This is a genomic window from Chryseobacterium sp. CP-77, assembly GCF_036362765.1.
In the GTDB taxonomy this organism is placed as follows: domain Bacteria; phylum Bacteroidota; class Bacteroidia; order Flavobacteriales; family Weeksellaceae; genus Chryseobacterium; species Chryseobacterium cupriresistens.
Genome location: NZ_CP143637.1, coordinates 2,364,531 through 2,422,201 on the forward strand (window position 1 = coordinate 2,364,531; position 57,671 = coordinate 2,422,201).

52 protein-coding genes (2 of these 52 cut by a window edge) are annotated in these 57,671 nt (G+C 34.8%); 8 read left to right on the forward strand and 44 right to left on the reverse strand.

Annotation, left to right across the window (positions count from 1 at the left end):
• The 7 genes from sucD to V0410_RS10455 form a co-directional block, all read right to left on the reverse strand.
• Positions 1–678, reverse strand: the 5' portion of a protein-coding gene (sucD, locus tag V0410_RS10425; RefSeq protein ID WP_002977143.1) for a succinate--CoA ligase subunit alpha. Its footprint begins 195 nt before the window's first position; 678 of the gene's 873 nt are visible here — the first part of the coding sequence; its start codon is at positions 676–678; its stop codon lies beyond the left edge, outside the window.
• Between the two features lie 90 nt (positions 679–768).
• Entirely contained in the window at positions 769–1,671 is a 903-nt protein-coding gene (locus V0410_RS10430) for a UDP-3-O-(3-hydroxymyristoyl)glucosamine N-acyltransferase (RefSeq protein ID WP_062674061.1), read from the reverse strand.
• 67 nt (positions 1,672–1,738) lie between these two features.
• Positions 1,739–2,305, reverse strand: a complete 567-nt coding sequence (gene efp, locus V0410_RS10435; protein ID WP_002977139.1) for an elongation factor P — start codon at positions 2,303–2,305, stop codon at positions 1,739–1,741.
• A gap of 86 nt (positions 2,306–2,391) precedes the next feature.
• Positions 2,392–3,186, reverse strand: coding sequence for an acyl-ACP--UDP-N-acetylglucosamine O-acyltransferase (gene lpxA, locus V0410_RS10440; RefSeq protein WP_076596575.1), 795 nt, complete (start codon positions 3,184–3,186; stop codon positions 2,392–2,394).
• Positions 3,187–4,584 carry a bifunctional UDP-3-O-[3-hydroxymyristoyl] N-acetylglucosamine deacetylase/3-hydroxyacyl-ACP dehydratase gene (locus tag V0410_RS10445; protein ID WP_110010003.1) on the reverse strand — a complete coding sequence of 466 codons (1,398 nt, stop codon included), beginning with the start codon at positions 4,582–4,584 and terminating at the stop codon, positions 3,187–3,189.
• Entirely contained in the window at positions 4,577–5,608 is a 1,032-nt protein-coding gene (gene lpxD / locus V0410_RS10450; protein ID WP_110010004.1) for a UDP-3-O-(3-hydroxymyristoyl)glucosamine N-acyltransferase, read from the reverse strand. The genes V0410_RS10445 and lpxD overlap by 8 nt, the downstream gene beginning before the upstream one ends.
• A gap of 71 nt (positions 5,609–5,679) precedes the next feature.
• Positions 5,680–6,906, reverse strand: a complete 1,227-nt coding sequence (locus tag V0410_RS10455; protein WP_330747425.1) for an HD domain-containing protein — start codon at positions 6,904–6,906, stop codon at positions 5,680–5,682.
• A 237-nt stretch (positions 6,907–7,143) separates the two neighbouring features.
• On the opposite strand from V0410_RS10455, the gene V0410_RS10460 reads away from it, so the two are divergent.
• The 4 genes from V0410_RS10460 to V0410_RS10475 all read left to right on the forward strand — a co-directional run bounded on the left by V0410_RS10460 (position 7,144) and on the right by V0410_RS10475 (position 11,810).
• The gene (locus V0410_RS10460; protein ID WP_330747426.1) at positions 7,144–8,784 is read left to right on the forward strand and encodes a S41 family peptidase; all 1,641 of its coding nucleotides are present in this window, start codon (positions 7,144–7,146) and stop codon (positions 8,782–8,784) included.
• 132 nt (positions 8,785–8,916) lie between these two features.
• The gene (porX, locus tag V0410_RS10465) at positions 8,917–10,461 is read left to right on the forward strand and encodes a T9SS response regulator signal transducer PorX (RefSeq protein WP_330747427.1); all 1,545 of its coding nucleotides are present in this window, start codon (positions 8,917–8,919) and stop codon (positions 10,459–10,461) included.
• Positions 10,462–10,579: 118 nt separating this feature from the next.
• On the forward strand, positions 10,580–10,957 hold the full coding sequence (locus V0410_RS10470; protein ID WP_330747428.1) for an MliC family protein: 378 nt from the start codon (positions 10,580–10,582) through the stop codon (positions 10,955–10,957).
• Between the two features lie 88 nt (positions 10,958–11,045).
• A complete protein-coding gene (locus tag V0410_RS10475) occupies positions 11,046–11,810 on the forward strand; it encodes an exodeoxyribonuclease III (protein WP_330747429.1) in 765 nt (254 codons plus the stop codon).
• A 68-nt stretch (positions 11,811–11,878) separates the two neighbouring features.
• Here V0410_RS10475 and V0410_RS10480 read toward each other — a convergent pair whose 3' ends face one another.
• The 37 genes from V0410_RS10480 to V0410_RS10660 all read right to left on the reverse strand — a co-directional run bounded on the left by V0410_RS10480 (position 11,879) and on the right by V0410_RS10660 (position 53,146).
• Positions 11,879–12,250, reverse strand: a complete 372-nt coding sequence (locus V0410_RS10480) for a septal ring lytic transglycosylase RlpA family protein (RefSeq protein WP_227943010.1) — start codon at positions 12,248–12,250, stop codon at positions 11,879–11,881.
• Positions 12,251–12,817: 567 nt separating this feature from the next.
• Positions 12,818–13,528 (reverse strand): hypothetical protein, encoded by a 711-nt coding sequence (locus V0410_RS10485; protein WP_330747430.1) that lies wholly within the window; start codon positions 13,526–13,528, stop codon positions 12,818–12,820.
• A gap of 21 nt (positions 13,529–13,549) precedes the next feature.
• Positions 13,550–14,164: a hypothetical protein gene (locus V0410_RS10490; protein WP_330747431.1), complete on the reverse strand. Its 615-nt coding sequence runs from the start codon at positions 14,162–14,164 to the stop codon at positions 13,550–13,552.
• 396 nt (positions 14,165–14,560) lie between these two features.
• Positions 14,561–15,862 carry a 30S ribosomal protein S12 methylthiotransferase RimO gene (gene rimO / locus V0410_RS10495; protein ID WP_137905078.1) on the reverse strand — a complete coding sequence of 434 codons (1,302 nt, stop codon included), beginning with the start codon at positions 15,860–15,862 and terminating at the stop codon, positions 14,561–14,563.
• Positions 15,863–15,957: 95 nt separating this feature from the next.
• The gene (gene rfbC, locus V0410_RS10500) at positions 15,958–16,503 is read right to left on the reverse strand and encodes a dTDP-4-dehydrorhamnose 3,5-epimerase (protein ID WP_330747432.1); all 546 of its coding nucleotides are present in this window, start codon (positions 16,501–16,503) and stop codon (positions 15,958–15,960) included.
• 14 nt (positions 16,504–16,517) lie between these two features.
• Positions 16,518–17,087 carry a sugar transferase gene (locus V0410_RS10505; protein ID WP_330747433.1) on the reverse strand — a complete coding sequence of 190 codons (570 nt, stop codon included), beginning with the start codon at positions 17,085–17,087 and terminating at the stop codon, positions 16,518–16,520.
• A gap of 15 nt (positions 17,088–17,102) precedes the next feature.
• On the reverse strand, positions 17,103–18,239 hold the full coding sequence (locus V0410_RS10510) for a DegT/DnrJ/EryC1/StrS family aminotransferase (protein WP_330747434.1): 1,137 nt from the start codon (positions 18,237–18,239) through the stop codon (positions 17,103–17,105).
• Positions 18,240–18,259: 20 nt separating this feature from the next.
• The gene (locus tag V0410_RS10515) at positions 18,260–18,853 is read right to left on the reverse strand and encodes an acetyltransferase (protein ID WP_330747435.1); all 594 of its coding nucleotides are present in this window, start codon (positions 18,851–18,853) and stop codon (positions 18,260–18,262) included.
• A 9-nt stretch (positions 18,854–18,862) separates the two neighbouring features.
• Positions 18,863–19,465 (reverse strand): sugar transferase, encoded by a 603-nt coding sequence (locus V0410_RS10520; protein WP_330747436.1) that lies wholly within the window; start codon positions 19,463–19,465, stop codon positions 18,863–18,865.
• Between the two features lie 42 nt (positions 19,466–19,507).
• On the reverse strand, positions 19,508–20,689 hold the full coding sequence (locus tag V0410_RS10525) for an O-antigen ligase family protein (RefSeq protein ID WP_330747437.1): 1,182 nt from the start codon (positions 20,687–20,689) through the stop codon (positions 19,508–19,510).
• A gap of 35 nt (positions 20,690–20,724) precedes the next feature.
• On the reverse strand, positions 20,725–21,957 hold the full coding sequence (locus tag V0410_RS10530) for a glycosyltransferase family 4 protein (RefSeq protein ID WP_330747438.1): 1,233 nt from the start codon (positions 21,955–21,957) through the stop codon (positions 20,725–20,727).
• 14 nt (positions 21,958–21,971) lie between these two features.
• On the reverse strand, positions 21,972–23,144 hold the full coding sequence (locus V0410_RS10535) for a hypothetical protein (RefSeq protein ID WP_330747439.1): 1,173 nt from the start codon (positions 23,142–23,144) through the stop codon (positions 21,972–21,974).
• Between the two features lie 102 nt (positions 23,145–23,246).
• Complete coding sequence (locus V0410_RS10540) at positions 23,247–24,989, reverse strand: hypothetical protein (RefSeq protein ID WP_330747440.1); 1,743 nt, start codon at positions 24,987–24,989, stop codon at positions 23,247–23,249.
• A 100-nt stretch (positions 24,990–25,089) separates the two neighbouring features.
• A complete protein-coding gene (locus V0410_RS10545) occupies positions 25,090–26,241 on the reverse strand; it encodes a glycosyltransferase (RefSeq protein WP_330747441.1) in 1,152 nt (383 codons plus the stop codon).
• Positions 26,234–27,496, reverse strand: a complete 1,263-nt coding sequence (locus V0410_RS10550) for an O-antigen polymerase (RefSeq protein ID WP_330747442.1) — start codon at positions 27,494–27,496, stop codon at positions 26,234–26,236. Before V0410_RS10550 ends, V0410_RS10545 begins: the two co-directional genes overlap by 8 nt.
• Positions 27,497–27,507: 11 nt before the next feature.
• The gene (locus V0410_RS10555; RefSeq protein WP_330747443.1) at positions 27,508–28,689 is read right to left on the reverse strand and encodes a lipopolysaccharide biosynthesis protein; all 1,182 of its coding nucleotides are present in this window, start codon (positions 28,687–28,689) and stop codon (positions 27,508–27,510) included.
• A complete protein-coding gene (locus V0410_RS10560) occupies positions 28,686–29,429 on the reverse strand; it encodes a PHP domain-containing protein (RefSeq protein ID WP_330747444.1) in 744 nt (247 codons plus the stop codon). Before V0410_RS10560 ends, V0410_RS10555 begins: the two co-directional genes overlap by 4 nt.
• A complete protein-coding gene (locus V0410_RS10565; protein WP_330747445.1) occupies positions 29,399–30,466 on the reverse strand; it encodes a hypothetical protein in 1,068 nt (355 codons plus the stop codon). Before V0410_RS10565 ends, V0410_RS10560 begins: the two co-directional genes overlap by 31 nt.
• On the reverse strand, positions 30,463–31,842 hold the full coding sequence (locus V0410_RS10570) for a polysaccharide deacetylase family protein (protein ID WP_330747446.1): 1,380 nt from the start codon (positions 31,840–31,842) through the stop codon (positions 30,463–30,465). The genes V0410_RS10565 and V0410_RS10570 overlap by 4 nt, the downstream gene beginning before the upstream one ends.
• Before the next feature lie 25 nt (positions 31,843–31,867).
• On the reverse strand, positions 31,868–32,878 hold the full coding sequence (locus tag V0410_RS10575) for a Gfo/Idh/MocA family protein (RefSeq protein ID WP_330747447.1): 1,011 nt from the start codon (positions 32,876–32,878) through the stop codon (positions 31,868–31,870).
• Between the two features lie 10 nt (positions 32,879–32,888).
• Entirely contained in the window at positions 32,889–33,461 is a 573-nt protein-coding gene (locus tag V0410_RS10580; protein ID WP_330747448.1) for an acyltransferase, read from the reverse strand.
• A 13-nt stretch (positions 33,462–33,474) separates the two neighbouring features.
• Complete coding sequence (locus V0410_RS10585) at positions 33,475–34,599, reverse strand: DegT/DnrJ/EryC1/StrS family aminotransferase (RefSeq protein WP_330747449.1); 1,125 nt, start codon at positions 34,597–34,599, stop codon at positions 33,475–33,477.
• A 37-nt stretch (positions 34,600–34,636) separates the two neighbouring features.
• Entirely contained in the window at positions 34,637–35,827 is a 1,191-nt protein-coding gene (gene lhgO / locus V0410_RS10590; protein ID WP_330747450.1) for an L-2-hydroxyglutarate oxidase, read from the reverse strand.
• A gap of 6 nt (positions 35,828–35,833) precedes the next feature.
• On the reverse strand, positions 35,834–37,129 hold the full coding sequence (locus tag V0410_RS10595) for a nucleotide sugar dehydrogenase (protein WP_330747451.1): 1,296 nt from the start codon (positions 37,127–37,129) through the stop codon (positions 35,834–35,836).
• The gene (locus tag V0410_RS10600; RefSeq protein WP_330747452.1) at positions 37,129–39,525 is read right to left on the reverse strand and encodes a GumC family protein; all 2,397 of its coding nucleotides are present in this window, start codon (positions 39,523–39,525) and stop codon (positions 37,129–37,131) included. The genes V0410_RS10595 and V0410_RS10600 overlap by 1 nt, the downstream gene beginning before the upstream one ends.
• A gap of 6 nt (positions 39,526–39,531) precedes the next feature.
• The gene (locus V0410_RS10605) at positions 39,532–40,356 is read right to left on the reverse strand and encodes a polysaccharide biosynthesis/export family protein (RefSeq protein ID WP_330747453.1); all 825 of its coding nucleotides are present in this window, start codon (positions 40,354–40,356) and stop codon (positions 39,532–39,534) included.
• Between the two features lie 41 nt (positions 40,357–40,397).
• A complete protein-coding gene (locus V0410_RS10610; RefSeq protein WP_330747454.1) occupies positions 40,398–42,326 on the reverse strand; it encodes a polysaccharide biosynthesis protein in 1,929 nt (642 codons plus the stop codon).
• A 356-nt stretch (positions 42,327–42,682) separates the two neighbouring features.
• Entirely contained in the window at positions 42,683–43,141 is a 459-nt protein-coding gene (locus V0410_RS10615; RefSeq protein ID WP_110010035.1) for a regulatory protein RecX, read from the reverse strand.
• A 57-nt stretch (positions 43,142–43,198) separates the two neighbouring features.
• Entirely contained in the window at positions 43,199–44,464 is a 1,266-nt protein-coding gene (gene glyA / locus V0410_RS10620; RefSeq protein ID WP_110010036.1) for a serine hydroxymethyltransferase, read from the reverse strand.
• A gap of 150 nt (positions 44,465–44,614) precedes the next feature.
• On the reverse strand, positions 44,615–45,517 hold the full coding sequence (locus tag V0410_RS10625) for an NAD(P)/FAD-dependent oxidoreductase (RefSeq protein WP_330747455.1): 903 nt from the start codon (positions 45,515–45,517) through the stop codon (positions 44,615–44,617).
• Positions 45,518–45,710: 193 nt separating this feature from the next.
• The gene (locus tag V0410_RS10630) at positions 45,711–47,237 is read right to left on the reverse strand and encodes a glycosyltransferase family 39 protein (RefSeq protein ID WP_330747456.1); all 1,527 of its coding nucleotides are present in this window, start codon (positions 47,235–47,237) and stop codon (positions 45,711–45,713) included.
• A gap of 50 nt (positions 47,238–47,287) precedes the next feature.
• Positions 47,288–47,854 (reverse strand): hypothetical protein, encoded by a 567-nt coding sequence (locus tag V0410_RS10635; RefSeq protein ID WP_330747457.1) that lies wholly within the window; start codon positions 47,852–47,854, stop codon positions 47,288–47,290.
• A gap of 126 nt (positions 47,855–47,980) precedes the next feature.
• Positions 47,981–49,192 carry an efflux RND transporter periplasmic adaptor subunit gene (locus V0410_RS10640; RefSeq protein WP_171006293.1) on the reverse strand — a complete coding sequence of 404 codons (1,212 nt, stop codon included), beginning with the start codon at positions 49,190–49,192 and terminating at the stop codon, positions 47,981–47,983.
• 105 nt (positions 49,193–49,297) lie between these two features.
• Complete coding sequence (locus tag V0410_RS10645; protein ID WP_110010041.1) at positions 49,298–50,569, reverse strand: ABC transporter permease; 1,272 nt, start codon at positions 50,567–50,569, stop codon at positions 49,298–49,300.
• 72 nt (positions 50,570–50,641) lie between these two features.
• Complete coding sequence (locus V0410_RS10650) at positions 50,642–51,871, reverse strand: ABC transporter permease (RefSeq protein WP_202841049.1); 1,230 nt, start codon at positions 51,869–51,871, stop codon at positions 50,642–50,644.
• Positions 51,872–52,001: 130 nt separating this feature from the next.
• Positions 52,002–52,358, reverse strand: a complete 357-nt coding sequence (locus V0410_RS10655; protein WP_062673974.1) for a four helix bundle protein — start codon at positions 52,356–52,358, stop codon at positions 52,002–52,004.
• 98 nt (positions 52,359–52,456) lie between these two features.
• On the reverse strand, positions 52,457–53,146 hold the full coding sequence (locus V0410_RS10660; RefSeq protein WP_034699055.1) for an ABC transporter ATP-binding protein: 690 nt from the start codon (positions 53,144–53,146) through the stop codon (positions 52,457–52,459).
• Positions 53,147–53,569: 423 nt separating this feature from the next.
• On the opposite strand from V0410_RS10660, the gene V0410_RS10665 reads away from it, so the two are divergent.
• The 4 genes from V0410_RS10665 to V0410_RS10680 form a co-directional block, all read left to right on the forward strand.
• The gene (locus V0410_RS10665; protein WP_041461620.1) at positions 53,570–54,544 is read left to right on the forward strand and encodes a ribonucleotide-diphosphate reductase subunit beta; all 975 of its coding nucleotides are present in this window, start codon (positions 53,570–53,572) and stop codon (positions 54,542–54,544) included.
• Positions 54,545–54,652: 108 nt separating this feature from the next.
• The gene (locus V0410_RS10670) at positions 54,653–54,943 is read left to right on the forward strand and encodes a hypothetical protein (protein WP_330747458.1); all 291 of its coding nucleotides are present in this window, start codon (positions 54,653–54,655) and stop codon (positions 54,941–54,943) included.
• A gap of 55 nt (positions 54,944–54,998) precedes the next feature.
• Positions 54,999–56,657 (forward strand): ribonucleoside-diphosphate reductase subunit alpha, encoded by a 1,659-nt coding sequence (locus V0410_RS10675; protein ID WP_062673967.1) that lies wholly within the window; start codon positions 54,999–55,001, stop codon positions 56,655–56,657.
• Between the two features lie 162 nt (positions 56,658–56,819).
• On the forward strand, positions 56,820–57,671 hold the 5' portion of the coding sequence (locus V0410_RS10680) for a DUF72 domain-containing protein (protein WP_202841052.1). Its footprint extends 39 nt past the window's final position; the window shows 852 of its 891 coding nt (coding positions 1–852); the start codon lies at positions 56,820–56,822; the stop codon falls past the right edge of the window.

Below are 57,671 nucleotides of genomic sequence, written 5' to 3' on the forward strand. Positions count from 1 at the left end.
TCCGCTTGCTTTGTACCATCTTGCAGCTTCAGCTTCAAGACCTCCACCGATTTCACCGATCATTACAACAGCTTCAGTTTCAGGATCGTTGATGAATAGCTCTAATGCTTCTCTTGTAGTTGTTCCGATGATTGGGTCACCACCGATACCGATTGCAGTAGAGATACCGTAACCTGCTCTTACTACCTGGTCAGCAGCTTCATAAGTAAGCGTTCCTGATTTTGAAACGATACCTACTTTTCCTTTTTTGAAAACGAAACCTGGCATAATACCAATTTTAGCTTCTTCAGAAGTAATGATTCCAGGGCAGTTTGGTCCGATTAATCTGCAGTCTCTGTCAGCGATATAAGATTTTACTTTTACCATATCAGCTACAGGAATACCTTCAGTAATACATACAATTACTTTGATCCCTGCTTCAGCAGCTTCCATGATAGCGTCTGCTGCGAATGCCGGTGGTACGAAAATGATACTTACGTTTGCTCCTGCTTTTTCAACAGCGTCAGCTACTGTATTAAATACCGGCTTTCCCAGGTGCTCGCTACCTCCTTTTCCCGGAGTAACACCACCTACTACGTTTGTTCCGTATTCAATCATCTGACCAGCGTGGAAAGTTCCTTCGTTCCCTGTAAATCCTTGTACAATTACTTTAGAATCTTTGTTTACTAAAATTGACATTTTATTGTTGTTTTAATTTATTTATTATTTTATTAATGCTCACAAATTTACTCAAATTTCTTTGATTTTAGATAAAACCTTTGGAATTGTTTATTTGAGATTTCTCAGTTTTACTTCTTTTTTCAGATAAGTTTTAAAATCTTCTGCAAACATCCCGATATAGGTTCCTTTTTCAAGATCTCTGTTGACGCCGGTTTTTCCCAAAAGTACAGATCCCGACTCTATTTTGTTTCCGGAAGCGATTCCTACCTGTCCCCATAATGTCACCTCATCTCCGATGATACAACATCCCGCAATTCCTACCTGAGAGGCAATCAGACATTTTTTTCCGATAACGGTATCATGTCCGATCTGAATCTGGTTATCCAAAACGGAGCCTTCTCCAATGATGGTAGAGTCTGTAACTCCTCTGTCAATGGTACAGCCGTTTCCAATCTCCACATTGTTTTCAATAACAACATTTCCAACAGAAATCAGACGGTCAAAATTTCCATTTAATTTTCTGTAATAAAATGCATCACCTCCTAAAACGGTGTTGGACTGAATAATTACGTTATCTCCGATTTCCGTACGGTCACCAATGACAACATTAGGAAAGATTAAGGTATTTTTCCCGATTTTCACATTGTTTCCGATTACTGCCGAAGAATGGATTTTTGTTCCCTCTCCTATTTCAACATCGTGTAGTTCTTCCGTGAAATTATAGATTCTGGTAAAATGGGTATTGATTTTATTAAAGTCTCTGAAAGGATCATCAGAAACCAAAAGCGCTTTGCCTTCCGGGCAATCTACTTCTTTATCAATTAAAATAATAGTGGCTGCAGAGTTTAATGCTTTGTCGTAATATTTAGGGTGATTCACAAAAACAATATCACCTGGTTTTACCATGTGAATTTCATTGGTGCCCAATACTTCGAAATCTTCAGGTCCTACAAATGCAGAGCCTATTAAATCTGCAATGGTTTTAAGCTTTTGCGGAGAATGGAATCTCATAACAATAGATTTTCTTATAAAACAAAATTCGGAGTGCTGATGCAAACCGAATTTATGTAAATTTTATTTATTCTTTTACTCTTTCTAAGTAGCTGCCGTCTTCAGTGCTTACTTTAATTCTGTCTCCCGGTTCAATGAACAAAGGAACCATTACTCTTGCTCCTGTTTCAACGATTGCGTTTTTAAGAGCATTGGTTGCTGTGTTTCCTTTTACACCCGGATCAGCTTCAATAACATCAAGGTATACTGATTGTGGAAGTTCAGCAGAAAGTGGAGTTTCATCAGCTTCTTTCAAAATGATAGTCACTTCTTCACCCGCTTTCATAAACTGAGAGTTCTCAATCATTTCTTTGTTGATGTATAACTGAGAGAAATCATCATTGTTCATGAAGTGGAATCCGTTCTCATCATCATACAGATACTGGAATTTTCTGGTGATTACTTTTACTTCATCAATTTTGTGTCCTGCAGAGAAAGTATTATCAATTACTTTACCGTTTGTCACTGACTTTAATTTTGTTCTTACGAAAGCAGGTCCTTTTCCCGGTTTTACGTGAAGGAACTCGATTACTTTATAAATATCATTGCTATATTCGATGCATAGCCCTTTTCTGATATCGTTACTTGTTGCCATTAATATATATTATCTTTTTTTACTTAAATTGTATTGGCTGGCAAGCAAACAGGCAGATTTGCAAATTTGCTTTTTAGCATTTCTCATCAGTTACTCTCTTTACCGGTTCCGTATCCTTTTACGATACCTCTTGGTGAGTTTTGAATAAACTGCAAGATCTCATCTCTTTCAGCCGTTGGAAGCATTTCTTTTTCAATATGGGAAATAGCCTGTGAAACGTTCATCTTCATCTGGAAGATGGCTCTGTAGATTTTCTGGATTTCAAAGATTTTCTCATTGGTAAATCCTCTTCTTCTTAAACCAACAGAATTGATACCGGCATAAGACATAGGCTCTCTTGCTACTTTTACGTAAGGCGGAATATCTTTTCTTACCAGAGTACCTCCGGAAATCATGACATGTTTTCCGATTTTACCAAATTGGTGAACTGCTGATAAACCTCCCATTACAGTATAATCTCCAATCTCCACATGGCCTGCAATACCACAACCGTTTACAATGATAACGTGATCTCCGATAACACAATCGTGGGCAATATGTGAGGTAGCCATAATAAGACAGTTCGCTCCTATTTTAGTATATCCTAAAGCCTTTGTCCCTCTGTTTACGGTAACACACTCTCTGATTGTTGTATCATCACCGATAATTACCTGGGTATCTTCACCATCAAATTTCAGATCCTGAGGAATTGCAGAGATTACAGTACCAGGAAAAATCCTACAGTTTTTTCCTATTCTTGCGCCATCCATAATGGTTACATTAGGACCAATCCATGTTCCTTCTCCAATTTCTACATCCCCTGCAATGGTAGTGAAAGGTTCTACGATTACATTTTTGCTGATTTTCGCACGTTTATCTACGGCTGCTAATTGATGAATCATTTAATCAACTTTATTTTTTGCAACTTGAGCCATAAGCTCTGCTTCTACTGCTACAGTGTCTCCTACATATCCATATCCCTGCATATGAACAATTCCTCTTCTGATAGGCTCTATCAATTCAATTTTGAATATAAGAGTATCTCCCGGAATTACTTTTCTCTTGAATTTCACCTTATCAATTTTGATGAAATAAGTAGAATAGTTTTCAGGATCCGGAACGCTGGCCAATACAAGAATTCCTCCTGTCTGTGCCAATGCTTCTACCTGAAGAACTCCAGGCATTACAGGTTCTTTAGGGAAGTGTCCCACGAAGAAAGGTTCGTTCATGGTTACATTTTTCAAACCTACTACGTGAGAGTCTGAAAGTTCAAGAACTTTATCGATCAATAAGAACGGAGGTCGGTGAGGCATAAGCTTCATAATTCCGTTGATATCGAATACTGGTTCTTTTGTCAGGTCAAAATCCGGAACGTTTTTCTTTTTCTGCAATTTCCACTGGCGGTTTAGTTTTTTCGCAAACTGAGTATTCACAAAGTGTCCCGGTTTGTTAGCAATAACTTTACCTTTTATTTTTACTCCTGCCAAAGCAAGGTCACCGATTACATCCAGTAATTTGTGTCTCGCCGCTTCGTTAGGATAGTTTAAGTTAAGATTGTCAAGAATACCGTTGGGTCTTATCGATACATTATCTTTCCCAAAGGCTTTCTTTAATTTTTCTGTAGTTTCAGGGGTAAGATCTTTATCTACATATACAATAGCATTGGAAATATCTCCTCCTTTGATCAAACCGTGATCTAAAAGCATTTCCAGTTCATGCAGGAAGCTGAATGTTCTTGCTGATGAGATTTCGTCTTTAAATTCTGAAATATTTTTAAGAGTAGCATTCTGAGTACCTAATACTTTAGTCCCAAAATCTACCATAGTAGTTACCTCGTAAGTATCTGAAGGAATGATTGTGATTTCCGAACCTGTAGCCGGATCACTGTAGGTAAGCACCTCTTTTACAACAAGATATTCTCTTGCAATGGCTTGTTCTGCTACTCCCACACTTTCGATAGCTTCCACAAAGTATTTTGAGGATCCATCCAAAATTGGTGGTTCAGAGGCATCCATTTCTAAAATTGCGTTATCAATATCACAACCAACAAGGGCTGCCAGAAGATGTTCGCAAGTGGTAATTTTTACCCCTAATTTTTCTAATGTAGTTCCTCTTTCGGTTGCTACAACATAATTTACATCAGCTTCTACCTGAGGATGTCCCTCCAGGTCTGTTCTTACAAATACAAAACCTGTATTTTCTTTAGCAGGTTTAATGGTAAGTTTTACTTCTTTACCTGTATGAAGGCCAATTCCAGAAAGAGTTACCTCTTGCTGAAGTGTTTTTTGCATATCACTCATTAGTATTATCTTTTGAGTTATTCTCAAGATTATTTATTCTATTTACAATTCCAGGTAAATTCCTGAAATGAACATAACTCCTTAAATAGTCATTGTAACTGATTGCAGGTGAACCATACAATGTTTCTCTATCGTTAACACTGGAATTCACACCGCTCTGAGCCTGAATTTTCACCTGATTCCCTATTTTAATATGTCCTACAACACCTACCTGACCTCCAATCTGGTTCCAGTCGCCAATAGTAGTAGAACCGGCAATTCCTGCCTGTGCAGCAATAACGTTGTTCTGACCAATTTTCACGTTATGGGCAATCTGAATCAGATTATCAATCTTGGTCCCTTTACCTATTATTGTAGAACCAATCGTGGCTCTGTCAATACTACAGTTTGACCCGATTTCTACATCGTCTTCAATGATTACATTTCCAAGCTGCGGTATTTTCTTGAAGCCTTCAGCCGTTGGCTGGAAACCAAAACCGTCTCCTCCGATTACCGTGTTGGAATGAATCACACAGTTATCTCCAATAATACAGTAGTCGTAAATTCTGGCACCACTGTCTATCTTACAGTTTTTACCAATTTTCACTCCTTTTCCTATATATACATGTGGATAGATCTGTGATCCTTCCCCGATCTTAGCTTTCTCGGAAACATAAGTAAATGCCCCGATATACGCTTTATCTCCTATAACAGCGGTATCATGAATAGATGAACCGTTTTCAATACCTTCTTTTCTTCCCTGCATTTCCTGATATAAATTCATCAGAATCTGAAAAGAAAGATAGGCATCTTTTACAACGATTAAGGTAGGGTTATAATGATTTTTCTCCAGAAGTTTTTCCGAAACGATGATAACAGAGCATTTTGAGCTATCCAAAAAATGAGAAAACCGATCTTGTGCTATAAAAGAAAGATGTCCTGATTCCCCATTTTCAATTGGTGAAACTCCCGTAATAAGTGCATTCTCGTCACCTATTATTTTTCCGTCAATAAAACTTGCAATTTGCGAAGCTGTGAATTCCATATTCTGCAAAGATAAGAAATTCTATAATTTGCAAACATGTTTTAGTTTCAGATCGTAAATTTTAATATTCTTTAAGAGTCCAGTCCGGAGATATCTCTTGGAAACATAAGGATATAGCGGGTCGTCTTATTCACGATTAATCCTGATAAAAGCTGATCTTCCGACTCATGCAGCCTGGTTCTTTTTCCGTTTTTATGCAGTAAATAGATTGGCTGTTTCTCTGCGTGATAAGGCAATAATTTTCTTTTAATTTCATGAACCAATTCGTTACCATTATCGATTCCGAAAAATTCATTGCTCTTTTTTATTTTTTCATCAATTATTTTCTCATCAAACGGATGTGATGAAATAATTGTTTTAGGCAAATTTCTCTGAATTACACATTTACACCAGTATGACAATACAAAATCTTCTGAATTCTGCCATTCTTTCATGGCCTGAATTACATCATTATCATCAAGCTGAGTAAATCTTTCAATATCTTCATCTGTGGCACCGCTCTTTTCACGGTATAAAAAATATTTCAGATTGTCTGTTGCCGGAAGTTCTACACCCTGGGAAATCAGATATTTTGCCCTTTCAAGGATTTTAACCAAAAGAAACTCTGCCAAGGCTGAAGTTTTATGATAATACACCTGCCAATACATAAACATTCTGGCAGTAAGGAAATTTTCAATGGAATAAATTCCTTTTGCATCAATCACCAGTTCGCCTTCTTCGCAGACATTCATCATAGAGATAATTCTCTGGGTATTAATATTTCCTTCGGAAACACCTGTAAAAAAACTGTCTCTTTTAAGATAATCCAAACGGTCAACATCCAGTTGGGAAGAGATCAGCTGGTTAAAAAACTTTCTGTGATACTTCCCCTGAAACATTTCAATAGCCATGGATAGTTGGCCTTCAAATTCCTCATTAAGCTTATTCATCAGCAGCAAAGAAAGATTTTCATGATGCCAGTCATCCATCAGCATACTTTCCAATGCGTGTGAAAACGGACCATGACCAATATCATGCATCAAAATGGCAAGCATCGCCCCTTTTTCTTCTTCCTCAGAAATTTTCACTCCTTTCTGCTTCAATGTTTCTAAAGCTGTAAACATCAAATGCATCGCTCCAAGAGCATGATGAAATCTTGTATGGGTAGCACCTGGAAATATCAGGTTCAGAAGTCCGGTCTGACCGATTCTTCTCAATCTCTGAAAGTAAGGATGCTCAATGATATCAAATAAAATTTCGTGTGGAATTTTGATAAACCCGTGAACAGGATCGTTGATGATTTTTAGCTTATTCTGCATTGAAACTTCAGTATTAGTAAACAAAGTTAGGCATTTTAAAATTTAGCCTTTTATTAAATTACTATTAAGATTTTGGGATAACATGATGATACACCAAATATTTTTCATCAAAAACATCTTCATATCATCTTCAGAAATTCCTAAATATCTATTTATTATCAATTCGAGATTTTTTGAAAACCTTTTGCGTCTGTTATATTAAAGGATTATCTTTGAGAGAAAACACGGCAACCTTTAATGAGACGCTTCTCACTTTTCCTCTTTTTACTTTTAAGTTTGAACTTTTCCGCACAGATCATCACTGAGACCCAAAAGCTGGAATCTCTTTGCAGGATTTGGGGATTTTTAAAATATTACCATCCCCGTGTGGCAAAGGGAAATCTTAACTGGGATAAGCAGCTTTTTCAAAAAATCAATGAACTTGAAAATATTAATGATAAGCAGTCTCTCAATAATTTTTATTCTGAATGGATTGAGAGCCTGGGAGAAGTTCCGCCATGCAAAGAATGTTCAGTTAAAGATCAGAAGGTGTATTTCCTTAAAAATTTTGATCTACGCTGGATGGACAATTCACAAATTTTCTCTGATGATGTATCTCAAAAGCTTCGTTACATCGAAAAAAACAGAAATCTTGGAGACAATCACTATGTGGGAAAAGGGGGAAGAAAAATATATTTCAGGAATGAAAAATCCTATGGTTCTCAATTCACTTCCACAGCCATTAGTTTACTGGAGTTGTTCAGATACTGGAATTACGTGGAATATTTCTTTCCTTATAAATATGAAACCGATCAGAACTGGAATGATGTACTTACAGAAATGATTCCCAAATTTCTATTGGTTGATAATGATGAAAATTTTCACTTAACATTAGCAGAACTCGTGGCTAAAACGGATGATTCACACGCTTACCTTTCTTCAAAGGAGATTCAGCTTCATCTGTATGGGCAACGAAAAGTTCCTGTAGAATATATTTATGCTGAAGGAAAACTAGTGATTACAAAAGTTAATGACACACGGCACGGACATCAAAGCCCGCTGCTTACCGGAGATGTCATTTATGATATTGAAGGAAAAACCATTCCGCAGATGATCAACAGTTTGGGAAAGTATGTACCTGCCTCCAACTCATGGGGTAAGGTCAGCAAAATAAAAGACAAGCTGCTTTTCACTAACAATGATTCTGTTTCTTTAAAGATTGAAAGAGAAGGACAAAATATAGAAATAAAAACCAGAACATATCTTAGTAAGAATATTATTCGTGAAAAGAAACCTGTTGTAAAAAAGTGGAAACTGATGGATGATGAAAAGACAACCGGATATGTTAATATGGGAATGATAGAAAAAGATGATCTTGATGAGATGTACAGCAGTTTAAAATCCACAAAATCCATTATCTTTGATCTCAGGAATTATCCAAAACAAACGATTGTACCCTTAAGCTTTCTTCTTCTTTCCAACCCGGTAATCTATTATCAGTTTACTTTTCCTGATACCAGCTATCCCGGCAAATTCTACAGCAGAAAAAATGTCACCGGCAGGAAAAATCCTGAATACTATAAAGGAAATGTCATCGTTTTAGTAGATGAGAATACACAAAGCCAGGCAGAAACCACGACAATGATGTTCAAACAGCATCCGAAAGCTAAAATTATCGGGAGTAATACTTCAGGAGCCAACGGAGATGTCATTATGTTTAAAATTGCTGATCTCGATACACGGTTTACAGGCCTTGGTGCTTATTATCCTGATGGCAGGGAAACCCAAAGAATAGGAATCATTCCCGATATTCTGGTAAAACCAAGTATTGAAGGGATAAAAAACGGAAAAGACGAAGTGCTGGAAAAGGCTTTGGAGTATATAAAAACCACTGATTAAGTGAAGTGAAAATGTGAATTATCCTACGCTATTTTCATTTAACTTATATTTAACTTTTAATCTTTTGAATTTGTGAGATTTTAAAAGGATTTGGTCAACATTTTGATAGAATAACCATGTAAAAAATAAATTATGTCAGAAAAGATATTATGGATCGATGATGAAATAGATTTACTTAAACCTCATATCGTATTTTTAGAAAAGAAAGGTTATCAGGTAACCCCTGTTAACAATGTCAATGAGGCTTTGGAGCTTATGGATTCAGAGAAATTTGCTTTAACGCTAATTGATGAAAATATGCCGGGCATTTCCGGTCTGGAGGCAATTCCTATGATTAAGGAAAAAGATAATGCCTTAAAAATCGTCATGGTAACCAAAAGCGAAGAAGAACACATTATGGAAGAGGCGATCGGTTCCCAGATTGCCGATTATATATTAAAGCCTGTAAATCCCAATCAGATATTACTGTCCTTGAAGAAAAATCTTCAGCAGGATAATCTTGTGGAACAAAAAACGATTTTACAATACCAGCAGGAATTCAGAAACCTTTCCATGGAACTTTCTTATTTGAGAACCTACCAGGAATGGGCTGAATATTATAAAAAGATCCTTAGCTGGGAAATTAAATTTGATAAGGTAGCAGACAATGAATTTGCCGATCTTCTTCAATCTCAGAAAGAGGAAGCCAATATTCAGTTTGCCAAATTCATTGAGAAAAATTATGAAAACTGGCTTACAGATTCAGACAAACCGATGATGAGCCACACGCTTTTCAAGGAAAAAGTGAAGCCTGAAGTAGAAAAAGAGAAGGTTCTTTTGCTGATGGTGGATAATCTTCGTTATGATCAGTGGAAAGTCATTGAACCGTTATTTACAAAATACTACAATAAAATATCGGAAGATTATTATTATAGTATTCTTCCTACAGCAACACAATATGCAAGAAATTCTTTCTTTGCGGGATTAATGCCGTCTGAGATAGAAAAACGTTTCCCTGATAAATGGTTTAATGATAATGAAGAAGGAAATAAAAATGAGTTTGAGCGCGACTTCCTGGAAGATCAGATGAAGAGAATAGGTCTTGGCTCAAAGTCTATGAAGTATCTTAAAGTACTGAACGCTGATTTTGAAAGAAAGATCTATGACGATTTCAACCAGCATAAAAATAATGACCTGCTGGTTATTGTCTACAATTTTATTGATATCCTGTCCCACGCAAAAACAGACAATCATATTGTAGACCAGCTGATTCGTGATGATAAAACTTTCCGTTCCCTTACCTTCAACTGGTTTGAAAACTCTTCTTTATTGAAGATCATTAAGACCGCTGCAGAAAACGGATATAAGCTGGTGATCACAACAGATCACGGAACGGTATACGTTAAAAAGCCAAGTAAGGTTGTAGGAGACAGAGAAACGTCTACGAATATCAGATATAAAACAGGTAAAAGCTTAACGTATGATGACAGTGATGTATGGGCCATTACCAACCCGGAAAAGCTTTTCCTGCCCAAAGGAAATCTAAGTTCGAAATATATTTTTGCTAAAAACAATATATTCCTGGCATATCCTAAAAATTACAATCATTTTGTTAATTACTATAAAGAAACTTACCAGCATGGTGGAATTTCACTTGAAGAGTGCATTATTCCTATCAGCATTTTAGAACCCAAGTAGTTTTTTTCATAGTTTATTTAATTTTGGGTTTAAAGGCGGAAAAAATCTTTCGATTTTTTCCGCCTCTTTTTTAAGGCACTTATTTTGCATATCAACAGACAACATTAAATATCTATTTATGAAAAAACACATTTTTATTGCAGCAGCATTTTCAGCATTATTTTTAACCTCATGTAATAAAGAAAAGACAACAACAGATTCCACTTCCGCTTCTGTAGACAGTGTTGTATCCAAGCCATCTGATTCTGCAGCTGTTTCAGGTACTCAGGATGAAATTGTAAAAAGTACTTCGAAAGACAAGAATGGGAAAACCCTGGATATGACTTTCAACAATACCAAAAATACGGCTATTGTAGTGTTCAACAATGAAACCATTGAGCTTCAGGGACAAAAGCCTGCATCAGGAATATGGTACAAGAATGACCATTATGAACTGAGAGGAAAAGGCGAGGAAATAGAACTGACAAAAGACGGTAAAACAGTTTTTAAAAATTAAAATCACTTACTCAGTATATAAAAGTCGGATTTGAAATTCAGAGCCGGCTTTTTTTATTTCCCTACATTTGAAAAAATTTATTTTGTTTATGAGATTAATCACTTACAATGTCAATGGAATCAGGGCGGCTTTTACGAAAGATTTTCTGGGCTGGCTGAAAACTGCCGATCCGGATATTATCTGTATTCAGGAGAGCAAGGCCGGAAACGACCAGATAGACATCGAAAGTCTTGAAAAATTGGGATATCACAGTTATTGGCACTCAGCGGTAAGAAAAGGCTACAGCGGGGTCGGAATTGCCTCAAAAATAAAACCCAACCACGTAGAGTATGGTTGTGGTATCGAAAGCTATGACAATGAAGGAAGAATCATCCGTGCAGATTTTGACGGATTTTCTGCGATTTCGGTATATGTTCCTTCTGCATCTAATATTGAGAGGCTGGATTTTAAAATGCAGTTCTGCCATGACTTTCTGGAGTATATCAAGAATTTAAAAAAAGAAATTCCTAACCTGATTATATCGGGAGACTTTAATATCTGCCATGAGGCTATCGATATTCACAATCCTGTCGGTTTAAAGAATGTTTCAGGGTTTCTTCCTATGGAAAGGGAATGGATGACCAATTTTATCAATGAATGCGAACTGATTGACAGTTTCAGGTTCTTTAACAATGAACCTGACAATTATACCTGGTGGAGCTACCGGCAAAACTCAAGGGAAAGAAATAAAGGCTGGAGGTTAGATTATAACTTCACTTCGTATAGCTTAAAGGATAAGCTCAGCAGAGCTGTCATTTTAAAGGAAGCAGTACATTCTGACCATTGTCCTGCTTTATTGGAATTGGATGTATAATCAATGCTATATTTATCCATACAAAAAGCCAGCTGATCAGCTGGCTTTTTTTAATTTAAATCATAAAATTAATCGACAATTTCATATTCGACCGGAATAGTACCATGATTGATATCTCCAATCTCATCGAACGCAGCTTTAGACATATCTAAAGATCTTGATGAATGGTAAGGCCCTCTGTCATTAATTCTCACTATTACCTCTTTACCATTTTTAAGGTTGGTTACCTTAACGTTTGTTCCAAATGGAAGCGTTCTGTTTGCTGCAGTAAACTTTGAATTATCAAAGATCTCTCCGCTAGCGGTTTTTCTACCGTTAAATCTATCGTGGTAGTACGATGCATAACTTGTTTTTTTCGCATCTAAGGTATTACCTGTAAAAGAGTAAACACCTAGGGTTGAAATCATCATTATGATTACGAGAATGAATCTTTTCATCATTTTGAACTTTTATTGGTTTTGACGGGACAAAAGTATCAGGAATCTTCAGAAAACCCTACTCGATATGTTAAAAACAGTTAACAAAACACTAATAAAAAGTTAACAATCCTTGCAAAGCACTATAAACAGGGGTTTTAGGTCACACTGTTAAAAAACGTTAAAAAAAGGCTTAAAAAGTTAACATAATTAACTAATTCATGCATAATTTAAAAACTACAAATTTAAAAAGTATTGATAATCAACACTTTACAAAAACTACAAAGTTAAAATAAAATTTCAAAACTACTTTTTAAAAATTTTAAAGTCTTAAAATTCAACTTTAGGAAAAACTTTTGTCAGAAGTGCTTTAGCTTCATCTGTGGAGATTCAGCAATTGATTTTTAACACCTTTTTATTTTGTTAAAATGTAAAGTCTGATTCATTTATCAGCCCATATTTGATTTCAATTGCTCAAAAAGTGATTTAATCACGATGTATTACCCCGAAAAATAAAAGAACATCCTTCTCTGTAAAAAGCAAAAAACCAATGATTTCTCATTGGTTTTTATTATATAATTAAGTATTATATTATTTCAAATATTCTAAAACATAATCATATGTCCCACTTGGATATACTACAGACATACTAGGAGAACCTGTAATTGCATTACCTGCTGTAGTAGCTATTGTATAGGAATATAAACTTCTATCATAAACAATGTTTGTACCTGCTTTATAGATAGTGATTGCATACATTGCTGTCATCCCTGTAGGAGAAGGAATACTAACTGCTGTAGAAGTCCCACTTGCTGTAAAGGTTCCTTTAATTGCATAAACCTGTTTGCTATCTACCAAAGTACCAGTAACAGTTTCAGTGGTAAGTACATTTACTTTACCAGAACCTCCCATTGGTACCCATCTACCGTTGGTAATATTACCTGGGTTACCTGGATTGGAGAAATAATAGAATCCAGGAGCAACAGCTGTTGTTACACCCTGACCTGCTGCTGTATTTCCAGTAGCAGTATTATATACTACCATACCGTCAAAGTCAGAAACAATAACAGTATTATCCATTGGAGAAGTATCAAAAGTAAAAGTAGTTAAATTTGTTCTAGGAAACCCTAAACCTCTACCATAGCTTTGGTTTGCTAATCCTTCAAAATTACTACCATCCATGAAATAGTTTGTATTATTCAGGGCTGATGTAGTGTTCCCATTAGTTATAATTTGGGCATTAACATTTGCACTAAGGAACAATAATACTCCACCTGCTATAGTTAAGAAAATATTTTTCATTTTAATTTATGTTTTTATATATTAATTTCTACCTGAAACAAGATACCAAGTTGTACCGTTACTATAAATCTGTATAGCAGCAATTCCCGTAAGAGAAGTCATACCTTTAGGTGTAGCAACACCGTCGGTACCTGTAAACTGTAAAGTACCACCTGTTTGGTTTCTTATATAGATTGTTCTTCCGTTATAAGCGGTAGGGGTCGGTAAAGTAAGTTGTGTTCCACTGGTAAACTCCCAATAATCAAAATTAGAGTTTGTCCAGTCATAAGCAGTAGAAGCCGCTTGTGCTAAGTTCATTCTGAATGGAGTTGCAGGAGCAGCGCCTCCACCTAATGTTTTCCATGTACTGGATGGTGCATCATAGTAATAAAACCCAACTGCTGTTACATTTACAGTTTTTGTTGAGGCTGTACCATCTATAGTAGTTACAAAAGTAAGAGCACCATTTTGAGCAGCTGTATACGCAGCATCTTTGGCTGTTAGCTGAGCTCTTGTTAAACGAGGGGCCAATAACGCATCAGGTCTAGCATTGTCAGTAGTGTTTGCTACTACATCTAAAGTCGCGGCAGGTGTGGTTGTGTTAATCCCCACTCGCCCTTGTTGAGCTTTAGAAACAGCCGAAAGGCCAACAAGCATAATTGCTGTTAATAAAAATTTTTTCATAAGTTTTTAAAGATTTTTAATTACATTTTTTTTCATCAATATTTCCAAAAAGAGATGATACATCTCAACTTGTGAACATTAAAATAAACCAAAATAATACAATAACTATTTCAATTGACTTTTAGCTTATTTAATGATTAACTTGCTGAAAGCACATGATTTAAAAATATTGCTTCTTGTGCAAATTTAAGCATAATTTTCGATTTTAAATACATTATAAAGAAAATTAAAAATTCTTAATTACATAAAAAAACAATAATCATTTGATTATCAATAAAATAGAAATATACTACCGAGAAAATTCTATGTTAATTTTCATTAATAATTTAATTCGGAAATACTATTTTCACTTGATTAGTAAGCCTTTAGCTAAACTAATTCTCCGTATAGGTCAAATTCTTCGGCAGAAGTAATTTTCACGTCTGCAAATTCACCAATAGAAATATAAGTATCTTCAGCTGAAACCAAAACCGTATTATCTACATCCGGTGAATCGTACTCAGTTCTTCCGATGAAATAATTACCTTCTTTACGGTCAAAAATACATCTGAATACTTTACCTATTTTTTCCTGGTTTTTTTCCCATGATATCTGAGACTGCAGTTCCATAATTTCTTCTACTCTTGCCTCTTTTACTTCCTGCGGAATGTTATCTTCTAAAACATGGGCTGTCGTATTCTCTTCATGAGAATAGGTAAAACAGCCTAATCTGTCAAATTTTTGTTCTCTTACCCAGTCTTTAAGCTCCTGAAATATCTCTTCTGTTTCACCAGGATACCCAACAATAAGCGTTGTTCTGATGGCCATATCAGGAACTTTTTCTCTGAATTTTCCTAAAAGGGCATCTGTTTTCTCATGGGTAGTTCCTCTCTTCATAGATTTCAGTAAATCTGAATTGATGTGTTGAAGAGGAATATCTATATAATTACATACTTTAGGCTCTTCACGGATAATATCAAGAACATCTTCAGGGAAACCGCTTGGGAAAGCATAGTGAAGACGAATCCATTCCACTCCTTCTACTTTCACCAATTCTTTTAAAAGATCACCCAGTGCTCTTTTTTTATAAAGATCCAATCCATAGTACGTAAGGTCCTGGGCAATAAGAATCAATTCTTTCGTTCCTTTTTTAGCCAGTTTCTGAGCTTCTAACACCAGTTTTTCGATTGGCGTTGAAACGTGACCTCCTCTCATCAATGGGATCGCACAGAAAGAACATGGCCTGTCACAGCCTTCAGAAATTTTAAGGTATGCGTAATGTTTGGGAGTTGTTGTTAATCTTTCTCCTACCAGTTCATGTTTATAATCTGCTCCCAGATGCTTCAAAAGTACCGGAAGATCTCTTGTTCCGAAATATTGATCTACATCCGGAATTTCTTTGATCAAATCCGGTTTATATCTTTCAGATAAACATCCTGTAACAAATACTTTCTCGACCTCGCCTCTGTTTTTAGCGTCAACATAATCCAGGATGGTATTGATAGATTCTTCTTTGGCATTATCAATAAATCCGCAGGTATTGATGACCACAATGTCCCCACGGTCTTCATGAACCACTTCTTTGCCATTGGCTTTCAGCTGGCTCATTAATACTTCAGAATCATATACATTCTTGGAACATCCAAGAGTGACTACATTGATTTTCTTCTTCCCTACAGATTTTGTACGCATCGTTTTGATTTTGAGTCTGCAAAGATACAAAATATTGGAGAGTTAGGATTAAAAAATAAAAACCACTTTATAAAAGTGGTTTTCAGGGATATGCTTTAAAAGTTTTTTTCTTTAAATCCGGGAGCGTTCTGATCTTTTTCGGAAAGTATGGCATCTTTTTCATCAACCTTCCAATCAATATTAAGATCAGGATCGTTGAATTTTACACTGCCTTCTGATTCTTTATTGTAAAAATTATCACATTTATAAGAAAATACAGCATGGGTACTTAGTACAGCAAAACCATGTCCGAAACCTCTCGGCACATACAACTGTAATTTGTTTTCAGCAGTAAGTTCTATTCCGAACCATTTTCCGAATGTAGGAGAATCTTCTCTAAGATCTACAGCCACATCCCAAACGCTTCCTTCAAGACAGGAAACCAGTTTTGCCTGGGCATGTTCTCCTTTCTGAAGATGCAGGCCTCTTAATACTCCGTAGGAAGATCTGGAAATATTATCCTGCACAAAGTGCCCGTTCATTCCGGTAAGTTCCTCAAATTTTTTTTCGTTGAACTTTTCAAAGAAATAGCCTCTTTCATCTTCAAAAATAGTAGGCTCTATGATGTAGCAGTCTTTAAGCGGGGTTTCTTTAATTTTCATAATAGTTAAAAACTCTATTTCAATGTGGTTATTAATGTTTTAAACAAGATCTTGATATCGTTTTTGAAAGACATCTTTTCAAAATACTCCAGATTCATTTTTACTTTGTTCGGAAATAACACTTCATCATTGTAAGCTAAAGGATCTTCCTGATTTTCCAGAAGGTATTCTTCGTCTCTGTATTTAATACTTGCTTCACAGGTAAGCCCGGGTTTCAGCTCCAGAACTTTCCTGTCTTCTCCGACAAGTTTATCGTAATACCCTTCAATATCAGGCCTGGGACCTACAAAACTCATATCACCTTTTACAATATTAAACAATTGCGGAAATTCATCGAGCTTAAATTTTCTGAGAGTCTGCCCTATTTTTGAGCATGTTCTCTTCTGTTCATGAATTGTTTTAATTTTAAAAATGGTAAAAGGTTTTCCATACTGCCCTATCCGGGTCTGAAAAAAGATTCCGTTGGAAGATGTATCCAGACTTGCAATCACAAATAAAATAATCAGCACAGGCATAAGAAAAAGGATCAATAATGCCGCTAAGGCAAAATCAAAAACTTTTTTCCAATATTTGTACTGATTCATTAAATTCAAATAATATTAAAGTCCAAAGTAAGAATGAACAACCTTTGCTATCCTTTCTTTGTCATTCTCTGACAGATTAGAGCCTGAAGGAAGGCATAATCCGTTATCAAAAAGTTTTTCAGAAACATTCCCGCCATAATAAGGAGAAGTTTCAAAAACCGGCTGTAAATGCATAGGTTTCCAAAGCGGTCTTGATTCTATATTGTCTTCTAAAAATGCAAGTCTTAAACCTTCTCTGTTTTTTCCTGTCATTTCCGGATCAACAATCACTGCAGATAACCAGTGGTTGGAATAAAAATCATCATTCGACTCTGAGAGTACAGTTACCCCTTCAATATTGCGGAAAAGGTCAACATAGAAATTGTGCATTGCTCTACGGGCTGCAACCCTATCTTTAAGCACTTCCATCTGTCCTCTTCCTATTCCTGCTACAATATTGCTCATTCTGTAGTTGAAACCGATGTGTGAATGCTGATAGTGGGGAGCATTGTCTCTGGCCTGTGTAGAAAGGAAAACGGTTTTATCTTTATCTTCCTGAGTATGACAAACCAAAGCTCCACCTCCGGAAGTGGTAATAATTTTGTTTCCGTTAAAACTTAAAATCCCAAAACGTCCGAATGTTCCGCAAGCCTGTCCTTTATAAGTTGAGCCAAGGGCTTCAGCAGCATCTTCTATCAAAGGTATCTGGAATTCCTGAGCAATGGCAGTAATTTCGTCCATTTTTGCCGGCATACCATACAGATGTACGACAATGATTGCTTTAGGTTTTGTTCCTTTTTGGATTCTGTCTTCGATGGCTTCTCTCAGCGCTTTAGGGCACATATTCCATGTAACCGGTTCGCTATCAACAAACACAGGAGTTGCTCCACAATACGCAATTGGATTAGCTGAAGCAGAGAAAGTCATGGATTGACAGATTACCTCATCGCCATGTACAATTCCGCATTCGATAAGAGCAAGGTGTAATGCTGCAGTACCTGCAGACAGCGCAGCCACTTTGACACTTCCTCCTAAAAACTGCTCCAGGTCACCTTCAAATCCGTTAACATTAGGTCCCAACGGAGCTACCCAGTTTTCTTCAAATGCTTCGTTGATGTATTTTTGTTCATTCCCTCCCATATGCGGTGAGGACAGCCAGATTTTAGTATTCATATTTTTGATTAGTAACTTGTTTATATAATATTTTTCTTGATAATTCTCCCCGGATTTCCCACAATAACTGAATAATCGGGAACATCGGTAATGATGACCGCACCTGCACCAATTACACACCATTTTCCTATTTTGATTCCCTGGATTACAGAAGCTCCTATTCCAATCTGAGAGCCTTCACCTACTTCCACTCCTCCGGCAAGTGCTGAATTAGGAGAAATATGAACAAAATCTTCAATCACACAATCATGATCTACAGATGCATTGGTATTGATGATACAATGTTTTCCAATGGCCGTATCTGCATTAATGACCACGCCTCCCATGACTACTGTTCCCTCTTCTATTTTCACAGAACCTGAAATGATTGTTTTGGGATGTATTAAAGTGCCCATTTCATGATTAATCTGTTCTGCAATTTTCTTACGGGTCAGATTATTTCCAATTGAAATAATAAGTTTTTCTTTATCATCCGGTAAATTATTCAGAACCGGAAATCCATAGCATTCCTTTTTAGTGACATCCTGATCTATGAATGCCTTAATTTTTATGTCATTAGCAGCAGCAATATCTGCAATTACCTTTCCATGTCCGCTTGCTCCAAATAAATACATAGCTATTATTTAATTTCCTTGAAATGGTTCTATGGTAACGTGTCCATCGGCTGAAATACCTTCTCTTATAAAAACTTTCTTTATAGTAAGAAATATTATTTTTAGATCCAGAATAAAGGATACATGATCCACATACCAGACATCTAAATTAAACTTTTCTTCCCAGGAAATAGCATTTCTACCGTTAATCTGTGCCCAGCCGGTAATTCCGGGTCTCACTTCATGTCTTCTTGCCTGATGCTCATTATAAAGCGGCAGATATTGTACAAGAAGAGGTCTGGGGCCAATAAGAGACATATCTCCTTTCAAAACATTAATTAACTGTGGAATTTCATCCAGAGATGTTTTACGGACAAATGAACCCACTGCTGTTAATCTTTCTGCATCTGATAAAAGATTTCCATTGGAATCCTTTTTATCATTCATTGTTTTAAACTTTATAATTTTAAATACCTTTCCGTTCTTCCCAGGTCTTAACTGAAAGAAAAATGGTTTTCCATCATTGGATAGGAACAATCCTACCATCACAATAAGAAAAATCGGAAGCAATAAGGTAATTCCCATCAGAGAAAATACAAAGTCGAAAATCCTCTTTAAATAATTTTTATACATTCTTAAAAGTTAGATACATTCGTCATAATACATCATGAGATTCTACTCAGTTTCTTCTGTTTTTGCTGTATTACTAATCCCAATAATTATTGAACTAAAGTACAAAAATTCCGGTATATTAAAAAGATTACAAGATGTCTGTACGAGTGTAAAATATTGCAAAAATAAAGCAAAAATCAGTTTATAGTATATATTACTTTTTTTTATGTTCAAGAATATAGAAGCATTTTGGAATACCTTCAAAAATTTTAGAAAATAAATAATTAACCCCAGAATGCCGGTAGCCATTAAAAGCTCTAAAAAGATATTATGTGGGTGAACTCCATCCTTAAATAATATTCTTCCTCCTAAAAAAGGGTTTGAATTAAAAATTTCAATGGCTCCTCTATATAGTGGGCCTCTGCTTGATGTATCTCCCTGGGCAATCCATTTATACATTCTATTGAAGCTTGCTATTTGTTCATCTCCATATTGTTCGTGGAGAAAAATCAGTGCTATAAATGACAAGGCCATTATAACTGCATATAACACATATTTTTTGTTTTCCTTCAAAAGAATAAGGTAAAAAGAACATACAAAAACCGCAATTAACGGGCTTCTTGCCATAGATTGAATCACATTAAAGATTCCTAATAAAAGACAGAAGAATAAAAAATAAGAATTATAGTCTTTTTTACAAAATAAAAGTAAAAATAACGATATAATAAATAATGAGGCTCCAATATGGCCATACATTATGTAATATGTACTAAAAATATGATCTAAGTTTATATAGCCATATATGTAATTGAAAACAAGAAGGGCACATAAAACTGAGATACAGAGTTTTGTAATACTTTTGAAATTTACTTTGTTGTAATTAATACATAATAATGCAATACTTGGTACAAGTACTATAAATAAAATCCTGAAAATATCTTCATTTTTTGATTGTAGTACTTCCTGATTAAAAGAATAATTATTGAACGAATAGATAAGTTTGATGATATAAAAAATCCAAAATCCAATAAGGCTTACCAGTGAAATATTTTTAAAACTAATATTTTTTCTTTCTCTATAGATGATAAATATAGAAAAGACAATAATAAAAATCCGATACGGTATAGAAAAGTCCCTGGGATTCATTTCTAATGGTTTTGCAAAAGAAATGGCAACAGTATTTCCTACCATAACAGATAACAGGAATAGTTTATCAATGAAATTATTATTAACAGTAATTTTCAAAATAAAGCCTATTTTTTATTTCAGCCAGTGCAAAGCTACTTCTTTTGCTTTACGGAATGAAATAAAATAGCATCCATGTACTTTTTCCCCAGTACCGGATACGTTCTGTTTTCAAAAATCCATTGTCTCCCTTTGTTGCCTATGGTCATTCTTTCCTCGGAACTCATATTGGCATAAAATAGAATTGCGTTTTTAATATCTTCTGCAGATGTACTGTTGATAAATCTACCGCAATCCGCTTCATTAATCATGGAAGGATATCCTGTATAAGAAGCTATTATAGGTTTTGCAGCCAACATATATTCAACCACTTTATTCATAGATTGCCCATAATCCCATACTTTCGAATCTTTCGTAGACAAATAAAGAATATCACAAGCTTCGAGGAAAAATTTAACTTCAGTTTGCTGGATTCTTTGTAAAAATGTAACATTGGAACAATCTTTTAGCTGTTCTTCGTAAGATTCTCTGAGATCACCGCTTCCAACAAGTACAAAATGAATATGACGATCTTCCTTCATGGTCTTTATTGTTTCAATAAAAGGCTCCAATGCATTGGTAACTCCCATACTCCCAGCATAGCCAATAATTACTTTATCTGATGGCATTACCTCCAAAAACGGATTCTTTTCTTTTAAAAAGTCTTCAGAATAGTTATCAGGATCGAATCCTAATGGGGAGCAATGAAAAGGTCTTTTATACCCTAATAATTGTTCTACATGTAAATCCAGCCTCGGCATTGTTCCTGCAACCAAATCAGCTTTCTTATATCCAAATTTTTCTATGAACCCTATCAGTAAAACAAGAGGATGCCATTTTGAGAACCCAGCTTCCTCCGTCATCGTTAAAGGCCAGATATCACGGATTTCAAAAAGCAAAAAGCTTCCAAACTTCTTTTTCAGATAATAACCATAAATAATGGTAAAAATAGAAAGTGAAGAAACAATAACCACATCAGGCTTTGCCATCCCGGAAAGTTTCATTGAGAAAAGCTTTCTTTCAAAATCAAACCAGGACAATATTCTGTCTATAGATGCGGTTTTGATATATTTTTTAGTTTTAATCCATCTTATAGCCACTCCATCCTGCTCTTCATCGTTATATATTTTATCAGTTTCAGGACAATGGGTGAAATGATTAGAATCTGAAGTTATCATGAGGGTATTATTTCCCTGTCTTTTAAACTCTCTTGCCAAATAAAACAACCGTGAGGGAACTTTTGCGTATTGTGGCGGTGAGGCATATTTGGAAATCAGCCAGATATTCATCAGTAGGTATGTGCTTATTTTAAATTTATAATTTCTTGAAAATACCCTTTATTATCATTGATATAAGGATTTTGATTAGAATAATATGAATATTTAAGTGAAATTTTTTCATACATCATATTCACCTCATCTGTATCCAGCATCTTCCACCATCCATAGAAAATATGGGTATAATCCTCAGAAGGTGATAATCCCTTATCCCCTTTTTTAAGATTACTTCTAAAGTTGCTATTATTCCCATCAACGAAATTATTGAAAGAATAAGTTCCATCTTTAGGATTATATACTGCAATATTATTCAACAATTGTTTTGAAAGTAATGTGTTAAGCTTGTTGAGATATTTAAATTTTGTATCATCAGATTGAAATGCTAGTTTCAGAATATGAAGATAGGCTGGCATCCTTGAAAAGTGAGAAGCATCCCAATTAACACTCTGATTTTTTTTAAGGACTACATCCTGAAAATTAGGATGGTCCTTCCAGACATTTGGCTGCAGATACCAAACATTATCCTGAAATACTACTTTTTTCTGCATTACCTGATAAAAGAGGTTTCTAATGTTTATCAAATCCCTGGTAACAGTAATTGAGGCATCTTTTTCTATAAGTGAAAGACTAACCCCAGTTCCCATGATATAAAGTTCAAGATCTGTAAATGCGCTATAATAGCTCATATCTCCATTATATTCACCACTCAGCAAATACTGTACTCTTTGCTTTACTCCATAGAATTTCCTGGATTCTGCTTCCCAAATATTTGCATAAGTATTGTTCCAATAGTTTAATATTTCCTTTCTGATGAAATTAAACATTTTTGTTTTTTCTGCATCGCCACGTATTCCGCTTCTTCTGAGATATTCGGAAACTGTAAAATAGAAAGTTCTTTTGCTTAAATCATCTATATCTGCTCTATTCTTTATGGTAAGCAGCCTTTCATACGTAAAAAGGATCTGCAGTCTTTTTATAATTTCCTGATTTTTTGTATCATAACCATATTGTATCGGGATATATAAAAAGGCGGCACAATCATAAGCTGCATTGGGCCAGTTTGCCATTTTTGTTTCAGAAGCAAAAATATCATTGTAATGATTGATGAGATTGACAATTTCTGTGGTTTTCAGATTTTGTTGTCTGAACACAGGTTCCACCAATATTAATGATGTTTTGCTTACAGATGCTTGTACCATCAAGCAAGTGCTGATGGTACAAAACAAATAAATAAAAATAAACCTCAGTTTATAAATTAATAAATTTTTCATCTATAAATAGGCATTTATAATTAGCATCTATTATTGTTTATACAATTTTGGAATATTGTTTACTATTTTTATCACACGTTCAAAATCAAGTCCTAAAGTATCCAGATACCATCTGATGTTTTGATAACGCGGTGCATTTTCTATTTCAACAAGTTCTAGCGCTCTTTCTCTTGTCATTTGACCTTCTCTGATCTGATTACTTCTGAATGTATCGTGCTCTGTAAAACCAGCTACAGTATAATATACATAATTATAAAAAGCAGCGGTACCATCTCCAATTCTCCAGGTAGTAGTAGTGTCTATTGCTTTTTCCCAGTCATAATCATTTAAAAGAGTATTATCTACCTGCTCTTCATCCCATCTCCAATAATCAAAAATATGATAATAATCTTGTTTTTCTGTGAAGCTACGATAATATTCACCAGACAAAGTATCCCAGAGTGAGCTATTGAAATATCCCGGGCTCTGCATCATAGCTCTGAATCTTTTAGAATGATATCTCAGCTGTTTCATTGCTCCATGGCTGTATACTCTTTTTTCCTCAAAATCAGGTTCAATATCTAAAAATCCTGTTTTAAAGTGAGTTACTTCCAGCGGGTTTACCCCCCAAAGGTTAAGATTGATTCCTGTTTGCTTTTTAATATCTTCTACGTATCTGAAGAAGTGCTTATCCCCTGCAGTAAGCATTGCCATCATTCCTAAATGTGGAGATTTCAGCCATGCTTCAAGATTCATTCTGATATTCTTTCTTTTGAGTGAAATATCTGCTGCTACAATAATATTTTCTACACCAAGGTCTGCACACATACGGCTGATATTTCGTCTACCAAGATCCGTCACCATTCCCCAATCATAGGTATATGTAACAGGTTTCATTTCCAACTCTTTAACAATAAGGTGTAATCCGTAGCAGCTATCTCTACCTCCAGAAAAAGGAACGATACAATCTAATTCTTTCCCCTTTCTTCGGTAAGGTTCAACCAATTTAAATAATTCTTCTTTGGGTTTCGGATTATTTCTTGGTTTATAATTTTTACAGTAATTACATACTCCTGCCTCATCAAATTTTATAAAAGGCATTGTTTCAGGAAGTATACATTTTGTACATCTCTTGATGTTTATTTTTTTGTATTCCAGTAAACCTTCTTCAATGGTATTAAATTTAAATTCAGGAATTAGATTTTCCACTCTGCTTTTCTCATCTACAATAGTGAGTTTTTCTTCTGAAACAGGAATATCAAGAATCATTGCTTCATCTTTTATCTGACTGATATTCTCGCATCCAATAATTTTGAGTCCATAATTTTCTGAAGCAAAATAAGTTTTACCGTCATTATACCCCACATACAGGCTTCCATTATTGGAAAAAAGAAGCAGTTTCCCTTTTTCCGGCAGCACAAGAGCACATGCAATAACTCCCTTACATAAGGAAAGTATTTCTTTGGGAAGATCTTCAACTTTGTTTTCCTTATTACTAAGAAATTCTTCTGCAATGGCTACAATGGCTTCAGAATCAATTTTCAGCTGTCTGCTTACTGATAATTTATTCCAGACTTCTTCTTCATTAACAATAATACCATTATGTATAGCACATATATTTCCTCTCACCACAGGCTGATTATCACCCAAGCCATTAGTAATCAACCTACTGTGTCCTAACACAATATTATTATTATACGGCTGTACTTTATTCAGTAATTTTTCAATACTATAATCTGCTCTGTTTATTTTATAGTAATTGTTTTGATAATAGATCAAACCGCTGGAATCCATTCCTCTTTGTTCTGAATGTTTTACCAGAGTTTGAAATTTTTGCTTGTTTATACGAGTCTTTGATACGACTCCAAAAATTCCACACATTTGTCTTTATTATTTATTCTTTATTTTTTAAAATATGATTATACATTTTTAATAATTCACTTTCCTGAAAGTTCCAGCTAAGAGGGTAAAGGTCTTTTTTGACCCTGTTTTCCAGATCTGAATGTTCAACATCCTTTACAATTTCAAATAAGCTTTCGGCATTTAAACCGCTACATTTTCCTAAATTATATTCATCAACAATTTTTTTGATATCCGGAAAATCTGACGCTAAAATATACAATTCTGAAAAAGCATACTCAAATAATTTATTGGGTAAGCAATAATAATCACTTAAAGAAACAGCCTCTACAAGACAAAGCCCTACATCTGCAGATGTAGACACCTCTACTACCTGGTGATGAGGAACAGCCGCATGATAATGAATATTATCATTATTAAGTGCTACTTTTTTAATTTCATCAACATATTCTCCATAGCCAATAAAAACAATGTGTGAATCTACTTCTTTTCTTTGGAAAACATCCAAATACAAATTTACACCTCTTCCTACTTCACTTATTATTCCCAGGTATAAAAATATTTTTTTTCCTTCAGGGATATTAAATTTTTCTCTTAGATAATTGTTTTTACCATTTCCTTTTGACGAAGTGTCAAGCAACGGTGAGTTTAATATCAATACACTTTTCTTTTTCCCAAGATGTTTATCATACCAATCAATAATGGATGGGCTTACACTAATCAGGATATCAATATCTTTCCACAATATTTTTTCAATGAAAAGAGTATATTTTGAAAGTATTTTTGATTGTCCTGCCTTATCGGATTCAAGTTCATGGGCATCATAGATTAGTTTTGAACCGCAAAATAATTTGATCATTTTTGCAATAGGCAGATACAGGGTATCATGACAATGAATAATATCCGGTTTGTATCTGATACCAGGAAAAACCATTCTAATAAATGCCTCTATGAGATTAATAAAATACCTGACAGGTCTTGGTAAAAATTTCAGATTTTTTGTAGCGATATTGAACACCTTAATAAAAGGTATCTGTTCTGTTTCATATTTATGTCCCTCAGAGTCATCAATTCCAAAGGCTATCAAAGTTGTGTTTTCAATTTTTTGAACCGCCTTCAACTCTTTTAAAATCCTGCTGTCATATCGGATATCTGTAGGTGAAAGATGAAGTATTTTTTTATTCATTATTTTTAGTATATCTAGGCATTAAATAAAGTAAAAAACAAACGGCTAAAAAACCACCCGAAATAAGTGCTGTAAAAAAAGCACCATTGATAAACAAAGCTCCAAAAGAAAAACTGGAAATTAAATATATTCTTGCATCTAATTTAAAGCTTGACATATCAAATACTCTAAAAAAATAAGCTCTCACAAGAGGAAATACCAGTAGTGAAGCCCACCCAAATTGTGCATAGTCACTTCCAATCAAACCTGTATTGGAAGACATATCCGGGTCATTAAAATAAGTTGCTGCTATTATATAAGGGGAATTATTTTTATGATTTACATTGGTTTCAAACCAGTGCCCGAAATGCTCTCTGAGATAAAGTAATTCATGAGTGGAAAAATAATCATAATGAAAATAGGCTAACAACGTAGGGGTAAAATAAGTTCTTGAATAAAGGCCAGCAATACTGATCTGAACACTTTCACTTCCAAATTCAACAAAAAATATCAAAATAAGATTGAAGCCAATAAATGCATGCAGAAGATACTTGTTGTATTCTTTTTTATAAAAAAAATAAATAAGTATGGTCAATATCAATAATACGAAATCTGTTTTATGCGCACCAAAAGAATACATCATTAGGCCAAAGAAGAAAAACACACAGCTTAGAAAAACATTTTTCTGTATCAAATAATACATAAATGAAATTGTAATAAACATACTTGCTATCGGCCTCAGATAATTAATAAATGAAGGCATATTTAATTCACTGACTTTTGCTCGTATTTCATACACTTCTTCAAAATCAAATTTAATGTTAAAGCCATTATATATAACGGAAAAAACAATCATCATCAACACTACCGTATATAACAAAATTTTAAACAATATCATTGATTGTGAGCTGTCAAAAATTTGATAATATTTTACTTTTCCGTATCTTATATAAAACAAAAAGAGCAGAGCACAATATATAACACTATATAAAAAGAATTCAAAATTATTAGTATATACGCAAAACGTTAAATTTGGTAAAAAGTATAATAAATATATCACCATAAGAATTAAACTTGCAGGAGTATCCTTCTCTAAAATCTTTTTAAAAAAATAAGTATAAAATATTATAGCAACATAAGAAAGGTTATTAATTGTATGACTAAATTCTCTTACATAACCAAGATATCCATAATGTACAGATATTGAATTAACATAGAGATAATCTAAAGATAATTTATATATAATAAAAAATATTAATAGTGTAAAATACTTCATAGCAACAAAAATCAAGACTTATTAAATAGTAAAGAAAGTAATAAATATCTAAATAAAATTACTCCTACATAAATCCATATAAATAGATCGATAGTAGAGCTTTTCCCTAAAAAAAACGAGACAAGCAAAACCAAAGTAGTAATTACTTCCCAGACAAGAAAAATTTTATTCTTCCTTTTAACCAATACACCGCTCGAATAGTGTGAAAAAGACGCAGAAATAACAGTAGTGAAAATTATTATTTTGCTCATATCAAATGCTTTTCTCCATTTATTAATATCAAAAAATAAAGAAAAAAAGTATTCCCCAAAAATTAAATATATTATAGCAAATAATAGAGAAACTAAGAATAATAATCCGACATAAGTATTCATTTTCTTATTAAGCTTAGCTTTATTGGTTTCTGATAAATCCTTGTATATTAACCCGTTTAAGCTTTCAGAGATTAGGCTCAATGGTTTATTAACTATTTTAGAAGCCAAGAAATAATTACCTAAGATCGCTTCTCCAAAATAGTGCTTGATAAAAAAGCTGGGTAGCTCTGCATTAAAAGTATTAATAAAATATGCCGGCATTTGATGCAAAGGGAAGGATTTATATTTTATGATAATATTGTAAAACTCTCTGTAAATAAAATTTCTTCTTTGTATTTTCAGATAGAACATTATAAATATAGTTGCTATAAAATTAGGAATCACATATGATGATATCAAAATCCAATATGATAGTTTTATATAATAACCAGAGAGTATAATGATAACTGCAAATACAGAGTTTAGTATCATTGATGTACTTACAATATTCAATAAGCCTTTTTTAATAAGAATATCTTTTGATGCACTATATAAAGACTGACTAAATGCAACCAACGGTACAATTAAAAAATAAGAATCTATATTAAAAAATAACATTGAAATAAGTATAACAAAAAAAGAAATTAATGAAATGGTTATACTTAAAAAAATGGAAACAGCATACAGCATACTATATTCCTCACTCTTTGCTGGTAGCATAATTGCTTTGTTGTATGACAAAGTGTAAAAATAGGCTAATGGAGCCGAAATTGATAAAATAAACGACAGCACTCCAATTTCGTAATCAGAATAAATTCTTCCTGTGAGCGGAACCGCAATCAGTAATATTAATTGGGATAATATATTGCTACCTAAAAAAGATATTATTTTTGTTTTCATAAATTTAAATAATCTTCTTTAGTTCTCTTAAAAAGAGTTTTGTATACAATATAAATAAATAATTTAAAATTTTTCTTTACATAGGCTTTCTTGAGTTGTGAGAAAAAAACGTCAGAAGCTGAACTTTTTTTAAGAAATAATGGAGCAACTTCGCCATTTGTTAATGCTTCATGGAACTTTAAACCTTTTTTTTCATATCCTAGCACTACATTTAATAGTGTTTGAGGAATATGAGAGTCTGAGCTCCAAATTACAGGCTTTTTGTATTGTAGGGCCAAAAGATAAGACTTGTAGTTATTGATAACAGAAGATCTGGAATTAAATACTTCTATGACATCAACGGCTTGTGCCAATTCTTCTATTTGTTTGTGTCCGTCATATGGATGGGGTAAAATAAGTATAGCATTTTGTTCTTTTGCATCTTTATAAAACTCCTGCCATCTCATATTTGTAATTTCGTTTTTTAAATTTAATGCTATAACATCTCCTCTATCAGTTTTATATTCTGCAGCAGTAGGAATCTCCACATTCAGATTTTGTTCTTTTGCCTTTTTCTGAAGTTCTACACTTCCTTTTATTGTATCATGATCCGTTAAAACAACAAAATCAAGTTTTTTTTCTTTTATTATTTTAATTATTTTTTCAAGCGTATTAATTCCGTCGTAGGAATAGGTACTATGAAAATGAAAAATTCCTTTTCTCATCTCATTTACTTTGCGAACATTTTTTTTATCGTCCATAGTAATTTCATTGAATCAACAAAAAAGTTTTCAAACAAATTCGTATAAGAGTCCTTATAAAAATATTCTTTTATTTTATACAGTTTTCCTGTTTTAAATAAAACCAAAAGATCTCCATCTAAAACCCAAAAGAATTTTTTCCCAACTTCATATTTTTTTTCAATATGTTCTTCCACATTCTTTGAATAAGCCTCAATTAGGGTTTTACCAAAATTAAGTCCTAAGGCATAAGATAAATCCAGCGAGCCCCAAAATTTAGGGTTTAACTCTATCAAATTATATTTTTGGTTAGCCTCATCATATTTATACTCAATCATTAAAGGACCTGACCATTTTAAATACTCAATAATCTGTTTGGATATATTAAACATCTTTTCACAAAAAACCGACTTTGCAGCTGTACTGGATCCTCCCGTAATTGGTATTTCTCTAATGCGCTCATGCATATAGTAACTAATGATCTTACCTTCTTTAGCAATACAAAAAAAACCTCTGCCTACTCCTGATACCCGTTCCTGCATTAATAGTTTTATTCCTCCTGACAAATATGTTTGGATTTCATTAAACTCATTTTCAGAACCTGATTTTACATATATTGGATCAAATTTAGCTAAACTTTCATTACTTGATTTAACAACACAATTTTTATCTCTGCTATACAGCCTTAATTCTTCAAGATTTGAAAATAATCTGCATTCAGGATAATTTACATCTCTTAGAGAATTCAAAACTAGCATTTTATCTTTATTTAATGCTATTTCAAGGCTCTCTTTTGTAGGTATTAAACACAATTCTCTATATTTCTCCGAGCATATCTTCACAGCTTCACTTCCTACAGGAATTATGAATTCGGGTTTAACTTGTTTAACAGATTCTTCTAAACCTCCTATGATATAATCTTTACAATAGCCCAACCTTTTAGTAAAAAAAACGGCTTCTTTATCTGTAGCAAAAATCTGGTGCGCGTTTTCTCTATGCAATTCCCGCTGTATCGCAATAGAATTTTTATAATTTGCATCTGTTATCAAAATTCTCATACTTGCTTTGTAATATTCAAGGTTGAACAGAATTCAAGGATCTGACAGTATAATTCTTTCTTTTTTTCACTCTCAAATTCATCATTGTGCCAAAGTAATGAAAATCTCCCTCCAACTTTGTAACACTGAAAAACTAATTTTTTTATGTAATAAAGAGCTTTATCATCATCTATACTTATTTTAGAGTAATCTAAGACACTTCCCTCCATTACAATTAAAGGTCTTATTTCTATATTCAGAATTGACTTATTATAGATATCAAACGGTTGATAGGGAAAACAGGTTCCACATCTAAAGCCACCCGTTTCATGAAAGGTTAAGGTATTATCATATTTCTGCCCTACTATGGAAAGTTGTCTCAGCGTTTCAAGAAAATTGATTCTTAAATAATGCATTCTACCTCCAAGATCTGTTGGGATATTCAGTTCTGATAAAATTTTTCTGAGCTTCATCCATTCTGTTTTAATATGGGATTTTGATGATGCATTATAACTATAATGTATGCCTACTTCATGGCCTCTATTGTCTATTTTTTTTATAAGACGTTTTACAAAACCGGTATAGTTGTATCTAAAATCAAATTTGAAAGAGGTACTGGCCGGAATAAAATAAAATTTACTGATTATACCATATTTCTCTGAAACATCCATAAGCCAGTCAAATGTATTGGAACTCTCCTTATCAAAAAAAAATTTCCTATTGATCAAATAAGAAACAGCCAATTGAGGCCTTTTTACTAAATCTATAAGAAAAAGTGTAACGAATTTAGTTTTTGGAACACTGATATATCTTGATATTTTATCAACATCATGACTTACTTCATAAGAAAATCTATTTTGTTTGCAATCAATACCAGAGGCTAAAAGTATATTTCCAATAAAATAAATCCACTCATCAACTATTGGCCGAAGGTATAATTCATCATTGAATAAATGAGAATCTTTCAGTTCAAATCTGGAATGTTTATCTTCAGATTGTACTCCATATTCCTCTAATCTATTGAGAGTCCAAATCATGTATGATATAAAATCATAATTTATTGTAAAAGCATGATTTTCTTTCCTGATAAACCAGTCTATTTCTGTAACTCCAAATAAAACTAAATTTTCATTTGGAATTTCCCAACCAATTGTTTCTGAAATAAGCTCTCTGGATATATAACTTAAAGTATTTTCTTTCCTGAAAAATGCTTGTCTTCCATTATTAGTAAAATTAATAGTTACATAGTGGTCTTTATTAGAAAATATCAAACAAAAATGATCTTCAGAGAACTCAACCTGAACATTTACGTCAAATCTCTCTCTAAAAATTTGCCCCACCCAATCTTGCAACAGATTATCTGAAAGTATTTCTGAGAAATAATTACTTGTTACCAAAATTTAAAACTATAATGAAAAATTTCTACTTTTTATCATATATTCTCTCAATAATATCCACCACTTTCAATCCTTCTAAAGCATTCGTAGTAATGGTATTTCTTCCTTTTAATACATCTACAACGTTTTCAATAATAAAATGGTGATTGGCTGCAGATCCTTTATAAGCACCGTAATCATTTCCAGGGTTAGTTGGAGCCAATTCCGGCATTACATAGTCTTTTATATTACAAACTTCCACTTTGTCCATGTATTGTCCTCCGATTTTCACAGATCCATTTTCTGCGATAATGGTCATAGAACTTTCAAGGTTCTGATTCCATACTGAAGTAGAATAATTTAATGATCCCATTCCCCCATCAACAAAATCAAAGCTGACGAATCCTGAATCTTCAAAGTCTGTAAGTGTTGCATGATTAAAATCTGCAAATTTTGCCTGAATATTAGTAATATCACCGAACAGCCAGTACATAATATCGATAAAGTGAGAAAACTGAGTAAATAAAGTTCCTCCATCCAGATCTTTCTTTCCATGCCATGATTCCGGCTTATAATATCTGTCATCACGGTTCCAGTAGCAATTAAGCTGAACCATATAAATATTCCCAAGCTTTCCGCTTTCTACCATTTCTTTCACCCATGCGGAAGGGGGTGAATATCTGTTTTGCATTACAGCAAAAACTTGTTTATGCTTGTGCAAAGCCTGAAAAATAAGTTTTTCGGCATGCTGTTTTTTCAAAGCCATTGGTTTTTCTACCACAACGTGTTTTCCTGCATCTATCACTTTATAAGACTGCTCAAAATGGAATCCGTTTGGAGAAGCAATGTTGATGACATCCACCTCAATTCCTGAAGCCAGAAATTCATCCAGAGATGCAAAAAAAGGAACTTCATAATTTTCAATTCCCAGTAAAGATTTATCTTTGATATCAATTAATCCTACCAGTTCACATTCCTCATTTCTGGTGATCATTTCGGCATGTCTTTTTCCGATATGCCCGCAGCCAACGACTGCAAATTTTATTTTTTCACTCATTTGTATGTTTCTAAATTTTTGAAACTTTATTGTTTTCTAATTTGTATTTTTCTCCACTTTCTTCACAAACGGCAATATTTTCTGTATCAAATTGAAGTCTTTGTCCAAATTCACTCATCCAGCCCATTTGTCTGGCAGGGTTTCCCACTACCAATGCATAATCCGGAACTTCTTTTGTAACCACAGCTCCTGCACCGATAAAAGCGTATTGACCTATATTGTGTCCGCAAACGATAGTTGCATTAGCTCCGATAGAAGCCCCTTTTCCAACATGGGTCTTCAGATATTCATTTTTTCTGTTTACTGCACTTCTGGGATTTATCACATTGGTAAAAACCATTGAAGGGCCTAAAAAAACGTCATCATCACATGTTACTCCTTCATAGATGGAAACATTGTTCTGAACTTTTACATTCTTTCCCAAAACGACTTTGGGTGAAATGACAACGTTCTGGCCAATATTACATTTTTCGCCCAAAATGCAACCTGTCATAAGATGTGAAAAGTGCCAAATTTTGGTTCCGTTTCCTATTTGACATCCTTCGTCAATAACGGCTGTTTCGTGTGCAAAAAAATCCAACATATCTGGTTTTATATTATTTAAAATAATTTTTAATTTCTTTAATTATAAGATCCTGTACTTCTTGGTCAAATTCAGTATGTATTGGAAGAGAGATCACTTCTTGGCAAAGCTGCTCCGTAACCGGAAGACTAAAATCTTCCTCTACATATTGAAGAAAAGCTTCTTGTTTATAAAGGGGCAAAGGATAATATATCATACTTGGAATATTCTTTTCTGCCAAATATTTTTGTAATCCATCCCTTTGTCCATTTTTCACTTTAAGGGTATACTGATGAAATACATGGGTAGAATTCGCTGCTCTTTTAGGAGTTTGAATTTCTGATATACCTACAAGATTTGCATCATAATAATCCGCCATTCTGTTTCTGGAAGCTGAATATTCATCCAAATGCTTAAGCTTAATTTTCAATATAGCAGCCTGAATGGTATCCAGTCTTGAATTACAGCCTAAAACTTTATGATAATACTTCTTTTCTTGACCATGATTGGCAATCATTCTTATTTTAAAAGCCAGTTCATCATCATTCGTCATTAATGCACCTCCATCGCCATAACATCCAAGATTTTTTGATGGAAAAAACGAAGTACATCCGATATGTCCGATAGTTCCCGTTTTTTTTGTGTTCCCATCTGAAAACGTATAATCAGAGCCTATTGCCTGAGCATTATCTTCTATAACAAAAAGGTTGTGTTTTTCTGCAAATTTAAGAATTTGTTCCATATCAGCACTTTGCCCATATAAATGAACGGGAACAATTGCTTTGGTATTAGGAGTAAGATATTTTTCAAAATCTTCCAGCTGTATATCGAAAGTATCTTCATTTACATCTACCATTACAGGTTTTAATCCTAAAAGACCAATAACTTCAGCAGTCGCTACGTAAGTGAAAGCAGGGCAGATTATTTCATCGCCAGGCTGCAGATTAAGGGCCATCATGGCAATTTGAAGAGCATCCGTTCCGTTAGCGCATGGAATCACATGTTTTACTCCCAGATATTTTTCAAAATCCTGTTGAAATTCTTTTACAGCAGGACCATTAATAAATGCGGTACTATTAATACATTCCTGAATACTAATATCTACCTCCTGTTTTATTTTCAGGTATTGACCTTTAAGATCAACCATTTGAATTTTCATATTTTTAGTTTTTTGAGCGCACGCAGATGTGCATTGTTTAATTCATGATCAGCTCACTTATTTTATTTCCTATAGAAAGACAGGAAGTGGCTGCTGGAGAGGGCGCATTTCGGACGTGAATAATGTTTCCGTTTTTCACAATGTCAAAATCATCAATCAATCCTCCGTTTCTGTCACAAGCCTGGGCTCTTACTCCAGAACCTCCAGCAATAAGATCATTTTCCTGTATTTCCGGTAGAAGTTTCTGAAGTGCTTTTGTAAATGCGGATTTGGAAAGTGAACGGTGCATTTCTCCCATTCCGGTTTTACCATATTTTGCTACAATTTTTCTAAATCCCGGCCATAGCATGGTTTGCATGGTTTCATTGAAATTGAAATCGAAAAAATGGTATCCTTCTTTTTTGAAGGCCAGAACAGCATTAGGACCGGCTTCAATATTACCGTCAATCATTCTGGTAAAGTGAACACCGAGAAACGGAAAACTGGGGTCAGGTACCGGATAAATAAGATGTTTTACCAGGTATTTTTTTTCATCCTTGATTTTATAATATTCTCCTCTGAAAGGAATAATGACCACATCGTTTTTTTCGTTGGTCATTTTGGTTATCTTGTCAGAATACAATCCTGCACAGGATATAAGTTTTTTGGTTTTAAATTCGGAAATATTGGTGTTTACAATAATTTCAGATCCTTTATCAATGATATTTTTTACTTCATTTTTGAATCTTACTTCACCACCTGCCTGTTCAAAAAGTTCTTTTATTTTTTTGGCGATTCCCGGATAATCAATAATCCCGGTTTGTGGTACTTTGATTGCTCTTATTCCTTCACAATGGGGTTCAATTTCACGAAATTCTTCTCTGGAAAGATATTTTAAATCCTGAAGTCCGTTTTCAACTCCTCTTTTATAGATATTATCTAAAAGGGGTAATTCATCCTGCGAAGTAGCTACAATGATCTTCCCGCAAAGGTCATATCGTATGCCATGTTTTTCGGCAAAATTAATAACGGAATTATACCCTTCAATACAGTTTTTAGCTTTAAGGCTTCCAGGCTTGTAGTAAATCCCACTATGAATTACACCACTGTTATGTCCCGATTGGTGCAATGCCACATCATTTTCTTTTTCTAAAATGAGAATCTTAGAATCAGGATTTTTAAGTTGAGTCTGGTAGGCTGTAGCCAAACCTACCAAACCTGCACCAATGATTATGATATCATAGCTCATGACCTTTTATAATCTTGCATCTACCAGATTTCTGTCTAAACATGCCTTGGTATCAAAAACCACTGCATTTTCTTTTTTAAGCAGATCCAGATCCATTTCCAGGAACTCATTATGAGATACTGCAATCACTAAAGAATCATACTTTTTACCTTCCTGAAGAGCATCCAGAATATCAATTCCATATTCATGTTTCACTTCTTCCTTGCTTGCCCACGGATCATAAATATCAACATTTACTCCATAATCAGCAAGCTCTCTGTAGATATCTACGACCTTAGTATTTCTTACATCCGGACAATTTTCTTTAAATGTAACTCCTAAGATCAAAGCATTAGAGTTTTTGATCACTCCACCTTTTGCAATAAGAAGCTTCACTACTTTAGCAGCCACAAACTTTGCAATAGAATCGTTTACTCGTCTTCCGGATAAGATCACATCCGGATGATATCCCAGCTGTTCTGCTTTGTGTGCAAGGTAATAAGGATCTACAGAGATACAGTGTCCTCCCACCAATCCTGGTTTATATTTAAGGAAATTATATTTTGTTCCTGCAGCTTCCAATACATCATTCGTATCGATACCTACTCTATCAAAGATTAATGCTAGTTCGTTAACAAAAGAAATATTAACATCTCTCTGTGCATTTTCGATAGCTTTTGAAGCCTCTGCAACTTTAATGCTAGGTGCTTTGTGAGTTCCGGCTGTAATGATTTTCTTATATAGATTGTCTACTTCTTCGGCAACCTTTTCCGTAGAACCTGAAGTTACTTTTTTAACACTGGTAAGCGTATTTACTTTATCTCCCGGATTAATTCTTTCCGGAGAATAACCTACAAAAAAGTCTTCGTTAAACTTAAGTCCTGAATATTTTTCAAGAACCGGCACACATTCTTCTTCTGTACACCCGGGAAAAACTGTAGATTCATAAATAACAATATCGCCTTTTTTGATAATTTCTCCTAACATCTTTGAGGCCGAAATCAGTGGATTAAGATCGGGAGCATTGTATTTATCAATAGGGGTAGGAACTGTAACAATGAAAACATTAGCTTCGGCAATATCAGATAACTGGCTTGTTGCTTTATAACCTAAAGATCCATTAGTTTCCCTATATTTTTTTAGTCCGGTATCCAATTTATCAACATCAGCTTCAAGCGTTATATCTTTTCCGTCATTAAGCTGATCAACACGTTGTGTATTGATATCAAATCCAAAAACAGGATAATGATCTGCAAATTCAAGAGATAAAGGAAGACCTACATAACCCTGGCCTATAACCGCTATTTTATATGTTGTTGCCATTAACTAAATTTATTTTTTATTTTTTGAAACCAAGATTGTTCTGTATGCTGGTTATAACCATAACCATATTTGTTACTGTATCCTAAATTTTCTCTGCTTACATCATTAAGAACAAATCCTACATTTTTGATTTTTTTCTGATCAATATTGCTGTTGGCAAATTCTAACAATGCTTTTTCTGTGTATTTAGATCTGGAAACGTAAATGGTTACATCAGAAAGCTCCGCAATAAGGAAAGTATCTGTTACAAGGAGCAATGGTGCAGTATCCAGAATAATGTATTCATATTTTTCTTTCAATTCCCTTAGAAGGATCTCATAACGGCCGTTAGATAACAATTCTGTTGGGTTCGGTGGAATCATTCCTGAATAAATTACATCCAGGTAAGGATTAAAAGATGATACATGAATAATATCTTCCAGTTTAGTCTCGTCATTGTATAGATATTCCGTAAGCCCGGCAAGTCCTTTTCTGGCAGGATTATATCTCTGAAGCTGCGGATTCCTGATATCAGATCCTATGATAATTGCTTTTTTCTTGGGATTGGCCAATGTCAAAGCTAAATTCACCGAAGTAAATGTTTTTCCTTCTCCCTTTACGGTTGAAGTAACAAATACTACTTTCCCTTTTTTCTCTTTTGAAAGCATAAAATTCATATTGGTAATAAGAATTCTGAATGCTTCCGCCATAGGAGTAATATCATTCATTTTAACGATCTCAGAATCTCCTTTTTCAAGACTTGGTAGTTCTGCAATAATAGGTGCATGTACAATTTTTTCAAGGTCATGTTTTGTAATAACCTTATTATTGAAGAGCATTGTTAAATAAATAATAATAAAAGGAATGAGCAAACCAGCTACTAAATAAATCGTCAAAATAACATTGGTCTTTGGAGAAATTGCCACTGGAGAAGCATATGCAGCATCCAGAACTTTTGCTTTTGGAGCTATAATAGATTGTGCAATAGCAGTTTCCTCTCTTTTTTGAAGCAAAAGAAGATACAGATTTTCTTTAATCTGCTGCTGTCTTTCTATACTTCTGAACATTTTTTCGATAGAAGGAAGCTTTGATATTTTCCCCGAAACTTTATTTTGTTCTCCTATATATTCATTTTTTGCCAGTTCCAGCCCGACTCTATTTCTTTGAAGGGTCTGCATAATAGAACTACGCATTGCATTAATCTGCTTTGTAACATCTACAACAGTTGGATTTTCCGGTGTGGCTGATTCAAGTAACCTGTTTCTCTGTAACACAAGTTGGTTATATGCAGATATTCCCGATATTGCTTCAGGATTATTCAGTCCAATATTGGCTGGCAGAACCTGATACTGTCCTTGCTTGGAAACATAACCTATAAGAGCTGTTGTAAGCTCCAACTGGGCATCCACATCCAATTGTTTGGCTCTGGCGGCGGCAGAACTTTCTAAATTAATTTTAGCCTCCGTTTCTAAATCTGTAAGATTATTTTTAGATTTAAAACTTTCTTTCTGGTTTTCAACTTCTCCTAGCTCACCCGATAATTTTTTAATTCTATCCTCAATAAAATCTAAAGTCTTTTTTGATTCTGAATTTTTATCTACAATAGCATCATTATTATAAGCTACTACCAGGCTATTGATAATATCTTTGGCTTTTGATATTTGAGGGTATTGATATCCAAGTTTTAGCACAGTTGTCTCTCTGTTGACAAGATCAACATTAAGCGGCCCTTGAAGATTATTTACAGCAGCTTCCAGAGAAGATATCTGAAGCGTCAGTTTGTTTATATTTAAGCCCTTAACTTCTGCAGGGTTAAATTTAGGATTTTTTGTTATTATAATGTTGGCAAATGGCAGACTTATTGTCTTACCATAAGTTGTTACAATATCTTTCTTAAGACTTTCACCACTCAAGGTTAATTTCTCTCCACTGATTGCAAGTTGAACTGTATTTACAGAGCCTTTATCTTTCTTCTCTCCAATTACTCTCACTTCTACAGGGGAGGTTTCTTTATATAACTCTAAGGTCCTTATTTTTCCTTTTGCTGTAATATTTGTTTGAAGACTTAAGCTGCTGATCACTTCACTCATCATCTTCTTTGACTTCAAAACTTCAATTTCATTGGCTATACTGTTGGTTTTAAGACCTCCAATCCCGGATAAATCAGGTAAAACTCCCAAATCGTTTGCCATAACTGATGAAGAGGAATTTTTAGCATCCTTGATAAGAATTGTAGACTGTACACCATATACAGGAACCATAAATTTCAATGAAATATAGCCTATTACCAGAGCAATAAATGCACTTATAATAAACCAGGGCCATTTTCGGATATATGGTTTTATAATTTCACCAATATTAATCTTGATTAAGTTGTTTTCTTCCTCTGAAAATTGTGAAGTTCGCTGGTTATCCATCAATCGTTATTTCTTATTAAATAAACTTACTACTACGGCAACTGCTGTAACCGCGATAGAAATAGCGGTCAGATAAAGTCCAGTGTTGGGATTTTGTTTTGCTAAAACGTCTTTGGTATTGCTTGAGGAAACAATAATAGCATCCCCTTGTTTCAGATTGTAATAAGGAGAATTAATGAGATTAGCATCCTGAATATTAACACGGCCATGAGAAACAACGCCATTTTCTGTTCTGATCACCAATATGTCCTCTCTTTTCCCATATTGTGTCAGGTCACCAGCCATACCTAATGCATTTAAAATAGTTGCCTGCCCGTTTGCTATAGTATAGTCTCCTTGCCTGTTGACTTCTCCAAGTACTGTAACTTTAAAATTCGAGAGCCTGATATTAATGGTTGGGTTAATAACATATCTCGTCATTTTTTCTCTAAGTTCGTCTTTAAAAGCGGTCAGACTTTTATCCGATGTATTCAGTTTACCTAATATAGGGAAGTCAATATCTCCATTTGCATCTACAATATAAGTTGGTCCTGACAGTATTGTCGCTCCCTGATTAGGAGTATTTCCACCGGCCATTGCATTTGTCTGGATAAGTTCTGAGGAAGAATAATTCTGATTAAAAGGCTTTACAACATCCATATCTTTTGCAGTGATCAGAATAACCAACTGATCCCCAACCTGGATTGTGTTTGCTGAATTTTTCGCAGATGCATTAATTGCAACCTGTTCTATATTCTGCATATAATTTAAATCATTCTTAGCATTGGGGTTCACTTTGCAGGAAATCACCAAAGAGGACACCAATACTAATGCTAATATTTTTCCTTTCATTATCTTGTTAAATTGTGCAAATATACATTTATATTTTCTTCCTATTTATCCAAAGCCTCATAAATTGAATTATTGCTTCGGAATTCCGGCACTATTGTTTTAAGAATCCTTACAACCTCCACTTTATCTCTTCGCAGGGAAGCCTTGGTAATTTCTTTAGTAAGCCTGTCTATATCTTCAAATCCCATTGAAGGATCTTTAGAAATCATAATTTTGTCGTTATGAGTAGGAAGTGTTTTTGCATCGTCACTCAGGAGTTCTTCATAAAGCTTTTCTCCCGGTCTCAATCCTGTATAGATGATCTTAATATCAACGTTAGGTTCGAACCCTGATAACTTTATCATTCTTTTCGCAAGATCAATAATTTTTACAGGCTCACCCATATCAAAAACAAAGATCTCACCTCCTTCTCCCATTGTTCCGGCCTGAAGTACCAGTTCACATGCCTCAGGAATTGTCATGAAATATCTTACAATTTCCGGATGGGTAATTGTTACCGGTCCTCCGGCTTCAATCTGTTTTTTAAAGTGGGGAATTACAGAACCGTTGGATCCTAATACATTCCCAAATCTTGTTGTAATAAACTTGGTAACGTTACCTTCCACATTCTGAAGCGATTGTACAAAAAGTTCAGCGGCACGCTTTGAAGCTCCCATTACGTTGGTTGGATTTACAGCTTTATCTGTAGACACCATTACGAACCTGTTTACTTTATACTTGCTGGATAGTTTTGCAACAATCTTAGAACCTAATATATTAACAAAGATGGCTTCATGAGGGTTTTCCTCCACTAAAGGTACATGCTTGTAAGCTGCCGCATGATATACCATTGAGAAATTATAGGTCTGGAAAAGAGATTCCATCCTGTGATGATTGGAAACATCTCCCAAAACAAATTTGAAAGCGATATGAGGGAACTTTTCTCTCATTTCAAGTTCAATTTCATAAAGCGGTGTTTCTGCCTGATCCAAAACGACAATCAATGAAGGATTGAAAAGAGCAACCTGTCTTACAATCTCACTCCCTATGGATCCTGCTCCACCGGTTACTAATACTGTTCTATCAAAATGTCTGCTTTTAACTTTTTCGTTCTGAATTTTGATGGGTTTTCTGTTTAGTAAATCTTCAATCTGAAGGTTTCTAATAGACCCACCAAGATCACTGTCTCTCAGTTTTTGTACTGATGGTGCTTTAAAGACATTAAGATCTTTCTCTAAAAATAGATTCACCCATGAATTCATCTCATCTCTGGCCATCATTTCTTTAACAATAAGAACGCCGTCAATAATAAGGTCTTCTTTGGTGTTTTCTTCTATTTTTTCTTTTTCATAAATTGGCTTTCCCAGCAGAGATGCTCTTTTGGAGTCTGTTCTTTGTGTCAAAAAACCTACTACCTGATAAGGTAAACTCGGATTATCAAGAATAGCGCGTGCAATAGCAATAGATTGCTCGTCAATTCCCAATACCAGAATTCTTTTTTTCAGTGCGCTTCTTCTGTACTCTCTCACAATATGGAAAAACTCTTTTACGTAAAGTCTGAAAAGAAATAATCCCATAAATGAAATTACAAAATAAAGCATCAGATAAGGAGTAAGGATAAACTTACTTCCTGTGATCCAGAAATAGCAGATGTTTATTGTTCCGATAGCCAGCATTGTGCAAAAACAGGATATCAGAAGCTTAAATAAGTCTATAAATGTGGAGTGGCGGATAATTCCGGCATAAGTCTTGAAGACATACATAAAAGCAGCATTCACAAGGATAATAAAAGCGAAAATCAGGCTTTTATCATCATGATATATAAATTCCTGCTTGGTAATCTTTGCGATAATGTAAGTGGAAAGAAATAAAGATATTACAAGAATAATAATGTCTATTACAAGAATTATCCATCTAGGAAGATATCTTACGTCTGAGAGATTGACAACATTATCCCCTCCAAATATTGTTTTTCTAAGAGAATTGTACATTGTCTGTATTGGTGTTCATATTTAATTAAGTATAATATCTGATTATCCAAATCAAAGATAATTCTGATACAATCATGCAAAAATAAATAAATTTATTTCAATATGTTGAAATCAAAAATAAATTTGATGTTATATTAATAAAATCTAACAATTTCATTTCGATACAGCTAAATCCAGAGACAAAAATCATACCATATAAACTCTTTATGAAGATGATATTTACCTGTATAAATTCCTGATATCAGCTGTTTTTCTTTAAAAAAATTATTAAATGTTTATATATCAATATTTTTCAATGAACTGATTGTTTTTTTTCTATAAGTCATACTTCAAGTTTTTTTTTAATTTATTAATATTTAGCCAAAAATATCGATTATTTTCTCATATTCAAAACCTTTACTCATCAAATGTTTTATAGTTTTGGTTTTTTTTTGATATTCTTTCAAGCCAGTTTGTTTGGTATAATAATTATCATAAATTTTTCTGATTATTTTTTCATAATCAGCATCATCAATTTCATCAAAACAGGAATTTATCAACTTTTCAGAAATCTGTTTTTGTTTCAGATTGATTTTAATTTTGGTTTTCCCCCAATGTTTGATGTAAAATTTTCCCCGGATATAGCTTCGGGTAAATCTTTCTTCGTTGAGATAATTTTCTTTCAGAAGAAATAAAATTATTTCTTCTTTCGCTTCATCAATAAGCAAAAACTCCCTCATCTTCTGTTCCACTTCGGCATGGCAGCGATCCTGGTAAACACAGTAATTAACCAGTTTCTGTTTAATTTCGTCGAAGGTATACGATTTCTTTTCCATTTGAATAAAAAAAGAATGAGCAATCCGCTCATTCTTTATATGATATTGGAATGTCTGTTAGTAATTGAACAGAGCTTTACCTTCCATTAATTCGTTCACTTTCTTTCTTACAGATCCAAGAACCTCTTCATTTTTGATATTGTCTACCACTTCAGAAATCAATCCTGCAATAGTATCCATATCGTTTTCTTTCAATCCTCTTGTTGTAATCGCTGCAGTTCCCAATCTGATACCAGATGTTGTAAATGGTGACTTATCATCAAAAGGAACCATATTTTTGTTACATGTAATATCAGCAAGTACCAATGCTTTTTCGGTTTCTTTACCGTTTACCCCTTTATTTCTAAGATCTACCAGCATCAGGTGATTATCTGTACCACCACTTACGATATCAAAACCTCTGTCGATCATTGCTTTTGATAATGCCTGAGCATTAGCTTTAACTTGTTTTGCATAATTTTCGAACTGCACATCCAAAGCTTCCCCGAAAGCTACAGCCTTACCTGCAATCACATGCTCAAGAGGTCCTCCCTGGATACCTGGGAATACAGCTCCGTCCAGCACCTGGCTCATCATTTTGATTTCTCCTTTTGGAGTTTTGTGACCGTATGTATTTTCAAAGTCTTTTCCCATCATGATCATACCTCCTCTTGGCCCTCTCAGGGTTTTGTGAGTAGTGGTAGTTACAACATGACAGTGTTCGAATGGAGAGTTTAATAATCCTTTGGCCACTAAACCAGCCGGGTGAGCGATGTCCGCCCAAAGGGTAGCCCCCACTTCGTCTGCTACTTCTCTGAATTTAGCATAATCTAAATCTCTAGAATACGCTGAGAAACCTGCGATAAGCATTTTTGGTTTTTCTCTCAACGCTACTTCTCGCATTTGGTCATAATCAATAAGGCCTGTTTCCTGCTGAACCCCGTAAGAAACTACATTATATTGAATTCCTGAGAAGTTCACTGCAGAACCGTGAGTAAGGTGTCCTCCCATTGAAAGGTCCATCCCCATGATTTTATCACCTGGTTTCAAAACTGCAAGATAAATGGCTGCATTCGCCTGAGAACCGGAATGTGGCTGAACATTCACGTAGTCAACTCCGAAAAGTTCTTTAGCTCTGTTGATCGCTAAAGTTTCAACCTCATCTACTACTTCACATCCTCCGTAATATCTTTTTCCGGGATATCCTTCAGCATATTTATTTGTCAGTACACTTCCCATTGCTTTCATTACATTTTCAGAAACAAAATTTTCTGATGCAATAAGCTCTAAACCATGGGTTTGTCTTTGTCTTTCCTTTTCAATCAGGTCGAAAATAATATCCATTTTACTTTTAGTTTTTGAAATTTTCACCCCAAATGTACGGAATTTTCATTGAGATTTCCCTATTGAAAAAATGATTTTTAAACACTAAAAAATGAAAACACCGATGAATAAATCCTATATTATGATTGTTTTAATTGCATTAAAAAGCCTTTAAAATTCTTCATCTGACAGTTCCTTATTCACCATGGCTCCTGCAAAATTACCCTGTGCAACTGCATTGGCTACGGAGCGCATCATGGTTACATTATCTCCACAGGCATAAACTCCGGGAATGGTTGTTTTCTGCATCATATCTAATTTAATAAATCCCTGTTCCGTTATTTCACAACCCAGATCATCAACATTGATATTTTGTTCAAAAGGAATTTTCGCATACAAAGCCTGTAAAGGAATTTCCTTTCCGTTTTTAAAAATAATTCTTTGAATGAAGCCGTTTGTATGTTCTATACCTGCAATTTCATCCTCGTTAATAATGATTGTATTCTGCTCCAGTTTTTCAAGCTGTTCTTCGGTAAAAGTTGCTTTTCCATTCGTAAACAGCGTGAGATTTTTAGTCAGATTAAAAATCAGTTTCGAAAATTCATAAGCCATATCTCCGTTGGAAAGAATTCCTGTAACCTCGTTTTTCACTTCATAACCATGACAATATGGGCAATGTATCACAGAAATTCCCCAGCATTCTGCAAACCCGGGAATATCCGGCATTTTATCTTTTACTCCTGAAGCAAGGATCAGTTTTTTAGCCTTAAATTTTTCACCGGAGGAAATTTCAACCTCAAAACCTCCAATCGTTTTTTGTGTTTTCGCTACAGTTCCGTTATAAAAATGCACTGTATTGTATTTTTCGACATCTTTTCTGGCTAGCTGTGCAATTTCTGACGGTGTTTTCCCATCGTGAGTGACAAAGTTATGAGAATGCGGAGTTTGTCTGTTGCAAGGTTTTCCGTTATCAATAATGAGGACATTTCTTAATGATCTTCCTAAAGCCATTGCTGCAGATAATCCTGAATAGCTTCCACCTGTTATGATGACATCTAAGTTTTTGTTTTCCATAGTCTAGTTGATAATTGATAATTGATAATTGATAATTGATAATTGATAATTGATAATTGATAATTGATAATTGATAATTGATAATTGATAATGCAAAGTTAACCTAAAATCAATTAACGCAATAAAGTTGCAATAATATTTATCTATTAGCTTTATCCTGTCTGCAAATCATCATTTACAACTTTATTAAAAATTATTTCCACTCATTTTCAACTTCGATAATTTCCTCCTGAATTCTTTTATTAACATCTATTTTAGCTCCCTGCAAACTGAAAATTGCAGTTCCTCTTTCTCTCGCGTAAGGATTGGTGATGGAATCTTTTAATGCTGCAATTTCAAAAAAGGAACCGGATTCTTTAAGTTCTTTTCCTGCTTCAGATGCTTCTTTAACCCTGATCACATTTTTATATTTTTTGTTTACATCTATCCAATTGATATAATCTGCATTAAATGACACCGCCACGACTCCAGCTTTTGAGTAATAATTAATAGCTCCGGTTTGTCCGTAATTATCACACAGTACCATGGTTTTTCCGGTTTTCGACAATCTGGAATATTCTTTATCTACCTTTTGAGCCAGTTCTTTCCAACCTTGCATATCAGCAAAATCCTGTGGCAGCGGATGATCTTTTCCATCTTCCCAGCGAAGCAGTCCTAATTTTTTATACTGGCTTTGGTGGGACACAATGTATTCAGGACTTTTATTTGGAAAAGCCACATTATACAAAGGCAGGAATAAAAGTATTGGAATAAGGATGCTAACCGGTTTCAAAAATCTTTTCCAGCCTTTTTCAAATACATTTCCGAGAAAAACAGCACCAAAAGCAATATACACAGGATAGAGTCCGATTGCGTAGTAATCTTTTGCTTTAAAAAATAAAAACAGAGTGATCGTGATGATATAGCTCCAAAAGAAAAACCTGTATTTTTCAAAAGGTCTGTATAACAGCAATGCTCCCCAGCCAGCAATAATCACAAAAATAACTCCGGCAAAAAATAAAATCTGGGATTTCATAAAATCCATTCTGTCTACATGTACAAGTTGCCTTTCCGAAAGCTCTTTCATATGATGAACAACCGGGAACTGATTCTGATACTGCCAGAGGAGATTTGGAAAAATAATAATTAAAGCTAAAAGAGCTGCCCAATATACATGAGGCTGCATAAAAATCTTCCTTTGCTCCGTCAATAATAAGACAGGAATAAGCCCTAATAATGAAAAGGCAATATTGTACTTATTTAATAATCCGATTCCGACAATAACGGCTCCTGTGTAAAGCCACCTTACTTCTTGGGAATTGAAATATTTGATCAGGCTGTAATAAAGGAAAAGCCAGAGAAAGATCTCCAGAGATGTCGGCTGGAACAGCATATTGACCCGAAGAAGTACTGAAAATAATATTCCTGTAGAAGCCAGTATTTTAGCAAACAGGCTTCCCTTGAGTTCTTCCACAACTTTCCATGTAAGGACACTCGTCAATGCTCCGAACAGGGCTGGAAAAAATTTAACCCAAAATATGGAATTCCCCAACATTTTAATGATCCAGGCTATCCAGGAATTGGCAGGCGGAACTGAAAGATATCCCCAGGCAAGATGATTCGCCTGATCAAGATGCAGGTACTCATCCCGGTGAAGCTCATACTCGGGGCTTATAAGAGAGTATTGAAGGGCAAACTTTGCAACGACAAAAAGAAACAGAATCCAATAGTCTTTTTTCATGGGATATAGTTTGGAATTTTAAAGATAAGACAGTTTCAACTTCTTTTCCGTTACAATATTATTTCAAATCTGTTATCAATAATTTCAGTTTTTATCTTCTGAATATTGTCAGACCAATACTTTATTTCGTCATTCTTCTCAGGACATTTTTTTATAGGAGTCTTCTGGCAGGCAGCTAAATAGTCCTGATATGTTTTCAATATATTATTCAGATACGTTTCATAGTCTTTAGGATTTTCAGGAATAAACCCTATTCCATCACAGCCACATGAGTGAAAGCATTTCCCTGTTTTAAAAAGGCTTTCTATAATCTTCCATTCTTTGAGAGCTGTTTTCTTAGGGGCTTTAAAATCTTTCCCCATATCAGCCATCATACTGCTGCATTCAGGACATTTTATAGTCCGGTTTTCAATCTCTGAAACAATTTTTTCCAGCTCTTGTGTTCCTTCCTTTGTAAAAGCATATCCTACATTACGGACTGACTTCCCTGGTTCATGGTATACTTTTTCTTTTTCGATCCTTTTTATAATATCATAAGCATCCGGCTGTTTAAATGATTTCCGGCATTTGAAACAGACATAATGTGATTTATAAGTTTTCTGGGCGTAGCGACACATTTTTTCATGGATTTATATAATTCAAATATAGGAATTTACACCTGCAAAATTTTTTGACGTAAAAAAGAATCCCCGAGAAAAAAATTCCTCAGGGATTCACAGTTTAAAAGTGTATAGTGTAGTTTATTATTTTTTATTCGCTTTTTCTTTAAGCTCTTCTTTGTCTTTATCAGATGGATTCCATACTTTAATTTCGGTGTCTTTTGTAATATTGGATCCCGGAAGAATCTGAACATTGATCCCATCACTTGCTCCCAGTTTTACATATACTTTTTTGAATTTCCCGTCTTTTTGTTTCACTTCCACGAAAGGAACATCTTTTCCTTGTTTCTTTTCATACTGAATTAAAGACTCATCCAATAATAATGCATTTTTCTGAGAACTTAAAACAATTTCACCGTTGGCAGAAAAACCAGCTCTAATATACTCATTATTAGGATTAGTTACATTACCTTCTACCGGAAATTTAATAGTTCCTGCATTATCCTTACCTTTTGGAGCAATCATAGTTAGTTTTCCGGGGAATGTTTTATTCTGAAGAGCACCGATCACGATGTTCATATCCATACCTTCACTTAGCTTTCCGGCCTGCGCTTCATCAATTTCACCTTTAAAGATCAGAACATTCAGATCTGCCACTGAACAGATGGTAGTTCCGGCGTTAAAGTTATTGGCTTCAATCACCTGGCTTCCTGCTTTTACAGGAACTTCAAGTACAGTACCTGATGCTTTGGAACGGATTTCTGTAGTGGCCAAACCTTGTCCTTTAAGTTCAGGAGTTGCCCCTGTTTTAGCGATCTGCAATCTTTTTTGAGCGGTATTCAACTGCTGCTGGGCATTTTTCAAAGTCTGCTGCTGAGAGTACAACTGCTGCTGAGCGTTCAGATACTCCTGTTTAGAAGCGACTCCCTGCTTGTATAGCTTATCCTGCATATCAAACTGCTTCTGCATGTTTCCTACATTCATCTGGGCATTACTGATCTGGATCTGTGCATTCTGAACTTCCTGCTGAGCGGCATTTACTTCTGAGATACTCGGAACAATTTTTACGGTAGCAATTAACTGCCCTACTTCTACCTTATCTCCTTCTTTTACTAAAATTTTATCTATAATCCCTGCAATGTTGGGCTTGATTTCAATTTCTTCTTTGGGAACAATTTTTCCTGTTGCCATTACTTTATCATCCATATTCTGAACGGTAGGCTTACGGGTAAGGAAAGCTTCTCCTTCTTTAGAGTTTGATTTGATAAGATAGCCAAGCCCTGAGAACAATGCCACTGCAAATAAAAGCCCTAACACTATATAAATGGCTTTTTTCCAGGTGAATTTCTTTTTCATATGTATAGTTTATTTTTTATTCAATAGATTGAAAGATTTAAAATTTAAAGATTGATTCTCTATAGTCCTTTTTCTAAATCTTAAAATTGTTTATTTTCAAATTAATTACTCTGTTCTTAATGCTTCAATAGGCCTGATCTTTACGGCTCTCTGTGCCGGAATCATCCCGATTATTAATCCCAGAATCACCATGACAGCCATCGCAGCAAATACGTTTCCGTAGTTCACTGTCGGATTATAGAAAGGAAATGAATCCTGACCCTGGGTAACCGCATTGAGAATCATTAATACAAAGATTCCAAACATGAAACCTATTAATCCCGAAGAGAGTGTAATGACAACACTTTCCAGGAGAATCTGATTTCTTACTTCCGCAGGTTTTGCTCCCAACGCTCTTCTGATCCCGATTTCTTTGGTTCTTTCTTTTACTGTAATCAAAAGGATATTTGAAATCGCGATAACTCCCGCAAGGATAGTCAGTGTACCTACAATGATTGTTAACAGCTGCATTCCCGTAAGGAAACCTGTGAGCTTTTTAAATTCTTTTCCAAGGTTGAAACTTCCGAAAGCATTGGTATCTTCAGGGGACACTTTATTTTTGCTTTTTAAAACCTGCTTTACATCTTCTTCTACGGAATTGACATTGGCATTCGGCTTACTGACAATGGCAAACATGTCTATCTGATCTCCTGCATTATACATTTTCGTATAAGTGGAAAGTGGAATGAAAGCCGTTTGGTCATTTTCAAATCCTCCTCCTTTTTTTACCCGGAAAACGCCGATGACATTGAAGAACAGCCCTTTAATATTGATTGATTTTCCTATTGGATTCTCTTTTTTCTTGGAATCAAAGAAGTTTTTGTAAATCTCTTCTCCAATAACAACTACATTTTTATTCCCGGAAACATCGGCATCATTGATATAGCGTCCGAAGATCAGTTTCTTTTCTGAAATTTTATTTCCCACAGAATAATCTCCGGTAAGCGAATAGGTTCCGTTCTTACCGTTTCTGGACATTGCTTCTCCGGGAGTTCCTGTAAAACTTCCTCTCGCATTTTGCGGCGAGATATAATCTATAGCTGTTACTTTTCTTTTCAGCATTTCCATATCGTTTAAGTTCAGATGAACTTCTCTTCCTTTAGGAAATCCTTCATAGGGAATTGATGTTTTTTGTGCCCACAGGAAGATTGAATTGGTGGCAAAACCTGAAAATAATTTATCAAAACCATTCTCCATTCCTTTTGCTGCTCCAAGAAGGCTTACATACAAAAACATTCCCCATCCTACACCGATCATGGTAAGAAATGTCCGGAGTTTATTATTCCTCAATGAATAATAAATTTCCTGCCAAGTATCTTTTTTAAATATGATATTCACCTTGTTGAATTATGAGTTATACATTATGAGTTATGAATTCCATCAATCTGCATTTTTGCCTTTTTGTTTATATTATTCCGTCCTCAGCGCTTCAATAGGTTTGATTCTGGAAGCTCTGTACGCGGGTACAAATCCTGCGATCAGTCCTGAGAAAATCAGTGCAATGAAGGCCATAATAATGGATCCCCAGCCAACACTTGGGTTTTTAATAAAAAATTCTTCAAGACTGTTCCCGATAAGGTTTAAGGTTAAAACACCTATTCCGACTCCAACAAGTCCGGACACCACTGTAATCACAACACTTTCCTGAACAATCAGCCCTACAATTCCGCTTGGCTTTGCGCCAATAGCTTTTCGAACTCCGATTTCTTTGGTTCTTTCTTTTACGATATACACCATAATGTTACTGATCCCAATGATTCCGGCAAGCAGTGTTCCCAGCCCGATAAACCCTACAATTGCTGTAAGTACCGCCATAAACATGAATGTGTCGTTCATATTTTTAGCATTATTCCAGACACGGACACCGTTTTCATCATCAGGAGAAACATTTTTCCTTGATTTCAGCTTATCTTTAAGTTCATCTCCGTATTTAATAGCTTCCTGAGGAGTCAGTTTATCACTGTATGAGATATAGGCAATATTCACCGTATCGGAACCTTTTTTCATCTGCTGCAAAGTGGTAATCGGTACCGTGATATGTCTTTCGTCCCAGTCTCCACCATCATCTGAAAATACGCCCACCACTTTAAACATCGTTCCATTGATGTCCAGTTCTTTTCCTACAGGGCTTCCGTTCTTGATCAAATCCCGCTGTACCATTCTTCCAATGACGGCCACATTTTGCTTTCCTTCCAGATCTCTTGGAGAAATATATCTGCCATCGATCATTTTCCGGTTCTCAATCACCTGCTCTCCGGGTTCTGCTCCATGGATCTGATAGATTCCGCTTTCTTTACCATATTTCACCATTAAACTGGCATTGTATCTCGGGCTGGAAGCTCCTACATTTTTTTTCTCAGCGTTAATAAGAAAATCATAGTCACCATTATTCAGTGTAACGGTTCGGTCTGACTGCAGTCCTTTATAGGCCAATGTCGTTTTTCCGGTAGTAATGGTGATCAGGTTTTTGGCATCACCTGAGAATCCTTCAGAAAAAGCATTCTGAAGACCTGTTCCAATTCCAAAAAGTACGATGAAAATAAACAGTCCCAAAGCTACTGTAAACCCTGAAAGCACCGTCCGAAGTACATTACTCCGGATAGAACTGAATATTTCCTGCCAACGATCTAGGTCAAACATAGTTTTTATTTTTTTACTTTGTAAAAAAGTCAATTAGCTGCGCCCTCAATTTTCTCCGAAGTCAATTAACTTTGTTGTCAATTTATTCTTCACAAAACTTTAATTACGAACCTGACTAATTTTCACATTTCTAATCTTTTTTCAACATTTTACTTAACAAGATAAATGCTGTTTTTATTAAATTTCCAATTTTTGTTAATTCCTCTATTTTAATATAATTACATTCTATAACGATATCAAAACAAGAATCCAACTCAATAACCGAACCTCTGGCAATTTCAAAATACCTTTTCCTTTCCAGTTCAGATTTTCTTGAACATCCTTCGGTAATATTTAATACAACTGAAGTAGAAGCTCTTCGTATCTGGTCGATTATGTTAAACTTTTCATGATCAGGAATCTTGGATAAAATTTTATAACATTCTATTCTTAATTCTCTGGCTGACTGATAAACATCAAGTTTATAATGGTTCAGATTTAAAAACATTTTTATTTTTTTTCATATTCATTTGTGTGTGTTATTAATTATTTTTCCTCTTCATTATCAATTCACTTGCGAAGCAAAATTGACCATTCACGATTCACTTATAATACAATCTGCTTAATAAACTCATCACTCTCAATAATCCCATCTTTCAGCACAACATTTCTTTTGGTCTGTGCAGCGACATCAGGTTCGTGGGTTACAACGATGATTGTTTTTCCTTCATTATTGATATCCTGAAGCAGTTTCATAATATCATGAGTGGTTTTGGAGTCTAATGCTCCCGTAGGCTCATCTGCCAGTACTACTTTAGGATCTGTAATCAATGCTCTTGCAATGGCTACTCTCTGCTTCTGCCCTCCGGAAAGTTCACTTGGAAGGTGGTTGGCCCATTGTGCCAATCCTACTTTTTCCAGATATTCCATAGCTTTCTGATTTCGCTCTTTTCTTGGTACATTCTGATAGTACAAAGGCAGGGCAACATTTTCCAAAGCTGTCTTATAATTGATAAGGTTAAAAGACTGGAAAATAAATCCCAGGAATCTACTTCTGTATTCCGCAGCCTTTACCTCGGATAAATGTTCAATAGGAACTCCATCCAACTCATAGGTTCCGGAATCTTTTTCATCCAGAATTCCAATAATATTAAGAAGCGTAGATTTTCCGGAACCGGAACTTCCCATAATAGAAACAAACTCCCCTTCAGAAATATTCAGATTAATTCCTTTGAGCACATGAAGCTTGCTTTTCCCTGTATCGTATGACTTATTTAAATCCTGAATTACTAACATTAAGTGATGTATGTTTTATACCCAATAAGTAGATGATATTTTCAAATTGTTACAAGAATAAAAATTTATTCAAATTTTTTTTTGTTTAATACATTAATCCTTTATTAACAATACTTTACAAAATATTGTTTAACTGTAACTCCCTATTTGTATCTATTTATCCTCAAGATTGCTGTCCAGCCTATTATCCGAGCCAGTTTCATGTAAATGTGGAAAACTTTTCAGGCTAAAAGTCAGCCTATTAGTATTTACCTCTTTCAAAATCAGTTCTTTTTTTCGAACTTTGCTATTAGTTCTTTACAAGAAATATGAATTTGGGAAGTGAATAACTTTAATTCACAACTTCCAGATAAACAAAAAGTTAAGTATTTCCGGAACGTTATCCACAAGGATCTAAATTATTTAATTATAAAGATATTTAATATGGGAATTTTTGATAAAAGAGTAAGTTATAAGCCATTTGAATACCCGGAGGTTCTTCAATTTGTAGAAGCCATCAACAAATCGTTCTGGGTGCATTCGGAAGTGGACTTTACTGCAGATGTTCAGGATTTTCATTCGCAGTTGGAACCACATGAAAAGCATGCTGTGAAAAATGCGCTGTTAGCCATTGCACAGATCGAGGTGTCTGTAAAGACATTCTGGGGAAATTTATACAACCACCTACCAAAACCGGAGTTCAATGGATTAGGATCTACTTTTGCAGAATGCGAGTTTCGTCATTCTGAAGCATATTCCCGTTTATTAGAGGTATTAGGATATAATGACGAGTTCCTTAATGTTATCGAAATTCCTGCTGTAAAAGGGAGAATAGAGTTTCTTGGAAATGCTTTAAAACATGCTAATTCTGCAACACCTAAAGAGTATGTTTCCGCTTTACTATTATTCAGTATTTTAGTGGAAAATGTTTCTCTTTTCTCGCAGTTTGCCATCATCCTTTCTTTCACAAGATTCAAAGGGTTTATGAAAAACGTTTCCAATATCATTGCATGGACTTCCGTAGATGAGCAGATTCACGCTAACGCAGGAATTTACCTGATCAACAAAATCCGTGAGGAACAGCCTGACTTGTTAACAGACAGCGATATCGAAGACATTTACACTTTGGTAGATGAGTCTATCGCAAGAGAAGGAGATATCCTTAGCTGGATCTTTGAACTGGGAGAAATCGACAACGTTTCTAAAGAAGATCTTCTCAACTTCATGAAATACCGTGTGGATGACAGCTTGAAGAAAATCAACATGAAAACAAGATACAACATTACGCCTGAACAATACAGACCAATGGTATGGTTCGAGGAAGAAGTTTTCGCCAATTCACTAGATGATTTCTTTGCTAAAAGACCTGTTGACTATACAAAACACGATAAGAGTATTACAGCAAACGACTTGTTCTAATATTGGAGCGCGAGCGAAGCGAGCGTCAAAGCAGTCAGTATCAGGATTACCCTTTTCTGATTAATAAGTGAAATTGTTGTTCATCAGTAAAGCACAAATACAAAAGAAATGATTAATGTAATAGTAACCTATACGGTAAACCCGGAATTTGTTCCAAACAATAAAACCCATATCCAAAAATTTCTGGAAGACTTCAAAAATTTAGATCCTTCCACTTTTGAATATAAGGTTTTTGTAAAGGAAGACGGTGTTACTTTTGTACATTATTCAAACTACATCAATGAAGAAGTTCAGCATGAGGTTTTGAATGTTCCGTCTTTTAAAGAATTTCAGAGATTAAGAGATGAAAGCGGGCTGAACGGTTCCCACAAAGTAGAAATTTTACAATCAATAATATAAAAAAACAAAATTCCGGAGTGACTCTCTCATTCCGGAATTCGAAAATATAACATCTATGGAAGAGCAAAATTCAAATATATGGTGGCTCAATGAAGAGTCTGAGCAAATGCTGAACAGAGGATATCTGTTGAAAGGTGAAACAGTAGACGGAGCTATCGACAGAATTACCACTGCCGCTGCAAAAAGGTTATACAAACCTGAACTTCAGCCGGCTTTCAAAGAGATGATCACGAAGGGATGGATCAGCTTCTCTTCTCCTGTATGGGCTAATATGGGAACGGAAAGAGGTCTTCCTATCTCATGTTTTAACGTTCATATTCCGGATAGCATTGAAGGAATTACCCACAAAATGGGTGAAGTTATCATGCAGACTAAAATCGGAGGTGGAACTTCAGGATATTTTGGAGAATTGAGAAACAGAGGAACCGCTGTAACGGATAACGGAAAATCTTCAGGAGCAGTTTCATTCATGAAGCTTTTCGATACGGCTATGGATGTTGTTTCTCAGGGAGGAGTAAGAAGAGGTGCCTTTGCTGCTTACTTGGATATTGACCACGGAGATATTGAAGAATTTTTATCCATTAAAGATATCGGCAGCCCGATTCAGAACCTTTTTACCGGAGTATGTGTACCGGATTACTGGATGCAGGATATGATCGATGGTGATATGGAAAAACGTAAAGTCTGGGCAAGAGTATTGGAAAGCCGCCAGCAAAAAGGACTTCCATATATTTTCTTTACAGACAATGTGAACAGAAATAAGCCACAGGTTTATAAAGACTTGGGAATGACGGTGAATGCAAGTAACCTTTGTTCTGAAATCATGCTTCCGTCAACAATGGAAGAGTCTTTCATCTGCTGTCTGTCTTCCATGAACCTGGAATTGTATGATGAGTGGAAAGATACAGACGCTGTAAAACTGGCAGTATACTTCCTTGACGCGGTATTATCAGAATTTATTGACAAAACTGAAGGAAACTATTACCTACAGGGAGCAAGAAACTTCGCGATGCGTCACAGAGCTCTTGGATTAGGAGTTTTAGGATACCACTCTTATTTACAGAAAAATATGATTCCGTTTGAAAGCTTTGAAGCGACTCAGTTCAATGCCAGAGCATTCAGACATATCAAAGAGCAGGCTGAGCAGGCTTCAAGAGAACTTGCCAACATCTATGGAGAACCTGAAGTATTGAAAGGTTACGGATTAAGAAATACCACAACAATGGCTATTGCTCCTACCACTTCAAGTTCTGCCATCTTAGGACAAACTTCTCCGGGAATTGAGCCTTTCTCTTCCAACTATTATAAAGCAGGTCTTGCGAAAGGAAACTTTATGCGTAAAAACAAATACCTTGCACAACTGTTGAAAGAAAAAGGGTTGGATAACGAAGAAACATGGAGAACAATCATGCTGAACCACGGATCTGTACAGCACCTGAACGAGCTTACTCCTGAAGAAAAAGCAGTATTCAAAACGTTTAAAGAAATCTCTCCAATGGAGATTATTTCTCAGGCTGCACAAAGACAACAATATATTGACCAGGCACAGTCTCTGAATCTTCAGATTCCTTCTACAATGCCTGTAAAAGATGTCAACTACCTTTATATTGAAGCTTGGAAAAAAGGAGTGAAAACACTTTACTACCAAAGAAGTTCATCTGTTTCAAAAGAAATGATGGTTAACTTCGTATCATGTTCAAGCTGCGAGGCATAGGACCAAGTAATAAACACGCTATATTTACAAAAGCATACCGAAAGGTGTGCTTTTGTCGTTTTCAATGCTGATTCTGTCTAATTACTTTCCATAGAAATCATAGAATGCTCTGGGATTTTTGGTTTATATTTGTGTTTATTGTTTAATACCAAAACTACAGATATGAAATTCGGACAAGTAGAAGACCCATCAAAAATAGATTTCACATTACCTAAAGATCATCCCAGAACGAAAGAAATACTGGCCCTTAATAAAAAAGGCCTGGAAAATATTTCTATCGGATGTGCGAAATGGAATAAAACAGATCTCAAAGGATTCTATCCTAAAGGAACTAAGGATGAACTCACCTATTATGCCACTCAGTTTAATTCTATTGAATTGAATGCTACTTTCTACGGAATGCCAACTCCGGATCAGGTAAAGACCTGGAAAGAAAAAACACCGGAAAATTTTAAATTCTTTCCTAAGATCACGAATACCGTTTCCCATTTCAGAAGACTGATTGATGTTACTGATCCTGTAACTCATTTTGCTTCCGCTGTTATTAATTTTGATGAAAAACTGGGGATGGCCTTCCTTCAGCTTCATGATAATTTTAAACCTAAGGATTATGACAGACTGGAAAAGTTTGTAAAGGAATGGCCAAAAGAAGTTCCGTTAGCCATAGAACTCCGAAATACGGAATGGTTTACCGATGAAGAAATACTTAATACAACATGTGAACTCTTTGAAGCCCATAATATCACCAATATCATCGTAGATACTGCCGGAAGAAGAGATATGCTTCACATGCGTCTTACCACACCCAACGCATTTATCCGTTATGTGGGAGCCAATGCAGAAAGTGACTACGAAAGACTGGATGACTGGCTGAAGCACCTTACCAAATGGAAGAAAGAAGGTCTTCAGAACCTTTACTTCTTTGTACACCAGAATATTGAAAAAGCATCTCCTCTATTATCTGCTTATTTTATCAAAAAAGTGAATGAAGAATGGAAAACGGATATTCATATT

Bases quoted from the DNA above. Each gene is read 5' to 3' on its own strand.
- V0410_RS10430 (WP_062674061.1), bottom strand. From the start codon at position 1,671: ATGAGATTCCATTCTCCGCAAAAGCTTAAAACCATTGCAGATTTAATA.
- efp (WP_002977139.1), bottom strand. From the start codon at position 2,305: ATGGCAACAAGTAACGATATCAGAAAAGGGCTATGCATCGAATATAGC.
- lpxA (WP_076596575.1), bottom strand. From the start codon at position 3,186: ATGATTCATCAATTAGCAGCCGTAGATAAACGTGCGAAAATCAGCAAA.
- V0410_RS10445 (WP_110010003.1), bottom strand. From the start codon at position 4,584: ATGAGTGATATGCAAAAAACACTTCAGCAAGAGGTAACTCTTTCTGGA.
- lpxD (WP_110010004.1), bottom strand. From the start codon at position 5,608: ATGGAATTCACAGCTTCGCAAATTGCAAGTTTTATTGACGGAAAAATA.
- V0410_RS10455 (WP_330747425.1), bottom strand. From the start codon at position 6,906: ATGCAGAATAAGCTAAAAATCATCAACGATCCTGTTCACGGGTTTATC.
- V0410_RS10460 (WP_330747426.1), top strand. From the start codon at position 7,144: ATGAGACGCTTCTCACTTTTCCTCTTTTTACTTTTAAGTTTGAACTTT.
- porX (WP_330747427.1), top strand. From the start codon at position 8,917: ATGTCAGAAAAGATATTATGGATCGATGATGAAATAGATTTACTTAAA.
- V0410_RS10470 (WP_330747428.1), top strand. From the start codon at position 10,580: ATGAAAAAACACATTTTTATTGCAGCAGCATTTTCAGCATTATTTTTA.
- V0410_RS10475 (WP_330747429.1), top strand. From the start codon at position 11,046: ATGAGATTAATCACTTACAATGTCAATGGAATCAGGGCGGCTTTTACG.
- V0410_RS10480 (WP_227943010.1), bottom strand. From the start codon at position 12,250: ATGATGAAAAGATTCATTCTCGTAATCATAATGATGATTTCAACCCTA.
- V0410_RS10485 (WP_330747430.1), bottom strand. From the start codon at position 13,528: ATGAAAAATATTTTCTTAACTATAGCAGGTGGAGTATTATTGTTCCTT.
- V0410_RS10490 (WP_330747431.1), bottom strand. From the start codon at position 14,164: ATGCTTGTTGGCCTTTCGGCTGTTTCTAAAGCTCAACAAGGGCGAGTG.
- rimO (WP_137905078.1), bottom strand. From the start codon at position 15,862: ATGCGTACAAAATCTGTAGGGAAGAAGAAAATCAATGTAGTCACTCTT.
- rfbC (WP_330747432.1), bottom strand. From the start codon at position 16,503: ATGAAAATTAAAGAAACCCCGCTTAAAGACTGCTACATCATAGAGCCT.
- V0410_RS10505 (WP_330747433.1), bottom strand. From the start codon at position 17,087: ATGAATCAGTACAAATATTGGAAAAAAGTTTTTGATTTTGCCTTAGCG.
- V0410_RS10510 (WP_330747434.1), bottom strand. From the start codon at position 18,239: ATGAATACTAAAATCTGGCTGTCCTCACCGCATATGGGAGGGAATGAA.
- V0410_RS10515 (WP_330747435.1), bottom strand. From the start codon at position 18,853: ATGTATTTATTTGGAGCAAGCGGACATGGAAAGGTAATTGCAGATATT.
- V0410_RS10520 (WP_330747436.1), bottom strand. From the start codon at position 19,465: ATGTATAAAAATTATTTAAAGAGGATTTTCGACTTTGTATTTTCTCTG.
- V0410_RS10530 (WP_330747438.1), bottom strand. From the start codon at position 21,957: ATGAATATCTGGCTGATTTCCAAATATGCCTCACCGCCACAATACGCA.
- V0410_RS10535 (WP_330747439.1), bottom strand. From the start codon at position 23,144: ATGGTACAAGCATCTGTAAGCAAAACATCATTAATATTGGTGGAACCT.
- V0410_RS10540 (WP_330747440.1), bottom strand. From the start codon at position 24,989: ATGGATTCCAGCGGTTTGATCTATTATCAAAACAATTACTATAAAATA.
- V0410_RS10545 (WP_330747441.1), bottom strand. From the start codon at position 26,241: ATGAATAAAAAAATACTTCATCTTTCACCTACAGATATCCGATATGAC.
- V0410_RS10550 (WP_330747442.1), bottom strand. From the start codon at position 27,496: ATGAAGTATTTTACACTATTAATATTTTTTATTATATATAAATTATCT.
- V0410_RS10555 (WP_330747443.1), bottom strand. From the start codon at position 28,689: ATGAAAACAAAAATAATATCTTTTTTAGGTAGCAATATATTATCCCAA.
- V0410_RS10560 (WP_330747444.1), bottom strand. From the start codon at position 29,429: ATGGACGATAAAAAAAATGTTCGCAAAGTAAATGAGATGAGAAAAGGA.
- V0410_RS10565 (WP_330747445.1), bottom strand. From the start codon at position 30,466: ATGAGAATTTTGATAACAGATGCAAATTATAAAAATTCTATTGCGATA.
- V0410_RS10575 (WP_330747447.1), bottom strand. From the start codon at position 32,878: ATGAGTGAAAAAATAAAATTTGCAGTCGTTGGCTGCGGGCATATCGGA.
- V0410_RS10580 (WP_330747448.1), bottom strand. From the start codon at position 33,461: ATGTTGGATTTTTTTGCACACGAAACAGCCGTTATTGACGAAGGATGT.
- V0410_RS10585 (WP_330747449.1), bottom strand. From the start codon at position 34,599: ATGAAAATTCAAATGGTTGATCTTAAAGGTCAATACCTGAAAATAAAA.
- lhgO (WP_330747450.1), bottom strand. From the start codon at position 35,827: ATGAGCTATGATATCATAATCATTGGTGCAGGTTTGGTAGGTTTGGCT.
- V0410_RS10595 (WP_330747451.1), bottom strand. From the start codon at position 37,129: ATGGCAACAACATATAAAATAGCGGTTATAGGCCAGGGTTATGTAGGT.
- V0410_RS10600 (WP_330747452.1), bottom strand. From the start codon at position 39,525: ATGGATAACCAGCGAACTTCACAATTTTCAGAGGAAGAAAACAACTTA.
- V0410_RS10605 (WP_330747453.1), bottom strand. From the start codon at position 40,356: ATGAAAGGAAAAATATTAGCATTAGTATTGGTGTCCTCTTTGGTGATT.
- V0410_RS10610 (WP_330747454.1), bottom strand. From the start codon at position 42,326: ATGTACAATTCTCTTAGAAAAACAATATTTGGAGGGGATAATGTTGTC.
- V0410_RS10615 (WP_110010035.1), bottom strand. From the start codon at position 43,141: ATGGAAAAGAAATCGTATACCTTCGACGAAATTAAACAGAAACTGGTT.
- glyA (WP_110010036.1), bottom strand. From the start codon at position 44,464: ATGGATATTATTTTCGACCTGATTGAAAAGGAAAGACAAAGACAAACC.
- V0410_RS10625 (WP_330747455.1), bottom strand. From the start codon at position 45,517: ATGGAAAACAAAAACTTAGATGTCATCATAACAGGTGGAAGCTATTCA.
- V0410_RS10630 (WP_330747456.1), bottom strand. From the start codon at position 47,237: ATGAAAAAAGACTATTGGATTCTGTTTCTTTTTGTCGTTGCAAAGTTT.
- V0410_RS10635 (WP_330747457.1), bottom strand. From the start codon at position 47,854: ATGTGTCGCTACGCCCAGAAAACTTATAAATCACATTATGTCTGTTTC.
- V0410_RS10640 (WP_171006293.1), bottom strand. From the start codon at position 49,192: ATGAAAAAGAAATTCACCTGGAAAAAAGCCATTTATATAGTGTTAGGG.
- V0410_RS10650 (WP_202841049.1), bottom strand. From the start codon at position 51,871: ATGTTTGACCTAGATCGTTGGCAGGAAATATTCAGTTCTATCCGGAGT.
- V0410_RS10655 (WP_062673974.1), bottom strand. From the start codon at position 52,358: ATGTTTTTAAATCTGAACCATTATAAACTTGATGTTTATCAGTCAGCC.
- V0410_RS10660 (WP_034699055.1), bottom strand. From the start codon at position 53,146: ATGTTAGTAATTCAGGATTTAAATAAGTCATACGATACAGGGAAAAGC.
- V0410_RS10665 (WP_041461620.1), top strand. From the start codon at position 53,570: ATGGGAATTTTTGATAAAAGAGTAAGTTATAAGCCATTTGAATACCCG.
- V0410_RS10670 (WP_330747458.1), top strand. From the start codon at position 54,653: ATGATTAATGTAATAGTAACCTATACGGTAAACCCGGAATTTGTTCCA.
- V0410_RS10675 (WP_062673967.1), top strand. From the start codon at position 54,999: ATGGAAGAGCAAAATTCAAATATATGGTGGCTCAATGAAGAGTCTGAG.